Annotated in this window: 54 protein-coding genes and 1 riboswitch (1 of these 55 cut by a window edge); of the genes, 27 read left to right on the top strand and 27 right to left on the bottom strand. The window is 64.2% G+C overall.

The annotated features are described in order from the left end of the window. Window positions 1-123: the 5' portion of a hypothetical protein gene (locus tag IVB31_RS23565; protein WP_247328292.1), read on the bottom strand. The gene continues 75 nt to the left of window position 1, outside the view; 123 of the gene's 198 nt are visible here — the first part of the coding sequence; its start codon is at window positions 121-123; its stop codon lies off the left edge, out of view. A 701-nt stretch (window positions 124-824) separates the two neighbouring features. On the opposite strand from IVB31_RS23565, the gene recA reads away from it, so the two are divergent. Both recA and IVB31_RS23555 read left to right on the top strand, forming a co-directional pair. Further along, a complete protein-coding gene (gene recA, locus IVB31_RS23560; RefSeq protein WP_247328290.1) occupies window positions 825-1,913 on the top strand; it encodes a recombinase RecA in 1,089 nt (362 codons plus the stop codon). A 79-nt stretch (window positions 1,914-1,992) separates the two neighbouring features. Then, window positions 1,993-3,009 carry a hypothetical protein gene (locus tag IVB31_RS23555; protein WP_247328288.1) on the top strand — a complete coding sequence of 339 codons (1,017 nt, stop codon included), beginning with the start codon at window positions 1,993-1,995 and terminating at the stop codon, window positions 3,007-3,009. 49 nt (window positions 3,010-3,058) lie between these two features. On the opposite strand, the gene gcvP is transcribed toward IVB31_RS23555, so the two are convergent. The 3 genes from gcvP to gcvT all read right to left on the bottom strand — a co-directional run bounded on the left by gcvP (window position 3,059) and on the right by gcvT (window position 7,621). Further along, on the bottom strand, window positions 3,059-5,923 hold the full coding sequence (gene gcvP / locus IVB31_RS23550; RefSeq protein WP_247328455.1) for an aminomethyl-transferring glycine dehydrogenase: 2,865 nt from the start codon (window positions 5,921-5,923) through the stop codon (window positions 3,059-3,061). A gap of 171 nt (window positions 5,924-6,094) precedes the next feature. Further along, window positions 6,095-6,463, bottom strand: coding sequence for a glycine cleavage system protein GcvH (gene gcvH / locus IVB31_RS23545; RefSeq protein WP_247328286.1), 369 nt, complete (start codon window positions 6,461-6,463; stop codon window positions 6,095-6,097). A 9-nt stretch (window positions 6,464-6,472) separates the two neighbouring features. After that, window positions 6,473-7,621, bottom strand: coding sequence for a glycine cleavage system aminomethyltransferase GcvT (gcvT, locus tag IVB31_RS23540; protein WP_247328283.1), 1,149 nt, complete (start codon window positions 7,619-7,621; stop codon window positions 6,473-6,475). 163 nt (window positions 7,622-7,784) lie between these two features. Beyond that, window positions 7,785-7,874: riboswitch (glycine riboswitch) on the bottom strand. Between the two features lie 222 nt (window positions 7,875-8,096). On the opposite strand from gcvT, the gene alaS reads away from it, so the two are divergent. Further along, complete coding sequence (gene alaS, locus IVB31_RS23535) at window positions 8,097-10,775, top strand: alanine--tRNA ligase (RefSeq protein WP_247328281.1); 2,679 nt, start codon at window positions 8,097-8,099, stop codon at window positions 10,773-10,775. Between the two features lie 4 nt (window positions 10,776-10,779). After that, entirely contained in the window at window positions 10,780-12,006 is a 1,227-nt protein-coding gene (locus IVB31_RS23530) for a cyclic nucleotide-gated ion channel (RefSeq protein ID WP_247328278.1), read from the top strand. 4 nt (window positions 12,007-12,010) lie between these two features. Here IVB31_RS23530 and IVB31_RS23525 read toward each other — a convergent pair whose 3' ends face one another. Together IVB31_RS23525 and IVB31_RS23520 are read right to left on the bottom strand one after the other, a co-directional pair. Further along, window positions 12,011-12,514 carry a DUF3455 domain-containing protein gene (locus tag IVB31_RS23525; protein WP_247328275.1) on the bottom strand — a complete coding sequence of 168 codons (504 nt, stop codon included), beginning with the start codon at window positions 12,512-12,514 and terminating at the stop codon, window positions 12,011-12,013. A gap of 98 nt (window positions 12,515-12,612) precedes the next feature. Then, window positions 12,613-13,827: an NADP-dependent isocitrate dehydrogenase gene (locus tag IVB31_RS23520; RefSeq protein ID WP_247328271.1), complete on the bottom strand. Its 1,215-nt coding sequence runs from the start codon at window positions 13,825-13,827 to the stop codon at window positions 12,613-12,615. Between the two features lie 342 nt (window positions 13,828-14,169). On the opposite strand from IVB31_RS23520, the gene IVB31_RS23515 reads away from it, so the two are divergent. Continuing rightward, on the top strand, window positions 14,170-15,366 hold the full coding sequence (locus tag IVB31_RS23515; RefSeq protein ID WP_247328268.1) for a TrmJ/YjtD family RNA methyltransferase: 1,197 nt from the start codon (window positions 14,170-14,172) through the stop codon (window positions 15,364-15,366). A gap of 117 nt (window positions 15,367-15,483) precedes the next feature. On the opposite strand, the gene IVB31_RS23510 is transcribed toward IVB31_RS23515, so the two are convergent. The 4 genes from IVB31_RS23510 to mddA are packed head-to-tail and all read right to left on the bottom strand — an operon-like array spanning window position 15,484 to window position 18,669. Next, the gene (locus IVB31_RS23510; protein ID WP_247328264.1) at window positions 15,484-16,233 is read right to left on the bottom strand and encodes a hypothetical protein; all 750 of its coding nucleotides are present in this window, start codon (window positions 16,231-16,233) and stop codon (window positions 15,484-15,486) included. 26 nt (window positions 16,234-16,259) lie between these two features. Then, window positions 16,260-17,237: an NADPH:quinone oxidoreductase family protein gene (locus IVB31_RS23505; protein ID WP_247328262.1), complete on the bottom strand. Its 978-nt coding sequence runs from the start codon at window positions 17,235-17,237 to the stop codon at window positions 16,260-16,262. Beyond that, complete coding sequence (locus IVB31_RS23500) at window positions 17,234-17,890, bottom strand: LuxR family transcriptional regulator (protein ID WP_247328259.1); 657 nt, start codon at window positions 17,888-17,890, stop codon at window positions 17,234-17,236. Before IVB31_RS23500 ends, IVB31_RS23505 begins: the two co-directional genes overlap by 4 nt. Continuing rightward, on the bottom strand, window positions 17,887-18,669 hold the full coding sequence (gene mddA, locus IVB31_RS23495) for a methanethiol S-methyltransferase (RefSeq protein WP_247328257.1): 783 nt from the start codon (window positions 18,667-18,669) through the stop codon (window positions 17,887-17,889). Before mddA ends, IVB31_RS23500 begins: the two co-directional genes overlap by 4 nt. Window positions 18,670-18,817: 148 nt before the next feature. Here mddA and IVB31_RS23490 point away from each other — a divergent pair, with 148 nt between their 5' ends. Then, on the top strand, window positions 18,818-20,377 hold the full coding sequence (locus IVB31_RS23490) for an alpha/beta fold hydrolase (protein ID WP_247328254.1): 1,560 nt from the start codon (window positions 18,818-18,820) through the stop codon (window positions 20,375-20,377). Window positions 20,378-20,491: 114 nt separating this feature from the next. On the opposite strand, the gene IVB31_RS23485 is transcribed toward IVB31_RS23490, so the two are convergent. Beyond that, the gene (locus IVB31_RS23485; RefSeq protein ID WP_247328252.1) at window positions 20,492-21,142 is read right to left on the bottom strand and encodes a TetR/AcrR family transcriptional regulator; all 651 of its coding nucleotides are present in this window, start codon (window positions 21,140-21,142) and stop codon (window positions 20,492-20,494) included. A 246-nt stretch (window positions 21,143-21,388) separates the two neighbouring features. On the opposite strand from IVB31_RS23485, the gene IVB31_RS23480 reads away from it, so the two are divergent. Genes IVB31_RS23480 through IVB31_RS23470 form a run of 3 tightly spaced genes read left to right on the top strand, consistent with a single transcriptional unit; the run spans window position 21,389 to window position 24,012 of the window. Further along, window positions 21,389-21,931 carry an OsmC family protein gene (locus IVB31_RS23480; protein WP_247328250.1) on the top strand — a complete coding sequence of 181 codons (543 nt, stop codon included), beginning with the start codon at window positions 21,389-21,391 and terminating at the stop codon, window positions 21,929-21,931. 35 nt (window positions 21,932-21,966) lie between these two features. Then, on the top strand, window positions 21,967-23,079 hold the full coding sequence (locus IVB31_RS23475) for an acyl-CoA dehydrogenase family protein (protein ID WP_247328247.1): 1,113 nt from the start codon (window positions 21,967-21,969) through the stop codon (window positions 23,077-23,079). A gap of 54 nt (window positions 23,080-23,133) precedes the next feature. Continuing rightward, on the top strand, window positions 23,134-24,012 hold the full coding sequence (locus IVB31_RS23470) for a sulfurtransferase (protein WP_247328245.1): 879 nt from the start codon (window positions 23,134-23,136) through the stop codon (window positions 24,010-24,012). Window positions 24,013-24,018: 6 nt separating this feature from the next. Here IVB31_RS23470 and IVB31_RS23465 read toward each other — a convergent pair whose 3' ends face one another. Continuing rightward, window positions 24,019-25,947 carry a sigma 54-interacting transcriptional regulator gene (locus tag IVB31_RS23465; protein WP_247328243.1) on the bottom strand — a complete coding sequence of 643 codons (1,929 nt, stop codon included), beginning with the start codon at window positions 25,945-25,947 and terminating at the stop codon, window positions 24,019-24,021. Window positions 25,948-26,105: 158 nt separating this feature from the next. Between IVB31_RS23465 and IVB31_RS23460 the strand changes: the two genes are divergently transcribed. The 4 genes from IVB31_RS23460 (at window position 26,106) to cynS (ending at window position 29,921) form a co-directional block, all read left to right on the top strand. Then, window positions 26,106-27,485 (top strand): CmpA/NrtA family ABC transporter substrate-binding protein, encoded by a 1,380-nt coding sequence (locus IVB31_RS23460; RefSeq protein ID WP_247328241.1) that lies wholly within the window; start codon window positions 26,106-26,108, stop codon window positions 27,483-27,485. Window positions 27,486-27,654: 169 nt separating this feature from the next. Continuing rightward, the gene (ntrB, locus tag IVB31_RS23455) at window positions 27,655-28,494 is read left to right on the top strand and encodes a nitrate ABC transporter permease (protein WP_247328239.1); all 840 of its coding nucleotides are present in this window, start codon (window positions 27,655-27,657) and stop codon (window positions 28,492-28,494) included. A 5-nt stretch (window positions 28,495-28,499) separates the two neighbouring features. Continuing rightward, complete coding sequence (locus tag IVB31_RS23450; RefSeq protein WP_247328236.1) at window positions 28,500-29,423, top strand: ABC transporter ATP-binding protein; 924 nt, start codon at window positions 28,500-28,502, stop codon at window positions 29,421-29,423. Window positions 29,424-29,438: 15 nt separating this feature from the next. Continuing rightward, on the top strand, window positions 29,439-29,921 hold the full coding sequence (gene cynS / locus IVB31_RS23445; protein WP_247328234.1) for a cyanase: 483 nt from the start codon (window positions 29,439-29,441) through the stop codon (window positions 29,919-29,921). Between the two features lie 74 nt (window positions 29,922-29,995). Here cynS and purB read toward each other — a convergent pair whose 3' ends face one another. Next, window positions 29,996-31,438 (bottom strand): adenylosuccinate lyase, encoded by a 1,443-nt coding sequence (purB, locus tag IVB31_RS23440; RefSeq protein ID WP_346730893.1) that lies wholly within the window; start codon window positions 31,436-31,438, stop codon window positions 29,996-29,998. Between the two features lie 94 nt (window positions 31,439-31,532). After that, window positions 31,533-31,856, bottom strand: a complete 324-nt coding sequence (locus IVB31_RS23435; protein ID WP_247328230.1) for a DUF1476 domain-containing protein — start codon at window positions 31,854-31,856, stop codon at window positions 31,533-31,535. 309 nt (window positions 31,857-32,165) lie between these two features. On the opposite strand from IVB31_RS23435, the gene purC reads away from it, so the two are divergent. Genes purC through IVB31_RS23420 form a run of 3 tightly spaced genes read left to right on the top strand, consistent with a single transcriptional unit; the run spans window position 32,166 to window position 33,429 of the window. Continuing rightward, window positions 32,166-32,933, top strand: coding sequence for a phosphoribosylaminoimidazolesuccinocarboxamide synthase (purC, locus tag IVB31_RS23430; protein ID WP_247328228.1), 768 nt, complete (start codon window positions 32,166-32,168; stop codon window positions 32,931-32,933). 10 nt (window positions 32,934-32,943) lie between these two features. After that, entirely contained in the window at window positions 32,944-33,186 is a 243-nt protein-coding gene (gene purS, locus IVB31_RS23425) for a phosphoribosylformylglycinamidine synthase subunit PurS (protein ID WP_211378127.1), read from the top strand. A gap of 9 nt (window positions 33,187-33,195) precedes the next feature. Beyond that, the gene (locus IVB31_RS23420) at window positions 33,196-33,429 is read left to right on the top strand and encodes a hypothetical protein (protein ID WP_247328224.1); all 234 of its coding nucleotides are present in this window, start codon (window positions 33,196-33,198) and stop codon (window positions 33,427-33,429) included. 9 nt (window positions 33,430-33,438) lie between these two features. Here IVB31_RS23420 and IVB31_RS23415 read toward each other — a convergent pair whose 3' ends face one another. Further along, on the bottom strand, window positions 33,439-34,455 hold the full coding sequence (locus IVB31_RS23415; RefSeq protein WP_247328221.1) for a magnesium and cobalt transport protein CorA: 1,017 nt from the start codon (window positions 34,453-34,455) through the stop codon (window positions 33,439-33,441). Window positions 34,456-34,620: 165 nt separating this feature from the next. Here IVB31_RS23415 and purQ point away from each other — a divergent pair, with 165 nt between their 5' ends. Together purQ and IVB31_RS23405 are read left to right on the top strand one after the other, a co-directional pair. Further along, window positions 34,621-35,322, top strand: coding sequence for a phosphoribosylformylglycinamidine synthase subunit PurQ (gene purQ, locus IVB31_RS23410; RefSeq protein ID WP_247328219.1), 702 nt, complete (start codon window positions 34,621-34,623; stop codon window positions 35,320-35,322). Then, the gene (locus IVB31_RS23405) at window positions 35,319-36,290 is read left to right on the top strand and encodes a tripartite tricarboxylate transporter substrate binding protein BugD (RefSeq protein ID WP_247328216.1); all 972 of its coding nucleotides are present in this window, start codon (window positions 35,319-35,321) and stop codon (window positions 36,288-36,290) included. The genes purQ and IVB31_RS23405 overlap by 4 nt, the downstream gene beginning before the upstream one ends. A 12-nt stretch (window positions 36,291-36,302) precedes the next feature. Here IVB31_RS23405 and IVB31_RS23400 read toward each other — a convergent pair whose 3' ends face one another. Further along, window positions 36,303-37,259, bottom strand: a complete 957-nt coding sequence (locus IVB31_RS23400) for a DMT family transporter (protein ID WP_247328214.1) — start codon at window positions 37,257-37,259, stop codon at window positions 36,303-36,305. Window positions 37,260-37,333: 74 nt separating this feature from the next. Continuing rightward, the gene (locus tag IVB31_RS23395) at window positions 37,334-37,813 is read right to left on the bottom strand and encodes a PaaI family thioesterase (protein ID WP_247328210.1); all 480 of its coding nucleotides are present in this window, start codon (window positions 37,811-37,813) and stop codon (window positions 37,334-37,336) included. Between the two features lie 183 nt (window positions 37,814-37,996). On the opposite strand from IVB31_RS23395, the gene purL reads away from it, so the two are divergent. Continuing rightward, on the top strand, window positions 37,997-40,207 hold the full coding sequence (gene purL, locus IVB31_RS23390; protein ID WP_247328208.1) for a phosphoribosylformylglycinamidine synthase subunit PurL: 2,211 nt from the start codon (window positions 37,997-37,999) through the stop codon (window positions 40,205-40,207). An 18-nt stretch (window positions 40,208-40,225) separates the two neighbouring features. Here purL and IVB31_RS23385 read toward each other — a convergent pair whose 3' ends face one another. Then, complete coding sequence (locus IVB31_RS23385) at window positions 40,226-41,413, bottom strand: acyltransferase (RefSeq protein WP_247328205.1); 1,188 nt, start codon at window positions 41,411-41,413, stop codon at window positions 40,226-40,228. A 182-nt stretch (window positions 41,414-41,595) separates the two neighbouring features. On the opposite strand from IVB31_RS23385, the gene IVB31_RS23380 reads away from it, so the two are divergent. Next, window positions 41,596-41,769 carry a DUF1328 domain-containing protein gene (locus IVB31_RS23380; RefSeq protein ID WP_157333785.1) on the top strand — a complete coding sequence of 58 codons (174 nt, stop codon included), beginning with the start codon at window positions 41,596-41,598 and terminating at the stop codon, window positions 41,767-41,769. Window positions 41,770-41,833: 64 nt separating this feature from the next. On the opposite strand, the gene IVB31_RS23375 is transcribed toward IVB31_RS23380, so the two are convergent. Further along, entirely contained in the window at window positions 41,834-42,193 is a 360-nt protein-coding gene (locus IVB31_RS23375; RefSeq protein WP_247328202.1) for a DUF427 domain-containing protein, read from the bottom strand. A gap of 209 nt (window positions 42,194-42,402) precedes the next feature. On the opposite strand from IVB31_RS23375, the gene IVB31_RS23370 reads away from it, so the two are divergent. Both IVB31_RS23370 and IVB31_RS23365 read left to right on the top strand, forming a co-directional pair. Then, entirely contained in the window at window positions 42,403-42,648 is a 246-nt protein-coding gene (locus tag IVB31_RS23370) for a BolA family transcriptional regulator (protein ID WP_247328200.1), read from the top strand. A 42-nt stretch (window positions 42,649-42,690) separates the two neighbouring features. Further along, complete coding sequence (locus IVB31_RS23365; RefSeq protein WP_247328198.1) at window positions 42,691-43,893, top strand: low temperature requirement protein A; 1,203 nt, start codon at window positions 42,691-42,693, stop codon at window positions 43,891-43,893. Between the two features lie 184 nt (window positions 43,894-44,077). Here the strand turns inward: IVB31_RS23365 and egtD are convergent, their stop codons facing one another. Further along, on the bottom strand, window positions 44,078-45,049 hold the full coding sequence (gene egtD / locus IVB31_RS23360) for an L-histidine N(alpha)-methyltransferase (RefSeq protein ID WP_247328196.1): 972 nt from the start codon (window positions 45,047-45,049) through the stop codon (window positions 44,078-44,080). Window positions 45,050-45,099: 50 nt separating this feature from the next. Beyond that, entirely contained in the window at window positions 45,100-46,398 is a 1,299-nt protein-coding gene (gene egtB, locus IVB31_RS23355; protein WP_247328192.1) for an ergothioneine biosynthesis protein EgtB, read from the bottom strand. 239 nt (window positions 46,399-46,637) lie between these two features. Between egtB and grxD the strand changes: the two genes are divergently transcribed. Genes grxD through IVB31_RS23335 form a run of 4 tightly spaced genes read left to right on the top strand, consistent with a single transcriptional unit; the run spans window position 46,638 to window position 50,116 of the window. Beyond that, a complete protein-coding gene (gene grxD / locus IVB31_RS23350; protein ID WP_247328188.1) occupies window positions 46,638-46,964 on the top strand; it encodes a Grx4 family monothiol glutaredoxin in 327 nt (108 codons plus the stop codon). Window positions 46,965-46,967: 3 nt separating this feature from the next. Then, window positions 46,968-47,522: an O-acetyl-ADP-ribose deacetylase gene (locus IVB31_RS23345; RefSeq protein WP_247328186.1), complete on the top strand. Its 555-nt coding sequence runs from the start codon at window positions 46,968-46,970 to the stop codon at window positions 47,520-47,522. Between the two features lie 43 nt (window positions 47,523-47,565). Beyond that, window positions 47,566-48,852, top strand: coding sequence for a serine hydrolase domain-containing protein (locus IVB31_RS23340; RefSeq protein ID WP_247328184.1), 1,287 nt, complete (start codon window positions 47,566-47,568; stop codon window positions 48,850-48,852). A gap of 1 nt (window position 48,853) precedes the next feature. Continuing rightward, entirely contained in the window at window positions 48,854-50,116 is a 1,263-nt protein-coding gene (locus IVB31_RS23335) for a serine hydrolase domain-containing protein (protein WP_247328181.1), read from the top strand. Here IVB31_RS23335 and IVB31_RS23330 read toward each other — a convergent pair whose 3' ends face one another. From IVB31_RS23330 to murI, 6 genes are all read right to left on the bottom strand, one after another. Then, complete coding sequence (locus IVB31_RS23330; protein WP_247328179.1) at window positions 50,117-51,184, bottom strand: threonine aldolase family protein; 1,068 nt, start codon at window positions 51,182-51,184, stop codon at window positions 50,117-50,119. It lies immediately after the preceding gene. 89 nt (window positions 51,185-51,273) lie between these two features. Beyond that, complete coding sequence (rpsD, locus tag IVB31_RS23325; RefSeq protein WP_247328177.1) at window positions 51,274-51,891, bottom strand: 30S ribosomal protein S4; 618 nt, start codon at window positions 51,889-51,891, stop codon at window positions 51,274-51,276. Window positions 51,892-52,089: 198 nt separating this feature from the next. Then, entirely contained in the window at window positions 52,090-52,857 is a 768-nt protein-coding gene (locus IVB31_RS23320; protein ID WP_247328174.1) for an acyltransferase, read from the bottom strand. A 103-nt stretch (window positions 52,858-52,960) separates the two neighbouring features. Next, a complete protein-coding gene (locus IVB31_RS23315) occupies window positions 52,961-53,344 on the bottom strand; it encodes a cupin domain-containing protein (protein ID WP_247328171.1) in 384 nt (127 codons plus the stop codon). Window positions 53,345-53,410: 66 nt separating this feature from the next. Beyond that, window positions 53,411-54,184: an aldolase/citrate lyase family protein gene (locus tag IVB31_RS23310; protein WP_247328169.1), complete on the bottom strand. Its 774-nt coding sequence runs from the start codon at window positions 54,182-54,184 to the stop codon at window positions 53,411-53,413. 73 nt (window positions 54,185-54,257) lie between these two features. Further along, on the bottom strand, window positions 54,258-55,055 hold the full coding sequence (murI, locus tag IVB31_RS23305) for a glutamate racemase (RefSeq protein ID WP_247328166.1): 798 nt from the start codon (window positions 55,053-55,055) through the stop codon (window positions 54,258-54,260). 174 nt (window positions 55,056-55,229) lie between these two features. Between murI and IVB31_RS23300 the strand changes: the two genes are divergently transcribed. Continuing rightward, window positions 55,230-55,781: a cytochrome b gene (locus IVB31_RS23300; RefSeq protein WP_247328163.1), complete on the top strand. Its 552-nt coding sequence runs from the start codon at window positions 55,230-55,232 to the stop codon at window positions 55,779-55,781. Window positions 55,782-56,008: the final 227 nt, after the last annotated feature.

Raw genomic sequence — 56,008 nt, 5'->3', positions numbered from 1 at the left:
GCGCAACAGCTGCTCGCGCTCGATACCTGGGGGGACTTCTTTGGCTTGTTCTCGGAGGCGTTCGGCTTGTTGGGCTAGACGGTCTTCAAGCGATTGCGTTTGCCTCACTCGACGGCGTTCCATAGCTCTCTCTCCCGATCGTTGCGGAACGGGATTCAGAACGCCTTGCCTTGAGATCAGGTTCCCGGGGTCCACAAATCAGGCCTCTGCGAAATTCAACTAGTTTGAAAATGAGGGGCCTGTTTCGCACCGCGGAATTTTATATCTATTCTCGATGAACGAGCGCCTAGTAGTTCCATCACCGGCCCATCACGGCCTCTAACGGTGACTGAGAGCCCCGTGCTCCCGCCAAAATGCGGAGCCATCCTATGATCAAGCTCATCACCCTAACGGAACGCTTAACTCAATTGGCGAGCGCCGCTCGTAGCCAGGCAGAGTCAGCACCTCCGGGCCCTAAGCGGGTAGCTTTGTTAAAGGCAGCGCAACTGAGCGAGAACGCCTTACACATTCAGAAATGGCTGAGTTCATCAGGATTGCGTGCCCCTAGTTAAAACGGCTGCGGCAAAGCAACGAAATCCCGAATAAGGCCGCCTCAGTTGGCGGCCTCTTCATTCAAAGATGTCGTCCTTTGGCGCCTCGTCTTGTTCGGCAAGGCTTTCCTTGTCGATCTCCAGCTTTTTGACTAGCCGCTCGATTTCCTTGACGCCGCCGCAAAAGAACATATTGCGAACCTAGAACAAATAGGGTACGTTGCCTTTATCGACGGACCGCCTCGCCAATCGTTTGTCCCTCACGCGAATCCTCGTCATAAGGAGCACGACCCGATGTCCACCACTGCGCTGCGTATCGTCGAAGGATCCTCCATGGACAAGACTAAAGCCTTGGCCGCCGCGCTCTCCCAGATCGAGCGGCAGTTCGGCAAGGGCTCGGTGATGAAGCTCGGCAAGAACGACCGCTCGATGGATGTCGAAGCGATCTCCTCGGGCTCGCTGGGGCTTGATATCGCGCTCGGGATCGGCGGCCTGCCGAAGGGGCGCGTCGTGGAAATCTACGGGCCGGAATCCTCAGGGAAAACCACGCTGGCGCTGCATACGGTGGCGGAAGGGCAGAAGAAGGGCGGCATCTGCGCCTTCATCGACGCCGAACACGCGCTCGACCCGGTCTATGCGCGCAAGCTGGGCGTGAACATCGACGAGCTCCTGATCTCCCAGCCGGACACCGGCGAGCAGGCGCTTGAAATCTGCGACACGCTGGTGCGCTCCGGCGCTGTGGACGTGCTGGTGATCGATTCGGTTGCGGCGCTGGTGCCCAAGGCCGAACTCGAGGGCGAGATGGGCGATGCGCTGCCCGGCCTTCAGGCCCGCCTGATGAGCCAGGCGCTGCGCAAGCTGACCGCGTCCATCAACAAATCCAACACCATGGTCATCTTCATCAACCAGATCCGGATGAAGATCGGCGTAATGTACGGCTCGCCGGAAACCACCACCGGCGGCAATGCGCTGAAGTTCTATGCCTCCATCCGTCTCGACATTCGCCGCATCGGTGCGATCAAGGAGCGTGACGAGGTGGTCGGCAACACCACGCGCGTCAAGGTGGTGAAGAACAAGCTGGCGCCGCCCTTCAAGCAGGTCGAGTTCGACATCATGTACGGCGAGGGCGTCTCCAAGATGGGCGAGATCCTCGATCTCGGCGTCAAGGCCGGCATCGTCGAGAAGTCTGGCGCGTGGTTCTCCTATGACAGCCAGCGCCTCGGCCAGGGCCGCGAGAATTCGAAAGCGTTTTTGAAGGCCAACCCCGACATCACCGCCAAGATCGAGACCTCAATCCGCCAGAACTCCGGCCTGATCGCCGAGCAGATTCTCGCCGGCAGCCCCGAGCGTGACGCCGACGGCGAGGAGCCGGCGGACGAGTAAGCTTCGACAGAAGAGTTTTTTCGCGAGGAGCGGGCGCTGAGGATGTTGAGTTGCCGACGTCATCGGTGCCCGTTTCGTTTTGTGTGAGGGCACCTCGGACATGAGGCGTATGATTCTGACCAGTTCGTCCGGGATTGGTCTCATCCACGCCGACCGCGCGGAAATTGTCGTCCCGCTGATCTTTCGGTTCGTGTCGGGACCGCTGCCCACGTCATACCATCTTGATCAATATCTCAACGGTCGCATATTCCCACGCGATCCCGAGGTGCATTGGTCTGACCTCGTCAGGCGATCCTCCCAGACGGGTCTCGCGCATAAGGACACTTGGCTGGTCTGGTTCTGTGAGGTTTGCGGTGTCGATCGCATCGAGCTGTGGTTCGATCCTGAACCCAACAGCCAATTGCTATTGATCTGGATCCTCGACTATCTGCGGTCTCATCCATCCATGATCGAGCGTCTGCGCCTGCGGCTGGTCGATTTCGACTTGCTCGGAGCCGACGTCGCGGCGCTTCGCAATCGTCCCGTCAGGGAGTTCGACGTCGGCGACAGCGATCTCGAGGCTGCCCGGATGACCTGGGAGGCTTACCGGGGCCCAACGCCGGAGCTCTGTTTCGGACTGCTCGGTCGGGAGTTTCCGAGGCTCCCGTTCCTGAAGCCGGCGATGGAAGAATTGCTGGCAGAACTGCCGTCGCCGGTCACGGGACTTGGCGCTACGGAAACGCGGCTTCTCGAATTGATCGCGCAGGGACACAACCGTACCAAGGAGCTGTTTCAGCCGGGCGGGCTGCTTGAGATGCGCGTGTTCGACCAGTGGGAGCTCGGCCCGTTGCTCGAAGGGCTAGCGTCCGGCCCGATGCCGGCGATCGCGGGTCTCGATCCGAAACTCGCGATCTTGCCACAGCACGATGCGCGAGGTCGCAACGCCGCCTATCGCCGGAGTCGGCTGTCGCTGACCGAATTTGGCGAAGCACTCCTCGCGGGCCGGGAGGATTTCCGCCGCCACAATCCGATTCGGCGCTTTTGGGGCGGCACGCTTCTGACCAACCAACGGCTGTGGCGGTGGGATCGCGAAAGCCGATTGTTGGTCGCGCCTTAGGCTTTCAGAAGCGTCATTGCGAGGAACTCTTGCGACGAAGCGCAGCCTGTTACTCCGCGGCCTCCGCGTAATCGCTCACCGGCGGGCAGGAGCACACCAGATTGCGGTCGCCATAGACGTTGTCGACGCGGCCCACGGGGCACCAGTACTTGTCGGTGCGTGAGGTGCCCGCAGGGAAGCAGCCCTCGGCGCGGGTGTAGGCGCGATTCCACGCATCGTCCGCGATGTCGTGCACCGTGTGCGGAGCGTGGCGCAAGGGCGACGCCTCGATCTTGAAGCGGCCGGCTTCGACCTCGGCGATTTCTTTCCGGATCGCGATCATGGCGTCGCAGAAGCGATCCAGCTCCGCCTTCGATTCCGACTCGGTCGGCTCGATCATCAGCGTGCCCGGGACCGGGAAGCTCATGGTGGGCGCGTGGAAGCCGTAATCGATCAGGCGCTTTGCGATGTCGTCGACGGTGACGCCGCTGGTCGTCTTCAGCGCCCTGGGATCGACGATGCATTCATGCGCGACGCGGCCCTTCTCGTTCTTGTAGAGCACCGGGAAGTGCGCATCGAGGCGGGCTGCGACATAGTTAGCGTTGAGGATCGCGATCTCGGTGGCGCGCTTCAGGCCTTCGCCGCCCATCATCAGAATGTAAATATAGGAGATGGTCAGGATCGAGGCCGAGCCGAACGGCGCCGCCGAGACCGGGCCGACCGGCGCGTTCCCATCCGTCGTGGGATGGCCCGGCAGGAACGGCGCGAGATGCGCCTTGACACCGATCGGGCCCATGCCGGGGCCGCCGCCGCCATGCGGGATGCAGAAGGTCTTGTGCAGATTGAGATGGCTGACATCGGCGCCGTAATCGCCGGGCCGGGACAGACCGACCTGCGCGTTGAGGTTGGCGCCGTCCAGATAGACCTGGCCGCCATGGCCGTGGACGATGTCGCAGATCTCGCGAATGTGCTCCTCGAACACGCCATGCGTCGAAGGATAGGTGATCATGACCGCGGCGAGATCGTTCGCGTGCTTTTCGGCCTTGGCGCGGAGATCGTTGACGTCGACGTCGCCGTTCTTTTCGCAGGCGACCACCACCACGTCCATGCCGACCATCGCGGCGGAGGCCGGGTTGGTGCCGTGGGCGGAGGAGGGGATCAGGCAGACCTTGCGGTGGCTCTCTCCGCGCGCGGCATGATAGCCGCGAATGGCGAGCAGCCCGGCATATTCGCCCTGTGCGCCCGAATTCGGCTGCAGCGAGATCGCGTCATAGCCGGTGATGTCGCACAGCCACTTCTCCAGGCGCGCGAACAGCGCGTGATAGCCGCGTGCCTGCTCGCGCGGGGCGAACGGATGCAAGGAGCCGAACTCCGGCCAGGTCAGCGGCATCATCTCGGTGGTCGCGTTCAGCTTCATCGTGCACGATCCCAGCGGGATCATCGCGCGGTCGAGCGCGAGGTCGCGATCTGAGAGCTTGCGCATGTAGCGCAGCATCTCGGTCTCCGAGCGATGCGCATGGAAGACGGGATGGGTGAGGAAGGAGGTCCCGCGCTTGAGCGCCTCCGGCAGCGCCTCGCGCGTGGTAGCGTCGATCTCGGCATAGGCAAGCGTGCCGCCGAACGCGCGCCACACCGCTTCCACCGTCGCGGGCGTGGTGGTCTCGTCGAGCGCGATGCGCAAGCCGTTTTCGCCAACGCCGAGATTGATTTTTTCGGCAACCGCGCGCGCGACGATCTCGGCGCGCTTGCTGCCGGCGTCCACGCTGAGCGTGTCGAAGAAGTTTTCAGATTGTAACGCAAAGCCGAGCTTGCGCAGGCCGGTCGCCAGCACGGCCGCGCGACGATGCACATTGCGTGCGATCTGCGCCAGGCCCTCTGGGCCGTGATAGACCGCATACATCGAGGCGATCACGGCGAGCAGCACCTGCGCCGTGCAGATGTTGGAGGTCGCCTTCTCGCGGCGGATGTGCTGCTCGCGGGTCTGCAGCGCGAGACGGTAGGCCGGCATCCCGCGCGAATCCACGGAGAGGCCGACGATGCGGCCGGGCAGCGAGCGCTTCAGCGCATCGCGCACTGCCATGTAGGCGGCGTGCGGCCCGCCATAGCCCATCGGCACGCCAAAGCGCTGCGCAGAGCCGATGGCGATGTCGGCGCCGAGTTCGCCGGGCGAGGCGAGCAGTGTCAGCGCCAGCAGATCGGCGGCGATGATCGCGAGTGCGCCCTTAGCGCGCAGTGTCGCGATCGCGGGCCTGAGGTCACGCACGGCGCCCGACGTGCCCGGATATTGCAGCAGCGCGCCGAGCACGTCGGTCTTGTCGAGATCGGTGAGGGGATCGCCGACGATCAGGGTCCAGCCCAGCGGCTCGGCGCGGGTGCGCATCACAGCGAGCGTCTGCGGATGCACGTCCTTGTCGACGAAGAAGGCCTTTGCTTCGACCCGCGAGTGCCGCTCCGCGAGCGCCATCGCTTCGGCCGCCGCGGTGGCCTCGTCGAGCAGCGAGGCATTGGCGACGTCGAGCCCGGTCAGGTCGCAGATCATGGTCTGGAAGTTCAGCAGCGCCTCGAGCCGGCCCTGGCTGATCTCGGGCTGGTAGGGCGTGTAGGCCGTGTACCAGGCCGGGTTCTCCAGAATGTTGCGCTGGATCACCGCGGGCAGGATCGTGCCGGAATAGCCTTGGCCGATCAGCGAGGTGAAGACCTGGTTCTGGGCGGCGAGCTCGCCCATATGCGCGATCGCCTCGGTCTCGCTCAAGGGCTTGCCCAGATCGAGCGGGGTGGCCTGCCGGATCGAGGCGGGCAGCGTCTCCGCCATCAGCGCGTCGACGCTTCTGGCGCCGACGGCCTCCAGCATGGCGGTGACGTCGCGCGCCGAGGGGCCGATGTGGCGGCGAACGAAGGGGGCGGTGTCGCCGTTGGATTTGCGGTGCGCGGTCATCATGGGTCCTCGCTTTCAATCATCTCTCGTCGTCATCGTCCGCCTTGTGCGCAATTGCGCACTGGGCGGACGATCCAGTATGCCGCGGCCTCTCGGTTCAATCCGCGCCGCCGGTCGTTACTGGATGCCCCGCCTTCGCGGGGCATGACGATCGGTTGAGTCTGCTTCATCTCACGCCGTGTGGGCCTTGTAGGCGGCTTCGTCCATGAGGCCGCCGAGTTCGCTTTTGTCGGCCATCTTGATCTTGAAGAACCACGCCTTGCCCTGCGCGTCCGAGTTTACCAGCGCCGGCTCGCTTGCGAGCTCGGGGTTGGTCTCGAGCACCTCGCCGCTAACAGGCGCGTAGACGTCCGATGCGGCCTTCACCGATTCCACGACGGCGGCGGGTTCGGCCTTCTTCAGCGTGCGGCCGAGCTTGGGCAATTCGACGAACACGACGTCGCCGAGCTGCGACTGCGCGTAGTCGGTGATGCCGACGGTGGCGACGTCGCCGTCGATCGCGAGCCATTCGTGGTCGGAGGTGTACAGCGTCGTGGTCATTTCTTGTCCTCAGCGTTTGTAGGTATTTTTCACGAAGGGCATGGCGGCGATTGTGAGCGGCAGCCGCTGGCCACGCACCTCAGCGAAGAGCTTTGTATCGAGCGCGCTCTGGCTCGTGGGCACATAGCCCATCGCCACCGGCGCATTCAGGCTCGGGCCGAAGCCGCCCGAGGTGACCTTTCCGATCGGCTCGCCAGCGGTCGCATCCGCAAACAGCAGCGCGCCCTCGCGCACCGGCGCGCGGCCATCAGGGCGCAGGCCGACGCGGCGGCGGGATGCACCATTGTCGAAATGCGCGAGAATTTTTTCGGCGCCGGGAAAGCCGCCGGCACGCGCGCCGCCGCGGCGGCGGCTCTTCTGCACCGACCATTCCAGTGCGGCCTCGACCGGCGTGGTCGCGGTGTCGATGTCGTGGCCGTAGAGACAGAGCCCGGCTTCCAGGCGCAGGCTGTCGCGGGCGCCAAGGCCGATCGGCATCACCTCGGGATTGTCGAGCAACGTCTTGGCGAGACGTTCGGCGTCCGCGGCGGGAACGGAAATTTCAAAACCGTCCTCGCCGGTGTAGCCGGAGCGCGAGACGAAGCAGTCGATGCCGGCGACCTTATGCGGGCCGGCATCCATGAACTTCATGCCGGGCGCCTCTGCACATAATTTCGTCAGCACCGATTCCGCCTTCGGGCCCTGCAACGCGATCAGCGCGCGGTCTACAAGCGAATCGATGACGCAGTCGTCCGCGAGATTCGCACGCAGATGCGCCTCGTCCTCTGCCTTGCAGGCGGCGTTGACGACGAGGAACAGATGGTCGCCGAAATTGGCGACCATCAGATCGTCCAGAATGCCGCCGACCGAATTGGTAAACTGGGCGTAGCGCTGCCGTCCTCGCGCAACCGCGACGATATCCTGCGGCACCAGCCGCTCCAGCGCGCGGGCGGCGTCCTCGATCCTCCCGGATTTCGGCCGAAGCGCGAGCTGGCCCATGTGAGAGACGTCGAACAGGCCGGCCTGGCTGCGGGTATGAAGGTGCTCCTTCAGGACTCCGGCCGGATATTGCACGGGCATGTCATAGCCCGCGAACGGCACCATCTTGCCGCCGAGGGAGACATGAAGCCCGTGAAGGGGCGTATTTTTCAGGGACTCTTGGTCGTCGCGCGCAAGCATCACAGGGGCCCTCGGCGGTTCCCCGGAGACGATTCTCCGGTGGACACCAGTCGAAGCCCCATCTGTCGCTGTGCCTGAGAGTATTATCCCGTCGGCGGACGCTATCCGGGCCAACCCACGTTAAAGGGTTTTGGCCCGCCGGCGCCTCTTTCCAGATGCTGTCAAAGCCACGCGGTCCTTTTGCCTGAGAGTTTCCGGGGCGGTTGCTCCTTCGGCGCCGGCTACCAGTGCCGGTCTCTCCCGACGTGGCCGTACGATACAGATAGGTAAAGACCACAGCCCGGCCAAGCCTGTCAACGCGGCACTCGCGCCTTTCAACGGGATTGCGCACCTGCGGCAACGCTTTGATCTCTCTGCACAGTTTCTGGACAGCGAAGCTGGCCTTGTCTAAAAGCGCTTCTGTCCGCAGATATCAGCCCAAACTCGCGGTTTGGATGGCGTATGAGCGGGCCCAAGCACACCCGATTGGATGAACATGAGCGGCGTCAACGAGATCAGGTCGACCTTTCTGAACTTCTTTGCCGAGAACGGCCACGAGATCGTGTCGTCCTCGCCCTTGGTGCCGCGCAACGATCCCACGTTGATGTTCACCAATGCCGGCATGGTGCAGTTCAAGAACGTGTTCACCGGCGTCGAGAAGCGGCCCTATCAGCGCGCGACCACCTCGCAGAAATGCGTGCGCGCCGGCGGCAAGCACAACGACCTCGACAATGTCGGCTACACCGCGCGCCATCTCACCTTCTTCGAGATGCTCGGCAACTTCTCGTTCGGCGACTATTTCAAGGAGCGCGCCATCGAGCTGGCCTGGAAGCTGATCACCAAAGAGTATGGGCTGAAGAAGGACAAGCTGCTGGTCACGGTCTATCACACCGACGACGAGGCGGCCGACCTCTGGAAGAAGATCGCCGGCTTCTCCGACGACCGCATCATCCGCATCCCGACCTCGGACAATTTCTGGGCGATGGGCGACACCGGCCCGTGCGGCCCGTGCTCGGAGATCTTCATCGATCGCGGCGATCACATCTGGGGCGGACCTCCGGGGTCTCCGGAAGAGGACGGCGACCGCTTCCTCGAATTCTGGAATCTCGTCTTCATGCAGTACGAGCAGGTGACGAAGGAGGAGCGCGTGGCGCTGCCGCGTCCCTCGATCGACACCGGCATGGGCCTGGAGCGCATGGCCTCCGTCATGCAGGGCGTCGACAGTGTGTTCGAGACCGACCTGTTCCGTCATTTGATCGACGCGACCGCCTCCGCGCTCGGCAGCGGACCGAACGAGCAGACCGTCGCCTCGTTCCGCGTCATCGCCGACCATCTACGTTCGTCCGCCTTCCTCGTCTCCGACGGCGTGCTGCCCTCGAACGAGGGCCGCGGCTATGTGCTGCGCCGGATCATGCGCCGCGCCATGCGCCACGTGCAGCTGCTCGGCGCGAAGGATCCGCTGATGCATCGGCTGGTGCCGGTGCTGATGCGTGAGATGGGGCAGGCCTATCCTGATTTGATGCGCGCGGAAAAGCTGATCGAGGAAACGCTGCGGCTGGAAGAGACCCGCTTCCGCAAGACGCTGACGCGCGGCCTCGCCATCCTCGACGAGAAGAGCGCCTCGCTCAAGAAGGGCGACATGTTCGACGGCGACGTCGCCTTCACGCTCTACGACACCTATGGCTTCCCGCTGGACCTGACGCAGGACGCGTTGAAGTCGCGCGGCATCAGTGTCGACCAGGCCTCCTTCACCGACGCCATGGAGCGTCAGAAAGCCAAGGCGCGCGAATCCTGGAAGGGCTCGGGCGAGGCGGCCTCCGAAGCGATCTGGTTCCCGCTGCGCGAGAAGTTGGGCGCCACTGAATTCCTGGGCTACGAGACCGAGAGCGCCGAAGGCGTGGTTTCCGCGCTGGTGAAGGACGGCAAGGAGGTCGACAGCCTCAAGGCCGGCGACACCGGCGCGCTGCTGCTGAACCAGACGCCGTTCTACGCGGAGTCCGGCGGCCAGGTTGGCGACACCGGCGTGCTGGTCGGCGAGGGCGGGATCAGATTCCGCGTCACCGACATGCAGAAGAAGCTCGGCGATCTCTTCGTTCATGTCGGCACGGTCGAGAGCGGCGAGCTGAAGCTCGGCACCGCGCTCCAGCTCGAGGTCGATCATAACAGGCGCTCGTCGATCCGCGCGCATCATTCGGCGACGCACCTCATTCACGAGGCGCTGCGCCAGGTGCTCGGCGATCACATCGCCCAGCGCGGCTCGATGGTTGCGCCGGATCGTCTGCGTTTCGACTTCGTGCATCCGAAGCCGATCACGGCGGAGGAGATCGCCCGCGTCGAGGACATCGCCAACGACGTAGTGCTGGAGAATGACGAGGTCACGACCCGCATCATGGGCGTCGATGAGGCCCGCGAGGCCGGCGCGCGTGCGCTGTTCGGCGAAAAATATGGCGACGAGGTTCGCGTCGTCTCGATGGGCAAGACCGCGCGCGAGCACGGCGCCAATGCGATGGGCTGGTCGGTGGAGCTCTGCGGCGGCACGCATGTGAGGCGCACCGGCGATATCGGCCTGATCACGCTGACCGGCGAGAGCGCAGTCGCCTCCGGCGTGCGCCGCATCGAGGCGTTGACCGGCAGTTACGCGCGCAGGCACGCCAACGAGACCATGGCGCTGGCGAAGACCGCGGCCAACGAGCTGCGTACCTCGATCGACGAGGTTCCGGCGCGCATCAGTGCGCTGATGGAGGAGCGCAAGAAGCTCGAGCGCGAGCTCTCCGACGCCCGCAAGAAGCTGGCGATGGGCGGCGGCGCAGCGAGCAGCAATGGCGCAGCCTCCGGCGTGCGCGAGGTCGGCGACGTCAAGCTGATGGCGCGTGCGGTCGAGGGCATCGAGATGAAGGATCTCAAGAGCCTTGCGGATGACGGCAAGAAGCAGATCGGCTCCGGGGTCGTCGCCATCGTCGGCGTCACCGGGGACGGCAAGGCCGGGATCGTGGTCGGCGTCACCGCCGACCTGACCTCGCGCTTCAATGCGGTCAATCTGGTGAAGGTCGCTTCCGAAGCGCTTGGCGGCAAGGGCGGCGGCGGCCGGCCCGACATGGCGCAGGCCGGCGGTCCCGACGGCGCCAATGCGGCGGCGGCGCTCACGGCGATCGAAAAAGCGATGGCAGGCGCGTGAGGCCGTGCGCCCCGTTCCGCGAGGACGAGGCCCAGTCGATCCCGATTTGAGGGATCGCCTCTACGAATTGCTGGAGCACGATCCGCTGGCCTATTCGGCCGAATCGCGCTTCATCCAGCTGATCATCAGCGTCATCGTGCTCGACGTCGCCGCAATGATCCTCGCCTCGGTGCCGGAACTGGACGCGCAGTTCGGCGTCTTGTTTTCGGCGATCACCATCCTCTGCGTCATCGTGTTCGCGCTGGAATATGCCGCGCGGCTGTGGACCGTGGCGGGCCACACGCCGCGCAAGGGTTCGGCGTTCTCCGACCGGCTGGGTTATGCCTTCTCCGCGCTCGGGATCATCGATCTGCTGGCGTTCCTGCCCGCCACGATCGTGCTGGTTACCGGGCGGCATGCGACGCTCGCGGCGCTCGGCGTGCTGCCGTTCTTCAAGCTCGTTCGTTATTCGCCGGCGATGCGCTCGCTGCTCGCCGCCGTGCACGCCCAGCGTCGGGCGCTGATCGGCTGCATCGTCATCCTGATCGGCGCCGTTCTGACGTTTGCCTCGCTGCTCTACGCCATCGAGCGTGATGTGCAGCCCGACAAGCTCGGTACCATTCCGGACGCGATGTGGTGGGCGATCGTGACGCTCGGCACCGTCGGCTATGGCGACGTCGTGCCGGTGACGGCGCTCGGAAAATTCATCTCCGTGTTCGCCATCATCGCCGGTTTCGCCATGATCGCGCTGCCGGTCGCGATCATCTCCACCGCCTTTGCCGAAGAGTTGAAGCGGCGCGACTTCGTCGTCACCTGGGGCATGCTGGCGCGGGTGCCGCTGTTCTCGCATCTCACCGCATCGGAGATCGCCGATATCATGCGGCTGCTCCGCGCGCGCACCATCGAGCAGGGCGAAATATTGGTGCGGCGAGGCGATGCCGCCTCGTCGATGTACTTCATCACCGCCGGCGAGGTCGAGATCACGCTGCCGAGCCAGCAGGTGCGGCTCACGGACGGCACTTTCTTCGGCGAGATCGCGCTGCTGCACAAGACAAAACGCAGCGGCACGGTGACGGCCACGCGCAAGACGCGGCTGCTGGTGCTCGACGCCCAGGATTTTCACGCCCTGATCGCGCGCATGCCGACGCTTGCCGCACACGTCCATCAGACCGCCAAGGCGCGGCTGGAGGACACTGGCGATCTCGCGGCGGCAGAACTGGCGCAGGCGGAGCGCGAGGGCACTGACCGCTGAGCGGTCAGCCCTTCTTCAGGAAAACATACTCGGCCGAGTAGGGCGCGCTTTTGAACTCGCCGGCCTTGTCGCAAGCGCCGTCGAGCTTGCCGCCATGGGTGTTGATGCGCTGAACCGTGGTGACTGGTGTGAACACGCCGTTGCCGCGGCGGGAGGCGACCTCCAGCTTCAGCCAGGGAATATCAGCGGCCGTGGCGCCCGGCGCGTTGCCGATGGCCTTGCCCACCACCGCGCTGCCGTCGGCATGCTCCCAGTTCGGGCCGGCATAATGCCGGCCGACAGTCTTGCCCTCGGCGAGCAGCGTGGCGATCGGCTCGCGAAAAGCCCAGGCGAGCTTGCCGTCGGTGCCGGCCCTGCACTCATAGACCTGCGCGCCCTCGGCGTGGACGCTGAGGACTGTGGTCTCGCCGGGCGCGGCGATGGCGTCGGGGAGCGCGTCGGCGGCGAATGCGGGCCCAGCCATCGCGGCGAGCAGCATCAGGCAGGGGACGGCAAGCTTGATCGACATGGTCGCATCTCCGCGCGAGGGGTCTCAAAAAGAACGGGCCGCGCTTGCGGCGCGGCCCGTGATGATGCTCGCCCCAGTCGGGCGAAATTGCGGACGGCTTACGCCGCCAACGCTTTCGTGAGGTTCTCGGCGACCTTGTCGAGGAACCCGGTGGTCGAGAGCCAGCGCTGGTCGGCGCCGACCAGCAGCGCGAGGTCCTTGGTCATGTAGCCTTCCTCGACGGTGTCGACGCAGACCTTCTCCAGGGTGAGGGCGAACTTGGCGAGCTCGGCATTGTTGTCGAGCTTGGCGCGGTGCGACAGGCCACGGGTCCAGGCGAAGATCGAGGCGATCGAGTTGGTCGAGGTCTCCTTGCCTTTCTGGTGCTCGCGGTAGTGGCGGGTCACCGTGCCGTGGGCGGCTTCGGCTTCCACCGTCTTGCCGTCCGGGGTGAGCAGCACCGAGGTCATCAGGCCGAGCGAGCCGTAGCCCTGCGCGACCGTGTCGGACTGCACGTCGCCGTCGTAATTCTTGCAGGCCCAGACATAGCCGCCCGACCATTTCAGGGCCGACGCCACCATGTCGTCGATCAGGCGGTGCTCGTAGGTCAGGCCCTTGGCCTCGAATTCTGTCTTGAACTCGCGGTCGTAGACGTCCTGGAAGATGTCCTTGAAGCGGCCGTCATAGACCTTGAGGATCGTGTTCTTGGTCGAGAGGTAGACCGGATAGCCGCGCAGCAGGCCGTAGTTCAGCGAGGCGCGGGCGAAGTCGATGATGGAATCATCGAGGTTGTACATTCCCATCGCGACGCCGGCATCGGGAGCCTTGAACACTTCCTTTTCGATCACGGTGCCGTCGGCGCCGACGAACTTCATCGACAGGGTGCCTGCACCGGGGAACTTGAAGTCGGTGGCGCGGTACTGGTCGCCATAGGCGTGGCGGCCAATGATGATCGGCTTGGTCCAGCCGGGAACGAGGCGCGGCACGTTCTTGCAGATGATCGGCTCGCGGAAGATCACGCCGCCGAGGATGTTGCGGATGGTGCCGTTCGGCGACTTCCACATCTGCTTGAGGTTGAACTCCTTCACCCTGGCCTCGTCCGGGGTGATGGTGGCGCACTTGACGCCGACGCCGACCTTCTTGATGGCCTCGGCGGCGTCGATGGTCACCTGATCGTTGGTCTCGTCGCGGTATTCCATCCCCAGATCGAAATACAGCAGCTCGACATCGAGGTACGGGTTGATCAGCTTGTCCTTGATGTACTGCCAGATGATCCGGGTCATCTCGTCGCCATCGAGTTCGACGACGGGGTTGGACACCTTGATTTTTGCCATGATCGGAGAAGCCTCTTGAGAACGGCGCCCGGGGGGCGCGAACGGGAATATCGCGGCGTCATAGCACCTGATAGCAGCGGGCGAAAGCCAAGTGATTATGCACTTTTAGCTCATCCAGCCTCCACGGATGGGGGGCGGGCTGGCGCCAAACCGCGGGGGCCGGGGTGAAGTTTCAGGCGAGATTCAAAAGTCGAATCCAACCCGTTATTTCCCTTGAGAATTTCGTCAGGACAGGCAAACGACAGGCGAACGGGAAAGCCGGCCCCCCAAGGCCGGCTTTGAATCAATACCTGAAGAGCGACTTGCCAAGGCATTGGAGAGTCAGCGTGAAAGCGAGACGAGATGTCGGGGACTGACAAGAGCAAGGCGGGCCTTTCCCTCGACGGTCCCATCGTGATCCTGGTCGAGCCGCAGCTGGGTGAAAACATCGGCATGGCCGCGCGCGCCATGGGCAATTTTGCGCTGGGCGCCTTGCGCATCGTCAACCCCCGCGACGGCTGGCCGAACATCGCGGCCCAGCGGGCGGCGGCCGGTGCCGACCACATTCTGGAAAAGGTCGAATTGTTCGCCACGGTCGGTGAGGCCGTCGCCGATCTCGATTTGCTGTTCGCCACCACCGCCCGGCCGCATGACCAGGCCAAGCCGGTGGTCGGGCCGGAAGCTGCCGCAGCCGAGATCGCCGGTCACGTCGCGACCGGGGGCAAGGCCGGCATCCTGTTCGGCCGCGAGCGCTGGGGCCTGACCAACGAGGAGGTCGGACTCGCCAACCGCATCATCACCTTCCCGGTCAATCCGGGCTTTGCCTCGCTCAACCTTGCCCAGGCCGTGCTCCTGGTGGGCTATGAATGGTTCAAGCGCGCGACCTCCGGCGAGCTGCCGCACGCCATGCCCGAGCGTTCCGAGCGCGCCTCGCAGCACCAGATGGGGGCCTTCTTCGACAACCTCATCCGCGAGCTCGACCGGGTCGAATTTTTGCGACCCGCCGAAAAGCGCGACACCATGCTGGTGAACCTGCGCAACATTTTCAGCCGGATGGAGCCGACCAAGCAGGACATGCACACCTTGCACGGGGTCGTCATGGCGATCGCCGAAGGCCGCAAGGGTCCTGCGAAGGGCGGCGTGCTCGACGGCGAGCAGGCCACGCGCCTGCGCGCGCTGCTCGCCGAGCACGGGCAGGGCGGCGGTGTGCCCGACAGCGGCTCGACCGTGCGCGGCCTCGCCCGCCTGCTCCGCCGCAACCCCACCGACGCCGAGCGCCTGCTCTGGCAGGCCCTGACCCGCGACCGCCGCTTCGCAGGAGCGTTCAAGCGCCAGACCCCGGTCGGCCGGCACATCCCGGACTTCGTCTCGTTCCCGCACCGGATCGCGATCGAACTGGTGAACCCCGGCGAGGGCGAGACGATCGCTGCGGACCGCGCGTCGCGGCGGGCGTGGCTGGAGGCGCGGGACTATCGGGTGATCGAGATGCGGGCGGCGGATGTGGAGCGGGATATTGAGGCGGAGCTGGTGCGGCTGCAGGCGATGATCGAGAGCGCGTAGCAAGCTTCGTAGGGTGGGTTAGCCTTGCGGCTGCGCGAAGCGCAGTCCGCGAGGCGTAACCCACCATGCTTCAGCGATTGCGGAGGGAGGTGGTGGATTACGCTTCGCTAATCCACCCTACGAAGCGCGCCCGAGCTGCACCTCGCGCTCGACCGCGATCCATGTTGTCCTCGCCACGGCCAGCAACCGCCCGGCTTCATTGAGGATCGCGGCCTCCGCCGCGCGTTTGCGGCCGTCGCGACCTGTCGGCCACGCCGTGATGATGCAGCGCTCGCCGGGGCGCGGGCGCGTTTCGATGCGGGCGGACATCCGGCCCAGCAGCAGTGGCGTCTTGTCGAAACTGCCGCTCTGCTGATCGCAATTGCAGGCAAAGCCGGTGGGACAATCGAGCGCGGACCAGAGAAATTCGGGGGCGATCAGACCGTCCGCAGCGGCCAGACTCGGATCGGGTGTCCAGCTCGCCGCAAGAACGGCGGTATGACGTCCGAGCGGTCCGGCGAAAATGCGCAGGCCGTCTCCCTTCGCTCTTGCGGGACCGCAGACGAAGCAGGTCGGCAGCGGATGCTCGTGCGGCTTGACCGGGGTCAGCAATTCGGCGGCGCAGGCCTCTTCGAAGCTGGCTTTTTCCAGACGCGCAAGCTCGACGCTTGCCGGTCGCGCGGTCGCGACGATGTTGCCGCCGTCGCGAAGCTGCCATGTGCCCTCGTCCGTGGCGATGGCATCGAGCGGCTTGTCCAGGGGAGGCGGGGCGCGCAGCGTCACCTCCGCAGCCCCGGGAATGTGCCGGGCCAGTCGGCCGCAGACATAGCCGCCATTCCCGGAGTTCGGAGGACCGCAAAAGCGCTTGTCGATGATGATGGGTGTCATCGTTCTCTCTTCCTCGTCGGTGCACTCTACCTGATCTTGAGGACAATTCGTCCCTGAACCGTCCGGTCGGCCACGGCGCGCATGGCCTTCCCCGCCTCCTCCAAAGGGAGGACGCGATCGATATGCGGGCGGATTTTTCCCTCGGCCAGCAATTGCATCAGCCTGTCGTTCATCCGTGCGGCATCGGCGGAAAATTTCTCGGCCCAGGCGCCGACGAAGACACCGAGGATGGAATAGTTCTTCAGAAGCGGCAGGTTCATCGGGATCTGTGGAATCTCGCCGCTGGTGAAGCCGATCGGCATCAGCCGTCCGCCCCATTTCATCTGCCGGGCCATCTGCTCGAAGATCGCACCGCCGATATTGTCGAAGCCGATGTCGATGCCTTCTCCTGACGTGATCGCCTTGATCCGGTTGCGCAGATCTTCGCTGCGATAGTTGACGATTTCGCTGGCGCCGTAGCTTCGTACCAGGGCCGCCTTGTCGTCGGAGCCGACACCGGCGATGACGCGCAAGCCCAGATGGCTGCCGAGATCGACGGCGGCGAGTCCGACCCCGCCGGCCGCGCCCGTGACGAGGAGTGTTTCGCCACGCTGCGCCCGTGCGCGTTCGACCAGCGCGTAATAGGCCGTGCCGTAATTGTGCAGCACCGTCGCTGCAGTTTCGAAGGCGACGCCATCAGGCAGATGCACGCTCTTCGATTCCTTCGCGGTCATCCGTTCGGCGTAGCCGCCGGTCCAGCTGCTGCACGCCACGCGATCGCCGGGAGCAAATGCCGTGACCCTGTCGCCGGCCGCGACGACGACACCGGACGCCTCCGTGCCGGGCACGAAGGGCGTCGGCGGCCGCATCTGGTAGAGGCCGGAGACCATCAATTGGTCCATGAAACTGACCGAGGCCGCGTGGACGTCGATGAGAATCTCGTCGAGGGCAGGCTTCGGCTCATCGAACTCACTGAGGCGCAAATCGCCTGGTCCGCTGAACGACGTGCATAGCACCGCTCTCATCGTGACTCTCCGGCTTCTCTCAATGGCGTTGCATATCCCGCGACGAGCTTGACGAAATCGGCCTGTCGCGCGGTACCGGTCTTTTCGAAGAGATGACGGACATGCGTCCTGATCGTCGTCGCGGCAACGCCGAGAGCTGCGGCCACTTGGGGAATGCCGCCGAGTTCGACGATCGCGAGCAGGACCCGCAACTCCATCGGCGTCAGCTTGAACGCGTGACGGAGCGCTTCCGAACGAGGTGGCATGGCAAGTGCCGCCTTGCGAACGAACAACGCGGCCGCGGCGCTGTAGGCGGCGCCCGCATGCAGGCGCGCGCCTGACGTCAGCGGCAGCACATGGGCGACGTAGCGATCCCCGTCCAGCCCGATCATCGGCATTGCGATTCCGCTGGTAGCGGGGACCGAATCGCCATGTCCGCTGGCCGCGAAGACCCGCCGCAATGTCTGGCTGACCGCGGGATCGCAGGCCACCAGGTGCCCGCGGATCTCAAGCAGGACGTTGCATGCGTCGAGAATGGCTTGCCCGGCCGTATTGGCGTGAACGAGACGCGCGGTCGCGTCGACGAGATACAGACCGACGTCGAGTCCATCGAGCGTATCGGCAAATGTGGCGGCATCCACAGACGTTCTGGGAAGAGGGAACAGCGCGTTCATCGCGGTGCTCCCACGGGCCGGCGATCTTCCGGCTTGCGGCGACCGAAGAGACGCGGCACCAGCATGGGAACGCGCCGGCGATACTCTTGATAGGTGATGCCGAACTCGGCGATCAGATCCCGTTCCTCGAATTGCAGCCCGACCAGGATGTAGGCCGTGTTTGCGATCGCGAACAGCAAATGGCCGGCGGTCATCTCGGGCGTGGCCCAGAACGCGATCAAAAAACCCAGCATGAGCGGATGCCGCACGATCTTGTAGAGCAGCGGCGTCCTGAACGATTGACCTGATATCTCGGCCCCGCGCAGCGCGACGAAGGCCTGGCGCAGACCAAACAGATCGAAATGATCGATCATGTAGGTCGAGGCGAACACGATCACCCAGCCGAGCCAATGCACGCCGGTCAGCAACCAGGCGGCAATTCCGTCGATCTGCCAGACGGGGGTCGGGATCGGACGCCATTGCCAGAACAGCAGCAACAGGATCAGGCTGGAGAGCAGCACGTAGGTGCTGCGCTGGCAGGCCGCTGGAAGGAGTTTTGTCATCCTTCGTTTGAAGGATGGGCGCGCCATGACGCTGTGCTGGATGGCAAACAGGCCCAGCAGCAGCAGGTCGACGACGATGGCCTCGCCCAAATTCGTCCGGCGGCCGACGTCAATCGAGTTGTCGATTGATTTGGGCACGACATAATTGCCGACGAAACCGAGCGCGTAGAGAAATGAAACCGTGAATACGGCATAGCTGACGATGGCGTAGAGCAGGATTGCGAGGCGCGAGAGCATGTTTTTTCCTATTGTGCCTGATGCAGCGGTGCCGCATGCAGGAGGCTGAACCGCTCGCGGGCGGTCAGGCTCTATCTGGCCCGACTCGTATCGGTGGACCGTCCCCTGCGCGTCCCCCGGGGACGCCGACGGGGGAGAGAGGACTTCCATGACGGCCTTCACGCTCGGGACGTTCGGGTTCCCGGAGGTCCACGCCGACGACCGCCCGATCAAGCTGAACCTGCGCAAGGGTCTTGCGCTGCTGATCTATCTCGCGGAGGCCAAGGGCGCCGTCGCGCGCGACGTGATTGCCGCCCTGCTGTGGCCTGAAACTGCCCGCGAGACGGGCCTCGCGCGATTGCGGCGCCTGCTTCACCGCATTGAGCTCACGCTCGGCCAGCCGGTTTTCGAGACTGACCGCACCAGCGTGAGATGCTCCCCAGCCGCCGAGTTGAAGATCGACTCGCATCTGTTCGAGAGCGCCTGCGATCGTGGGGACTTTGAGGAGGCCTGCCTGATCTATCGGGGTGACTTCCTCGCGGGCTTCGCTCTGGACGACTGTCCCGAATTCGACGATTGGACGTTCTTTCGGCGGGAGGCGCTGAGGGGACGGCTCGTGCACGCGCTCGAACGTCTGGTGCAGGAAAAGAATGCCGCCGGCGACCATTTTGCCGCGACAGTGCATGCGGGACGCCTGGTCGAACTCGATCCGCTCAGCGAGGTCTATGGCCGGCATCTGGTGCGCAGCCTTTTGCTGGCCGGCGACCGAAGCGCGGCTGAACGGCACCATGCGGCATTGATACAGCGGCTGCGCGACGAGCTTGGCGTCGCGCCGGAAGCCGAGACCGAGACGCTCTTGGACCCCGGCGCGGCTTCGTCGCTCGCCGCCGTTCCGACGACGCGCTACGTCAAGGGCGCCGGTGTGCATCTGGCGTATCAAACCTATGGAAGCGGTCCACTCGACATTTTGGTGATGCCCGGCTTCGTCTCGCATGTGGAACGCGCCTGGGAGCATCCCGCGAGCCGGACGTTTCTGGCCTCACTGATGAAGCTGGGGCGGCTGATCGTTTTCGATCGTCGTGGCATCGGGCTGTCCGACCGGGTCGGATCGGCGCCTGACATGGACGTCACCGCGGAGGACATCGGCACCGTGCTGCGGGCGGCTGATGCACGCCGCGTCGTGCTGTTTGGCGCGTCCGAATGCGGGCCGGCCTGCATCAAATTCGCAGTCGATGAACCGCGTCTCGTGGCCGGGCTCATCCTGTTCGGCGCATTGGCCAAGGGTTGCTGGTCACAGGACTATCCGCACGCGTTGCGCGCCAGCCAATACGACGCCTGGAGCAAACATCTCATCGCGCAATGGGGAGGTCCGGTGGGAATTGAAACCTTCGCGCCGAGCCTTGCCGGCGATCCCCAGGCGCGCGCCTGGTGGGCTGGGCTGCTGCGCGCGGCGTCCAGTCCCGGCGGCATCTCGGCGGTGTTGGAGGCCTTTCGCGACGCCGACGTGCGGCATCTTCTGGCGCAGATTGCGGTGCCGACGCTGGTGCTGCATCGTCGGGACGACAAGGCTGTGCGGATCGCGGCCGGCCGTGATGTGGCGAGCCGGATCCGTGGTGCGGAATTCGTCGAACTCGACGGCCACGATCATTGGTTCTTTGCGGGCGATCAACAGCCGGTGCTCGATGCGATCAAGCGGTTTACGGGGACTTTGCCGAGGCGCATTTCGTAGGGTGGGTTAGCCCCGGGCTGCGCGAAGCGCAGTCCCTTGGCGTAACCCACCACTTCTTGCTCCGCGTTGAGAGCGAAGAGGTGGATTACGCCTTCGGCTAATCCACCCTACGGCCTACACCGCTTCTAACTGATCCGCCGCGCGCTTCTTCTTCGCCTTCGACTGGCTGAGCAGGGGGCCGGCAGTGAGCGCTGCCGTATCCGCCACGCCCGGGTCGCGCGAGATCATCGCGGCGACGATCGCGCCGTCGATCAAAAGCCCGAGCTGATGCGCCAGCACGACCGGCTCGCTCGAGCCGAGCTCGCCGGCGAGCTTCTCGATGTGGCCGAGCACGATCTTCTTGTGCTTCAGCGCGATGTTGCGGAACAGCTTCTGGTCCTTGTCGTGCTCGCCGACCGCGTTGATGAAGGGGCAGCCGTAGAAGCGCTCTTCGGCGAACCAGGTCTTCAGCGCCGGGAAGATGCGCGAGAGCTTCGCCTGCGCGTCGCCGCCGCCGTCTTCCATGGCGCCGATGAACCATTCGCGCCACTGCTTGCCTTCGCTTTCCAGCACCGCGTTGACGAGATTGGTCTTGGAGCCGAACAGCTTGTAGAGTGTCGTCTTCGCGGTGCCGGCTTCCGCGATGATCGCGTCGATGCCGGTGGCGTTGATTCCGTTCTTGCAGAACAGATGCGTCGCGGCGCTGAGCAGGCGCCCGCGCGCGGATTCGTCTTCGCCAGCACCGGCGTGGGGCGAATTGGATTTTTTCTTTGACGTCTTTGTCATGAGTCCAAACTTACTCGCAGCCGCGGCGCATCAGCAAGCCGCTTCTGTTCTGCGCTGAAAAGATTCGCACGGCAAAGCGCATCTGCATCGCCTTTGAGCAAGCGGCGGCTGATCAATCCGCAGGCAGGGCTCGCTAAGCGGCTCCAATGCCTCGCCTTTTGTTTTTGGACTTCTCTGGCACGCTCCATGCAAGGAAACAGACCGTTCGGTATCCTGCCGGATTCCACGGCTGCCAGGGAGAAAATGATGACTGCCGTCGTTCAAAAGACAGTGCTGACGGGTTGCCTCGCGCCCATCGACAAGAATGGGCTCGAGCAACTGATCGCCAACGGCAAGGCCAATCCGAAGGTCATCAAGACCTTGAAATGCAAGACGGTCGCGGAAGGAAAATTCCGCCACGCCAACTACATCCGCAATCTGCAGCCCTATATCGTCGACGAGCCGCCGGGGTTACTCGGTGATGACACCGCGCCAAACCCGTCGGAAGCCTCGCTCGCCGCGCTCGGCTCCTGCCTCGCGGTCGGCCTGCACGCCAACGCCGTGCACCGCGGCTGGATCGTCAACAAGCTCGAGCTCGAGCTCGAAGGCGACCTCAACATCACCGCGGTCTGGGGCACCGGCGACGTCTCCGACAAGCCCGTCGGCTTCACCGACGTGCGCGTCAAGGTCGACATGGAGTGCGACGGCATCTCGCAGGACGAGATCAATGCGCTGGTCGCCCATGTGAAGCAATGGTCGCCGGTCGCCAACACCTTCACCCGCCCGGTCAATCTCGAGGTCGGCGTCTGAGCTGATCACAACAGGACAAGGTGCGGGAGACGATCATGGGTTCACTGGCTTTATCACGGGCCGAAGTTTTGGATCAGCCCGCACCGTCCATTGCCGGCGAGGTGGCGCGCATCGCGAAGGAGCAGCTCGCGCCACTCGCCGCCGGGATCGATGAGGGATCGGTCTATCCGGCCGAGGTGCTGCGCAAGTTCGGCGCCGTCGGCGCTTGGGGCAGTCACGTGCCCCACGAAGGCCCCGCGGATTTGCGTTGCGCCATCCAGGCGATGGCCGCGATCGGCGAGGTCTGCGGCGCGACGGCGTTCATGGCCTGGTGCCAGAACACGCTGGTCTGGTACGCCGCCAATTCGACCAACATGAAGCTCGCAAGACGTTTCGGCGACGGCTTCTCGACCGGTCGGGTGCTCGGCGGCACCGGGCTCTCCAATCCGATGAAGAGCTTCTTCGGCATCGAGAAACTGAAATTGAAGGGACGCAAGGTCGATGGCGGCTACGTCGTGCGCGGTGCGCTGCCATGGGTCTCCAATCTCGGGCCCGATCATTATTTCGGCACCATCTTCGAGCGCGAGGACGAGCCGGGCGCTGTGATGTTTCTTGCCGATTGCGCCGATCCCGCGATCACGCTGGCGCCGTGCAAGCCGTTTCTCGCGATGGACGGCACCGGCACCTATGGCGTGCAGTTCCGCGATGTCTTCGTGCCGGATGAGCTGATCCTCGCCGATCCCGCCGGGCCCTTTGTCAAGAAGATCCGCGCCGGCTTCATTTTGCTCCAGGCCGGCATGGCGCTCGGCCTCATCAGGGATTGCATCAACATCATGGACGAGGTGGACAATCCGCTCGGCCACATCAACCGCTATCTGCCGCAGCAACCGGTGCACTTCCGCGATCTCGCCGCCGAGCTGGAAGCGGAGACGATGGCGCTGGCGCGCGATCCCTACAACGAGGAGGAAACCTATTGGCGCAAGGTGATCGCGCTCAGGCTTCGTGCCGGCGAAGCCAGTGTCGCGGCGGCGCATGCGGCGATGCTGCATTGTGGCGCGCGCGGCTATCTCAAAAGCCACCGTGCGCAGCGGCGCCTGCGCGAGGCCTATTTCGTCGCGATCGTCACGCCGGCCACCAAGCAGCTGCGCAAGATGCTCGCCGATTCCTGAGCTTCACGAGTCCACCCGGAAGACCACCACTTAACCTCAATGGAGAGGCTGCCAATGACGGACGTTCTGATCTCTGCCAGCGAACTTGCCGATCTCTTGAAGACCGAGCCCTGTGTCGTCATCGACACCCGCAACCCCGACGCCTACGGCGCCGGGCACCTCCCCAACGCCGTGAACGTGCATGAGATTTTCACGTTCCTTGCGACCTCGACGCCGGAAGGCATGAGCGAGCTGAAGACCAAGTTCGCCGACGCCTTTGGCGCTGCCGGCCTCTCGGGCAAGGAAACGGCCGTCATCTACGAGCAGTCGATGGCTTCCGGCTTCGGCCAGTCCTGCCGCGGCTATTATCTGCTCACCATGCTCGGCTATCCCAAGATCAAGGTGCTGCATGGCGGCTTCGATGCCTGGGCGGGAGCGGGCCTCCCGGTGACGAAGGATGTTCCGGCACCGGCGAAGGCCTCGTTCTCGATCGTGCCTGAAGCGGGCGATATCCTGATCGACGCGAAGACCATGTTAGGAGCGGTCGGCAAACCCGGCATCGCCATTCTCGACGTGCGCGACGTCGACGAATGGATCGGTGACAGCTCGTCGCCCTACGGCAAGGATTTCTGCCCGCGCAAGGGTCGCATCCCCGGCGCGGTCTGGCTGGAATGGTATCGCATGATGAAGCCGACCGGCGAGGGCCCGCGCTTCAAGTCCAAGGACGAGATTCTGGCGGAATGCGCCACCGTCGGCATCTCGACGACGACACCGGTCTATCTCTACTGCTTCAAGGGCGCGCGGGCCTCGAACACGTTCCTGGCGCTCAAGAATGCCGGCGTGAAGGACGTGCGGATGTATTTCGGCTCCTGGAACGAGTGGTCGCGCGATCCGTCGCTGCCGATCGAGCAGGGGCTGCCGATCGCATCGGAGGTCACGACCAAGGCGGCGTGATCGCCGCTAGCCGAGGGCCCGCGGACGAGGCGCAATCCCCAGCGCCTTGATCCGCGAGGCCAGCGTGGTCGGCTTGATGTCCAGCATGTCCGCCGCCCCGCCGGGTCCGAACACTTTCCCCGCGCAGGCATCGAGCGCGGCCAGGATGTTGGCGCGCTCGTGGTCGCGCATCTCCGACGATGTCATCACGACCGGGCGCGCATCGGCCTTCTGGCGCGCGGCTCCCGGCGTGGGCTGAACGCCAGACCCCTCCGGCAGATCGATACGCAGCCGGCCGTTCTGCGACAGGATCGCCGCCCGCTCGATCACGTTCTGCAATTCTCGCACGTTGCCCGGCCAGTCGTAGCGGGTCAGTCGCCGCGCATCACCCTCCGACAGGCGCAAATTGGACTTCAGCGCCTTGCTCTCGCGCGTCAGGAAATGCTGCGCCAGCGGGGGAATGTCCTCGCGTCGTTCGCGCAACGGCACGGTCTCGATCGGGAACACGTTGAGGCGGAAATAGAGGTCCTCGCGAAAACGGCCGCGCTGGACCTCCTGCTTGAGATCGCGGTTGGTCGCGGCGATGACGCGGACATCGACCGCGCGCGTGCGTTCCTCGCCGACGCGCTCGAAATTGCCTTCCTGCAACACCCGCAGCAGCTTGCCCTGCAGTTCCAGCGGAATCTCACCGACCTCGTCGAGAAACAGCGTGCCGCCATCAGCCAGTTCGAAGCGGCCGATGCGGTCGCGCGTCGCGCCGGTGAAGGCGCCGCGGACATGGCCGAAGAACTCGCTCTCGAACAATTCGCGCGGGATCGCCGCGCAATTGACGCGGATCAGCGGGCGGTCGCTGCGAGTGGAGTCCTCGTGGATGGCGCGCGCGATCAACTCCTTGCCGGTGCCGGATTCGCCGGTGACCATCACCGCCGCGGCGGTCGGGGCCACCAGCTTTACCTGGCGCAGCGTCTTCTGGATCGCCTCGCTCCGGCCGATGATGCCGCGCGGATTGGTCTCGATGCGGATTTCCTCCTGGAGATAGGCGTTTTCCAGTTCAAGGCGTTCGCGCAGGCGGTCGACTTCAGTGAGTGCGGCGTGCAGCTTCTCGTCCGCCTCGCGCCGCTGGCTAACGTCGCGAAACACGACGACGGCGCCGACCACAACGCCGCGGTCGCGAATGGGCGTGGAAGTGTATTCGACCCAGGCCGGCGAGCCGTCCTTGCGCCAGAACACCTCGCCATCGACCTGATGCACCGCGCCGTCGCGGAACGCCGCGTAGATCGGGCAATCGTGGTTGTGATAGTGCCGGCCATCATGATGGGTGTGATGCATGATGGGGTGGATTTCCTTGCCAACCAGCTCCTCGGCGGTCCAGCCCAGCATGCGCTCGGCCGCAGGATTGACGAAGGTGGTCTTGCCCTCGGAATTGACGCCATAGATGCCTTCGCCGGCGGCCCGCAGGATCAACTGGTTCTCGCGCTCGATGTCCTGGAACACGCGTTCGACCCGCTGCCAGGTCGCAATCCCGCTGCGCATGTGATCTTCGGCGGCGGCGTCGACATTGCGGCGGCGGCGGGCTTCGAGATCGGTGAGGGTGAGCTGCACCAGCGTGCGCCCGTCATGGGGCAGGACGCAGCCCGCATATTCCAGCCGGAGCTTCTGTCCGGTGGCGTGGCGGGGATTCAGCGCGGTGCTCCAGTAGGCGCCCTTGTGCAGCACGGCCTGGGTGAAGACGGTCAGCGCCGGAAGCTCGCCGGCATGCAGCGTGCTCGCTCTGGTCTGCCGTAGCAAGGCACGGTCGTAGCCGAGCAGGGTGCAGGCGGCCGGATTGGCCTCAATGATCTCATCCCCATAGGGATCGATCAGCAGCGTGGCCTCGACCGAGGCTTCGAACGCCGCGACGCGAGGGTCGAGCGTCTCGGGGAGGTCGTCATGCACAAGCATCGGCGTTGTTGTCATTACGAAATCTCGTGATCAAGCTACGATATTTCGTTTATCACGAGTTTTCGTAGCAGCCAAAAGAATGCAAAAGTGCTGCGTCATCAAGGCACTGGCCAGCGGGGAAGCGGTGGCATGCTCTTTGCGTAATTCCTTCCGGCAACGACGCAGGAGGTCCGATGTCCATATTCGACAATCCGTTCGATCCCGATCGCAACCTTCGAGCCGGCTGTCCCTGTGGCCAGCACCAGTCCGCAGCGGAGCACGACCAGGCCACAGCGATGCGCTGCGAGCCGGTCGAGAGCGAGGAGAAGCGCTACGAGGGCGTCGTCGCCTCGGCGGTGATGCGCGCGATGTTTCCGCAGGATGTGGCGCGGCGCGCTTTCCTGAAATCGATCGGCGCGTCCACAGCGCTGGCGGCGCTGTCGCAGTTCTTCCCGATCAAGACCGCGACCGAGGTCTTTGCGCAAACGGGAGCGCCCGAGAAGAAGGACCTCAAGGTCGGCTTCATCCCGATCACCTGCGCCACGCCGATCATCATGGCGGCGCCGCTGGGCTTCTATGCCAAGCACGGCCTCAACGTCGACGTGGTCAAGACCGCGGGCTGGGCCGTCATCCGCGACAAGACCATCAACAAGGAATACGACGCCGCGCACATGCTGGCGCCAATGCCGATCGCGATCTCGCTGGGCCTTGGCGCCAACGCCATTCCGTTTGCCGTGCCGGCGATCGAGAACATCAACGGACAGGGCATCGTGCTCGCGACCAAGCACAAGGACAAGCGCGACCCGAAAGACTGGAAGGGGATGAAGTTCGCCATTCCCTTCGACTATTCCATGCACAATTATTTGCTGCGCTATTATCTCGCCGAGCACGGCATCGACCCCGATACCGACGTGCAGCTGCGCTCGGTGCCACCGCCGGAGATGGTCGCGAATTTGCGCGCCGACAACATCGACGGCTTCCTCGCGCCCGACAACATCTGCCAGCGCGCGATCTATGACGGCGTCGGCTTCATGCATCTGCTGTCGAAGGAGATCTGGGACGGCCATCCGTGCTGCAGCTTTGCCGCCAGCCGCGAGTTCATCACCACGGCGCCAAACAGCTTTGCGGCGCTGACGCGCGCGATCGTCGATGCCACCGCCTATGCGTCGAAAGCGGAGAACCGCAAGCAGATCGCGGAGGCGATCGCGCCGGCCAATTACATCAATGCGCCGGTCACCGTGCTGGAGCAGGTCTTGACCGGCACCTATGCCGACGGCCTCGGCGGCGTGAAGACCGACGCAAAGCGTGTCGATTTCGATCCGTTCCCCTGGCAGTCGTTTGCGGTGTGGATGCTGACGCAGATGAAGCGCTGGGGCCAGATCAAAGGCGACGTCGACTACAAGGCGGTGGCGGAGCAGGTATATCTGGCGACGGATACCAAGAAGCTAATGATCGAGATGGGCCTGTCGCCGCCGGCGAGTGCGTACAAATCGTTCGCGGTGATGGGCAAGACGTTCGATCCGGAGAAGCCCGAGGATTATGTGGCGAGCTTCAAGATCAGGAAGGCGTCGTGAGGCCGTCTGTTCCCTCCCCATCGTCGTCCCGGCGAAGGCCGGGACCTATACCGCGGAATCTATCGATTGCGATCGGTAGCAGTACCGAACAACGTGTCTTCGCCAAACTCCTCGTTGGGGTTATGGGTCCCGGCCTTCGCCGGGACGACGTGTGGAGAAGGCTTGCGAAATGAACGCTTCCCTCCGTCTCCGCGCCGGCCTCGTCTCGATCGTGCTGCTGGCCGCGTTTCTCGGCATCTGGCACCTCGCCACGCGCTCGACCGGCACCGTTGCCACGATGAGCCCGGAGTATGCCAAGCTGATGGGCCTGACCGCAACGCAGGATAAATCCGCGATGCCGGGGCCGCTCGACGTCGGCGCAAAGCTCTGGGAGCATTTGAGGCGGCCGTTCTACGACAACGGGCCGAACGACAAGGGGCTCGGCATCCAGCTCGGCTATTCGATCGCGCGCGTCGGCACCGGCTATTTCCTGGCCGTGCTCGTCGCTATTCCGCTCGGCTTCCTGATCGGCATGTCGCCGCTGCTCAGCAAGGCGCTGGATCCCTTCATCCAGGTACTCAAGCCGATCTCGCCGCTGGCCTGGATGCCGCTCGCGCTCTACACCATCAAGGATTCCTCGATCTCGGCGATCTTCGTGATCTTCATCTGCTCGATTTGGCCGATGCTGCTCAACACCGTCTTTGGCGTGGCCAGCGTGCGCAAGGAATGGATCAACGTCGCGCGCACGCTGGAGGTCGGCACGTTCAGGCGCGCCTTCACCGTGATCCTGCCGGCGGCGGCACCGACGATCCTGACCGGCATGCGCATCTCGATCGGCATCGCCTGGCTCGTGATCGTGGCCGCCGAAATGCTCGTGGGCGGCACCGGCATCGGCTATTTCGTCTGGAACGAGTGGAACAACCTCTCGATCACCAATGTCATCATTGCGATCCTGCTGATCGGGGTCGTCGGCATGCTGCTCGACCAGATCCTTGCGCGCTTCACGCGCATGGTCACGTTTCCGGAGTAGCTGATGTGACCGGCAAATTCATCTCCATCGAAGGCATCGCAAAACGCTATCCGGGCGCAGGCGGTTCTACGACCGCCGTGTTCGAGAATTTGTGGCTGTCCATGGCGCGCGGCGAGTTCTGCTGCGTGATCGGCCATTCCGGCTGCGGCAAGACCACCGTGCTGAATATCCTTGCCGGCCTCGATGCGCCGAGCGAGGGCGCCGTCATCGTCGACGGGCAGGCGATCTCGGGCACCAGCCTCGACCGCGCCGTGATCTTCCAGAGCCATGCGCTGCTGCCCTGGCGCACCGTGCTCGGCAACGTCGGCTACGCTGTGAGCTCGAAATGGCGAAGCTGGGATCGCGCCAAGGTCAGGGCGCATGCGCAGACCTTCATCGATCTGGTCGGCCTCACCGGCTCCGAGCACAAGCGCCCCTCGGAATTGTCGGGTGGCATGAAGCAGCGCGTCGGCATCGCGCGAGCACTGTCGATCACGCCGAAGATGATGCTGATGGACGAGCCGTTCTCAGCGCTCGACGCGTTGACGCGCGGCACGCTCCAGGACGAGGTGCGCCGGATTTGTCTGGAGACCGGGCAGACCGCGTTCATGATCACCCATGACGTCGACGAGGCGATTTATCTGGCCGACAAGATATTTCTGATGACCAACGGGCCCGGCGCGGTGCTCGCGGAAGTCGTCGAGAATCCGCTGCCCAGGGACCGGGGCCGCACCGATCTGCACCGCCATCCGCTGTACTATGCGCTGCGCAACCACATCATCGATTTCCTGGTGACGCGCAGCAAGAGTTTCACCGCCGAGAAACCCGATCACGATCCGCGCAATGTGCCCGTGGTGCACATCGGCAAGCCCGGACTGACGATTGCGTCCGGTAGTGACGAGCAACGACAGACCTGGATACCCGGGACCAGTCCCGGACTGACTGCCTGAAACGGAGACCCTGACATGAAACGCGAAGACCTCACCGAAAAACTGCTCGACATCAAGCGCGAGAAGGGCTGGAGCTGGAAACATATCTGCGAGAAGATCGGCGGCTATTCCGAAGTGCTGATCGTCGGCGCGATCCTGGGGCAGATGAAGCTGACAAAGCCGCAGGCCGCGAACGCCGCTGAATTGTTCGGCTTGTCCAAGTCCGAGACCACCATGCTCAACGAGACGCCGATGCGCGGCATGCCGATGCCGCCGACCGATCCCTTGATCTATCGCTTCTACGAGCTGGTGATGGTCAACGGCCCGGCATGGAAAGCGCTGATCGAGGAAGAGTACGGCGACGGCATCATGTCGGCGATCGACTTCGACATGGTGATGGAGCGACTGCCCAACCCGAAGGGCGACCGCGTCAAGATCACCATGAGCGGCAAATTTTTGCCGTACAAATATTACGGCGCCAGCGGCAACGTGCCGGAGTACGGGTTCAAGGAGGAGTAAGAGGGCGAATAGGGAATTGCGAGTAGCGATTGTTTTTTTCCCATTCGCTATTCGCCATTCACTATTCGCAGTTCTCAGAGGATCGCGCCAGGCGTGTAGCTGGCCGCTTCAGGTTTGGCCCGCGCGAGAGCATCGACCTGCTCGGCGAAGTGATCGACCTGAGCGCCGGCGTCGCCGGAATTGGCGCGACCGTGATCGAGCACGCTCTGCAATTCGACCGCGCTGAGGCCGAGACGCTGATCGGCGGCGAGACGCTGGAGCAGGTCGTTCTGCACGATCTTGCCGGTGCGCAGGTCGCGAATGGCCGCGACCGCGTGTTCCTTGATCGCCTCGTGCGCGCCTTCACGGCCGGCACCCTTCTTCACCGCTTCCATCATGACCGTGGTGGTCAGCAGGAAGGGCAGGTAACGGTTGAGCTCGGTCGCGACGACGGCGTCGAACACCTCCATCTGGTCGAGCACGGAGAGCAGGGTCTCGATCAGGCCGTCCATGGCGAGGAAGGCATCAGGCAGCATCACGCGGCGGACGACGGAGCAGGAAACGTCGCCTTCGTTCCACTGGTCGCCGGCGAGGCCTGCGGCCATGGCGAGATAGCCCTTCAACACCACATGCAGGCCGTTGATGCGCTCGCAGGAGCGGCTGTTCATCTTGTGAGGCATCGCGGAAGAGCCGACCTGGCCCTTGGCAAAGCCTTCGCTGGCGAGTTCATAGCCGGCCATCAGGCGCAACGTCTTGGCGAAGCTGCCCGGTCCGCTGGCGAGATCGACCAGCACGCTGACCGCACGGAAGTCGAGGCTGCGCGGATAGACCTGGCCGACGGCATCAAAACTCTTGGGCAGACCGAGGTGGACGAGGATGCGCTGTTCCAGCGCGCGGGCCTTGCCGGCATCGCCATTGAACAGGGTGATCTGGTCGAGCCGCGTGCCCACCGCGCCCTTCAGGCCGCGCGCGGGATAGGTGTCGAGCACATTGACCACGCTCTGATGCGCCAGCAGCATCTCTTCACCGAACATGGCGATGCGCTTGCCGAGCGTCGTGACCTGCGCGGCCACGTTATGCGTGCGCGCCGTGAACGGCATGTCGCGCAATTGCCTTGCATGCTTCGCAAAACGGATCAGCGCAGCGATGCTCTTGGTCTCGATGAGCTGGAGTCCGCGGTAGACCTGCAACTGCTCCACGTTCTCGGTAAGGTCGCGGCTGGTCATGCCCTTGTGGAGGTGCTCATGACCGGCGAGTTCGCAGAACTCCTCGATGCGCGCCTTGACGTCGTGCCGGGTGACCCGCTCGCGGCGCATGATGGATTCGAGGTTGATCTGGTCCTTCACGCGCTCGTAGCTTTCGATCACGCCGTCTGGCACCGGAATGCCGAGATCGCGCTGACCCTTCAGCACCGCAATCCAGTAGTCGCGTTCGAGGCGAACCTTGCCTTCGCCACTCCAGATGGCGCGCATGGCGGGAGACGCATAGCGTTCGGCGAGGACGTTGGAGATGTGATCTTTGGTGTGATCCTGGGGCATGCTGCCCATTTGGCATTGCCCGGGGCCGGCTGCAAGGCTGTTATGGAGGGAGCGGCGGGCGGGCTTCCGTTGCCATTCGTCGCTCCCTTTTGGTTTATTTCCCGGCCTTTACCTCGGCAGCCGCCACGGCGATCAATTCGCTCATCCTGGCGCGAATCGCCTGTTCGGTGATCGCCACGTTCTTGGCGGCGAAATCGCCCATGACCTTGCGCAGGACGTCGGCATCGCCGGCTTCCTCGAAGTCGGCCGCGACCACTTCCTTTGCGTACGCCGTGGCGGCCTCACCGCTGATTCCGAGCTTTTCGGCCGCCCACAGCCCGAGCAGCCGGTTGCGGCGGGCTTCCGCCCTGAACTTCTGCTCCTCGTCGAGCGCAAACTTCTTCTCGAAGCCTTCCTCGCGCTTGTCCAACGTGCTCATGCCTGTTCCAATTCCCTGCTGACCGGACCCCGCGGCCCTCGTTGCGAGAGCCCCGGTGCGTGCCTAGATAGGGGGCACGAATCGGCAAAACAACGAGCCGTTAAGCCGCAGGCAAGATGGTATAAGTTTGATGCCGGACGGCTGGATCGATTGTGCTGCGACTGCCAATCGGATAGGTTGCCTAAGGCTTGGTTCCCGTTCTGTTTCTATGGGTTCCGGGCCGTTCACGGCAGCTCCGCTGTGGGTCGCAGGTCTCGTCAACCGGAGCACACCAGATACATGGATTTCAACAAAACACGGTACATCCCCATGAGCCGTCGGCGTCGCATTTATGAAGGCAAGGCAAAGGTTCTTTACGAAGGCCCGGAGCCCGGTACCCTGATCCAGCACTTCAAGGATGACGCCACCGCGTTCAATGCCAAAAAGCATCAGGTGATCGAGGGCAAGGGTGTCCTCAACAACCGGATCTCGGAGTACCTGTTTCAGCACCTCAACGACATCGGGGTGCCGACCCATTTCATCCGCCGCCTCAACATGCGCGAGCAGCTGATTCGCGAAGTCGAGATCGTGCCGCTGGAAGTGGTGGTGCGGAACGTCGCCGCTGGCTCGCTGTCGCAGCGCCTCGGCATCGAGGAGGGCACGCAGCTGCCCCGTTCGATCATCGAATTCTACTACAAGAACGACCAGCTCAACGACCCCATGGTGTCGGAAGAGCACATCACCGCGTTCGGTTGGGCGACGCCGCAGGAGATCGACGACATCATGGCGCTCGCCATCCGTGTCAACGACTTCCTCACGGGCCTCTTCCTCGGCATCGGCATCCGCCTCGTCGACTTCAAGATGGAGTGCGGCCGGCTGTTCGAGAACGAGATGATGCGGATCATCGTCGCCGACGAGATCTCGCCGGATAGCTGCCGTCTGTGGGACATCAAGTCGAACGAGAAGCTCGACAAGGATCGTTTCCGCAGGGATCTCGGCGGCCTCCTGGAGGCCTATACCGAAGTTGCAAGACGCCTCGGCATCCTCATGGAGAACGAGCGTCCGGCGGGCTCCGGTCCGGTGCTGGTGAAGAGCTAAGAGGTTTGACGTGAAGGCACGTGTTACCGTGACGTTGAAAACGGGCATCCTCGATCCGCAGGGCAAGGCGATCGAGGGTGCGTTGAAGTCGCTCGGCGTCGACGGCGTCGCCAGCGTCCGCCAGGGCAAGGTGTTCGATATCGAGCTCGCCGGCGCAGATAAGGCCAAGGCCGAAGCTGCGCTGAAGGACGCCGCCGACAAGCTGTTGGCGAATACCGTGATCGAGAACTATGCGATCGAGATGAAAGGCTGAGAGATCGCGATGGCCGAGGTCAGCAACGAGTTGATCTTTGAAGTTTTGAAGCAAGTGCAACAGAGGCTCGATCGCGTCGATCAGAAGATCGACGAGGTCAAGTCGGGGGTGAACGCCCTTCGAGGCCATCAGATTTCGATGCAGCAGGACCTTCAGAACGTGTGCGGAATACTCGGACGTTCTGACGTGCGGCTCGATCACATCGAGCGCAGACTTGAGCTGAGCGAAGTTCCTGCGTCATAACTCTGCGCTTCACAGCCATCCGACGCGACGGAAGCGCCAGTACAAGCCGGCGCAGGTGAGCGCCATCATTCCCATCACGACGAAGTAGCTGTATTCCCATTGCAGCTCCGGGATGTATTTGAAATTCATCCCGTAGATGCCGGCGACTGCGGTCGGGACGGCGAGGATCGCAAGCCACGAGGCGAGCTTCTTCGACACCGCGGTTTCCTGCGCCTGTCCGACCAGCAGGCTTGCCTCGAAGGCGAAGGCCAGCACCTCGCGCATGGAATCGATGCGCTCCTGGATGTTGCGGACGTGGTCGGTGACGTCGCGGAACAGTGGCCGCATGGTCGGCCGCACCATCGACAGCTCGTCATGCTCCAGCCGGCGGCAGACCTCCACCAGCGGCCCGATCGCGTTGCGCAGCCGCAAGAGGTCACGGCGCAGCATGTAGAGCCGCTCGATCTGCGCCTTGGTAATCGCGGTTGCGAGCACGTAGTCCTCGATCTCCTCGACCTCTTCGTGAATGCTCTCGAGCACCGGCGAGTAATTGTCGACGATGAAATCGAGGATCGCATAGAGGATGTAATCCTCGCCGCGGGCCAGCGCCCGCGGGCAGCTCTCGCAGCGCTCGCGCACCGCCGTGTAGGACGTCGAGGCGCCGTGGCGCACCGAAACCAGATAGCCGTCACCGATGAAAATGTGAGTTTCGCCGAAAACGATCCGGCCTTCGATCAGTTGCGCGGTGCGCGCCACGATGAACAGGGCCTCGCCATATTGCTCGATCTTCGGCCGTTGATGGGCGTTGTTGGCGTCCTCGATGGCGAGCTCGTGCAGGTCGAATTGCTTCTGCACCGCGCCGAGCAGCGCCATGTCCGGCTCGTGCAGGCCGATCCAGACCACGTGGCCGGGTTTTGCCCGCCAGCTCGAGGCTTCGCTGATGGCGATATTGGCGACGCGACGGCCGTCGACATAGGCACCGGCGGCGACGACGCCCTCGGCGGACACCGGCTCGGAGAGGGATGCGGGCAGCGACGGGACATTCATGGCTTCAATCCCGGGCAAGTCGGTCGGCCGAATGGCGGGCTATGGCCTGTGCACAACGCTCACTGGCAAGGCTAGCACTGGTAAAATCCCCGTCAAATGGTTATGTCTGCTGGCGATTTGGCAGCCGTGCCAGCCCCATTTCAATCCTCGTTCGGAACCTCTGCCATGAAAGCCGCCATCCTCGTCTTTCCGGGAATCAACCGTGAGCGCGACATGGCGCGCGCGCTGAAGCTGATCTCGGGTCATGAACCGGCGATGGTCTGGCATGCCGAGACTTCGCTACCTGCAGGCACCGATCTCGTGGTCGTTCCCGGCGGCTTCTCCTATGGCGACTATTTACGCTGTGGCGCAATCGCCGCGCGTGCGCCGGTAATGGATGCGGTGCGCGACTACGCGGCCAAGGGCGGCCTCGTGCTCGGCGTCTGCAACGGCTTTCAGATTCTCTGCGAATCCGGCCTGCTGCCGGGCGTCCTGATGCGCAATGCGCGGCTGAAATTCATCTGCCACGACGTGCATCTGCGCGTCGAGCGCTCCGACACGCCGTTCACCCGCGGCTACAACGCCGGCCAGGTGATCCGCGTGCCGGTCGCTCATGGCGAGGGCAATTACGAGGCGGACGACGAGACCATCAAGCGGCTCGAAGGCGACGGGCGGGTGCTCTATCGCTACTGCTCCGCCGACGGCGTCGTGGACGAGAGCCACAACATCAACGGCGCGGCGCATTCCATCGCCGGCCTCGTCAACGACAAGGGCAACGTGCTCGGCATGATGCCGCATCCGGAAAACCACGTCGAAGACATCATGGGTTGCACCGATGGCCGCGGCCTGTTCGCCGGCCTCGTCCAGCATCTGGAAAAGGCCGCGTGATTTCACTCATGCTGAAGCGATCTGTCGCCGCGCTGGCGGCCGTCTTGTTCGCGAGCGCCGCGTTTGCGCAGGATTTTCCCAAGCGTCCGATCACGATGATCGTGCCGTTCGCGGCCGGCGGCACCTCGGACGTGATCGCGCGCACCGTCGCCGAGCAGATGGGCATCGCGCTCGGCCAGACCATCGTGATCGAGAATGTCGCGGGCGCCGGCGGCTCGACCGCGCTGGCGCGCGCCTCCCGCGCCGAGCCTGACGGCTACACCATCGCGATCGGCAATGCCGGCACCAACGCCGCGACCTACACGATCTATCCAAAACTGCCGTTCACGCCGGAGTCCTTCGTGCCGATCGCCATGGTCGCCAAGACCTTCGGCATCATCGCGCTGCGCAAGGACTTTCCGGCAAAGGACCTCAAGGAGTTCATCGCCTACGCCAAGGCCAACCCTGGCAAGATCAATCTCGGCCATGCCGGCGTTGGCTCGTCGAACTATTTGATCTGCAAGAGCTTCGTCACAGCCACCGGGATCGACGCGACGCTGGTCGGCTATCGCGGCGCCGCGCCCGCGCTCACCGATGCGATCGGCGGCCAGATCGACGGCGTCTGCGATGCGGCGGCCTCCGTCTCGCAGTCGATCGACGAGAAGCTGGTGCGGGGGCTCGTGGTCGGCTCGACCGTGCGGCTGGTCACATTGCCGGATTTGCCAACGTCTGCTGAAGCGGGCCTGCCCGAATTCGAGGCGCAGGGCTGGAACGGCCTGTTCGCCCCCAAGGGCACGCCGGCGGCCGTCATCGCCCGGCTGAACGCTGCCGCGCGCACGGCGGTGGAGAGCGAGGCGGTGAAGAAACGTTTCGCCGGCCTGTCGACCGTTGCGCCCGACGACAACGAGCATGCGCCAGAGCTGCTTCAGCAACTCGTGACCCGCGACGTCGAGAAGTACCGGAAGATGCTGGCTGACGACGCCAAGTAACAGTATTTCACGCTACCGCAGCTTCAGCCGTTCCGTCGGCACTGTCATCGCGGCAACCCCCGCCATCACCAGCACCAATCCCAGCGCCAGATTCGACGGCACGCTCTCGCCGAGCAGCAGCACGGACAGGCCGACACCGATCGGGATGCGCAGATAGCCTTGCGCGTTCGTCGTCAGCGTGCCGAGCCGGCCGAGGCACATGTAGAACAGCATCAGCCCGATCGCACTGGAGACGATGCCCATGACGATGGTGGCAATGATCGCCGTCGGCGTCGGGTGCAGCGTCCAGGGCTGGTCGATGAGGAGCGAAGGCGGCAGCAGCACCAGGCCGCCGAACAGCAGCGAGCCGGCCGCCACCACCATCGGGTCGTATTCGGATAGCCTGAGGCCGAAGATCGTCGCGCAGGCAAAGGAGATGGTGGCAAGCAGGATCGCGATCTCGGCCACGATCTCGCTTCCGAAGCCGCGCAGCGCGTCGAGCCCGACGACGACGATTGTGCCGGCAAGGCCGAGGATCGCGCCTGCGAGCTTCAACAACGTTGCCGGCTCGTGCCGCGTGATCAGCGAGGTGATCAGGAAGGCGAAGATCGGCGTCGTCGAGGCCAGCACCACCGTGTTGGAGGCCGGCACATATTGCTGCGACCAGGTGATGATCAGGAACGGAAAGGTCGAGTTGATCAATTGCTGGGTCGCGAACAGCTTCCAGGCCTTGGCGTCGGTCGGGATCCTGACGCCGCGCATCCACAGGATGGCGAACAGGAAGGCCGCCGCGATCAGCGAGCGCGCCGAGATGAAGGTAACCGGCGGGATCGTGGGAAGCGCCAGCTTGGCCAGCGGGTAGGTCGAGCTCCAGCAGCAGGCGAGCGCGACCAGCAGCGCATAGTCGCGCCAGTTGCGTGCGCCGGTGGCGGCCGTGGACGGCCATGGCGAGGCCGTGGCGCGACCTGCCCTTGATGTGCTCTGCGGCACCTTGGTCTTGCTCCCCGGCGCGACAGCGCTCGGCTAAGTCTGGGCGAGGGAGCTGGAAAAGGGAAGGCGGCGAGCTATGCGTTTGGCTGAGGTTGCGGCTTCCGCTTCACCCGCTTGATCGTGCCGGAAAACGTGAACAGCTGCCTTTCGCCGGACGTCATCTTGCCGCGCAGGAAAATCAGCGAACCGCCGGCCCGGCTCACGTCTCCGGTACATTCGATCAGCTCGCCCTCCCGCGCTGCATCGAGGAATTCGCAGGCAAAATTGGTCGTCACGGCCCGGCTGTCCAGAACTTGGGACGCGAGCGCAAACAGGGAGTAGTCGGCAAAGGCCATGTAGCAGCCGCCATGGACGTTCCCCGAGCCGTTGAGGTGCTTTTTCTCCACCCGGAAGGCGCTGCGCACGCTCCCGTCCGCCTCGATCCGGTGCCAGAAGGGGCCGACATGGGACTCAAAACTGTCGCGAATCCAGGTCCGCCAGCCCTGGAATTCCCCCTCGGTGGCGACGTGGAGGTTGGGGCGGCGCGGCGGGGGCGCTTTGCTCAATTCATGCAAGGAAATGGGCCTTCAATAACGGGTCTTTTGCCCTTAAATCCGATCCGTGTGCGCGGTGCAATTCCTGTTCCTGCAGCCCCTGGCCGCAAAACGTGGGACAGTGGGAAAATGCGCCACAAAGGGCTTTTCCAAGCCGTCCGATGTTCCTAAGAACGGCCAACCGCCGTCGAAAGCCTCGAATCCATGAAGAACGAACCCAAGATCACCCCCGAACTGGTTGCCGCCCACGGGCTCAAGCCCGACGAGTACGAGCGCATCCTGAAGCTGATCGGGCGGGAACCGACCTTCACCGAGCTCGGCATCTTCTCGGCGATGTGGAACGAGCACTGCTCGTACAAATCCTCGCGCCTCCATCTGAAGGGGCTGCCGACGAAAGCGCCCTGGGTGATCCAGGGGCCCGGCGAGAACGCCGGCGTGATCGACATCGGCGATGGTCAGGCCGTGGTGTTCAAGATGGAGAGCCACAACCACCCGAGCTACATCGAGCCCTATCAGGGCGCGACCACCGGCGTCGGCGGCATTTTGCGCGACGTCTTTACGATGGGCGCGCGACCGATCGCCTGCCTCAACGCGTTGAGCTTCGGTGCACCGGAGCATGCCAGGACGCGGCATCTCGTCTCCGGTGTCGTCGCCGGCGTTGGCGGCTACGGCAATTCCTTCGGCGTGCCGACGGTCGGCGGCCAGGTGCGCTTCCACACCCGCTATGACGGCAACATCCTCGTCAACGCGATGGCGGTCGGCCTCGCCGATACCGACAAGATCTTCTATGCGGCCGCCTCGGGCGTGAACATGCCGATCGTCTATCTCGGCTCCAAGACCGGGCGTGACGGCATCCACGGCGCCTCGATGGCCTCGGCCGAGTTCGACGACAAGTCCGAGGAGAAGCGCCCGACCGTGCAGGTCGGCGATCCCTTCGCCGAGAAGCTGCTGCTCGAGGCCTGCCTCGAGATCATGGAGAAGGGCTGCGTCATCGCGATCCAGGACATGGGTGCGGCCGGCCTGACCTGCTCGGCAGTCGAGATGGGCGCCAAGGGCGACCTCGGCGTCGACCTCGATCTCGACGCGGTGCCGACGCGCGAGACCGGCATGAGCGCCTACGAGATGATGCTCTCGGAAAGCCAGGAGCGCATGCTCATGGTGCTCAAGCCCGAGAAGGAGAAAGAGGCCGAGGCGATCTTCAGGAAGTGGGGCCTCGATTTCGCCGTGGTCGGCTACACCACGCCGAGCAAGCGCTTCGTGGTCAAGCATGGCGGCGACGTCATGGCCGATCTGCCGATCAAGGAGCTCGGCGACGAGGCGCCGCTCTATGACCGGCCGCATGTCCCGTCCGCCGCGCTGCCGGTCGTGCACGCCCGCGAGGTGCCCGTGCCAATGGGTCTCGACGCGGCGCTGGAGAAGCTGATCGGCACGCCCGACATGTGCAGCAAGCGCTGGGTCTGGGAGCAGTACGACCACGTCATCCTCGGCAACACCTTGCAGCGTCCGGGTGGCGACGCCGCCGTCGTGCGCGTGCAGGACGGGCCGAAGGGCCTGGCGCTGACCGTCGACGTCACGCCGCGCTATTGCGAGGCCGATCCGTATCAAGGCGGCATGCAGGCGGTGGCGGAAGCCTGGCGCAACATCACCGCAGTTGGTGGCAAGCCGCTCGCCATCACCGACAATCTCAATTTCGGCAACCCTGAAAGGCCCGAGATCATGGGCCAGTTCGTCGGCTGTCTGCAGGGCATCTCGGAAGCCTGCCGCACGCTGGATTTCCCGGTCGTGTCCGGCAACGTCTCGCTCTACAACGAGACCAACGGCCGCGCGATCCTGCCGACGCCCTCGATCGGCGGCGTCGGCCTGCTCGACGACTTCACCAAGTCGGCCTCGCTCGCCTTCAAGGCCGAGGGCGAGGCGATCCTCTTGATCGGCGAAACCCATGGCTGGCTCGGCCAGTCCGTTTACCTGCGCGACATCTGCGGCCGCGAGGAGGGCGCCCCGCCACCGGTCGATCTCGCCGCCGAGAAGCGCAATGGCGACTGTGTGCGCGGCATGATCCATGCGGGCACCGCGACCGCGGTGCATGACCTTTCCGACGGCGGCCTGCTGATCGCATTGGCCGAGATGGCGATGGCGAGCGGCATCGGCGCAAAACTGCTGGCGGCGCCGACCGCGCTGGTGCCGCAGGCCTATTGGTTCGGCGAGGACCAGGCGCGCTATCTCGTCACCGTGCCGGAGGCGGAGGCCGGCCTCGTGCTCGCCAAGATGCGTGGCTGCGAGGTGCCCTGTGTGCGGATCGGCACCACCGGCGGCGACGCCATCGCGATCGCGGGCGAAGCGCCTGTAACGATCGACACGCTGCGGACGTCGTTCGAGCGCTGGCTGCCGGAGTATATGGGCGGCAAGGCGGCGTAAGCTGCTTGAGGCCGGGCCTCACAACACGTGCGACGCTCCCGGAATCTTTCGTAACGCTGCCGTCAGGCCCCAGCTCAGGATCACCGTGAGCACGAAGCCGATCGCCGCCTTCGCGATCGCAGGCCACGTGTAGTCGTACAGCGCGTACTGGATCCACAGCGCGATCGGGTAGTGCACCAGGAACATACCGTAAGCATCAGCCTGCATGCGGTCGAGCAGGTTCGGCCCCGGCGACTTCTGATGCAGGAAGAAGGCGAGGATCGCGAGCAGGATCGTGCCTGAGAACAGCACGAAGAACGTACCGTAGATCGCCTGATACCAGTGCGGTTGCGGGTCGGGATTCCCGAGCACTTCGCGCTTGATGTAGATCATCGCCCACATCAGGCAGTAGGGGATCAGCGTCGCGATCACCCACAACCAGCGCTGTTTCGGCAATCGGCCGTCGGCGCTGAGGATGCCGCGATCGAAGTTCGCGGCACCGACGCTGACGCCGATGAAGAAATAGGCGAAGTAGAGCAGGATGCGGCTCGCCTGCACCGAGAACGGTCCGAACTCGAACCATTTGCTGCCGCCGAAATAGAGCAGCGCCGGCACGTAGACGATTGTCGTGACGGCGACGAGCATCAGCCAGAATGCGGCCGGCTGCTCAAATCCGCGTAGCGAGATGCGGTTGCCCGGATCGACCAGATGCGCCGAGACCCGGTAGAGCAGGCTCGCGGTCAGGTCGAACGCCAGCAGCACCCACACGAACCAGATCGGACCGCTCGGCCACGGTCCAATCGTCACCGTCTTCCACCAGAACGCCGTGAAGCTCAGTCCGGGATCGTGCCGCAGCGCGATTGCGTAATAGGCGAGCGGGATGACGGTGAACGCCGCGATCGCGAACGGCAGCCCGAGCCGCAGGAGGCGATCGCGCAGGAAAACCTGTGGCGCCTTGCGCGCGATGCCCGGCCACGTAAACAGTCCCGACAGGAAGAAGAACATCGCCATGAAGAAGCTGTCGGTGGCCAGCACGACGATGTCGAAACCGATCCAGGAGGCCGGATCGGTGTGACCGAAATAGGTGTAGGGAATAACGGCGTGATGCAGCAGCACCACCAGCGTCAGGAAGGTGCGGGCGCGATCCAGCGACAAATTGCGCGCCTTGCTCTTCGGCGCCGCATGCGCCTCCGCGCCGATCGCCGCTGAATGTGACATCGTGATCATGGCCGCCCCGATTGCGCTCCTGCCCGGGTCGGACTGTGCCGCCGGGAACCCGATTCAGCAAGGGTCGTTTGAGGCGTCTGCAGGGCCCCACACTGCTAGGAACCAGTTCCGCGCGGCGAAGTTAGCGTTCGCCAAAAGGGGCTTGAGAGCCGCGAAAAGCGGTACCAATTTCGGAGCTGGCGATGACGATCCTGAAATGGGCGCTGATCTTCTTACTTGTCTCGATCGTGGCCGGCGTGCTCGGCTTCACCGGCATTTCGGCGGCCTCCGCCGATATTGCCCGCTTCCTGTTCTACGTATTCGTCGTGATCTTCCTGGTGCTGCTGATACTCGGGCTCACCATCTTCAAGGCGTAGCCCCGCTATTCCTGCGCGCTCGGCCGTCATGCCCAGGCTTGACGGCCGTGCAGCGGTGCAGCGTCTAGCCCACTTCCTCGATCTTCACCTTGTCCGGGTAGAAGGCGAGATGGCCGGAAATCTCCGTCATCGCGGGGAAGGGCGCTTCATAGGTCCAGATCGCATTGTCCAGCGTCTTGCCGTCGGCCTTGACGCTGTAATAGCTCGCGTCCCCCTTGTAGGGGCAATGGGTGACGCGGTCGGTGCGCTCCAGCAGCGCCATGTTGGCGTCCTGTCGCGGCACATATTGCACCGCCGGATATTTGGCCTCCTTCAAGATCAGCGCCTTGGTGGTCTCGGCGATCACGACGTCACCGGCCGTGACGCGGACGCGCCGGGGGTTTTGGGTGATGGTGATGGGGTGGTCGGGCCCTGGGAGCTTCATGAGTTCACGCCTTTTCGATCAATCTGCCGCGCGTGGCACTTTGTCGTGCCTTTATCCGGATGGGATCAGGGATATAGTGCCTGAAGGCGTGACGTAGAAGGCCGTTCACGCTAAGTTTGGCCCGGCCGGCAAGTTTGGCTCTGCAGATCCGGACCCCGGCGGATTCGACGACAAGGCTGATTGCAGCCGAGACAAGGAGCACGACCCGAATGCCTATGGACGCCCACGATATCGAGGCGATGATCAAGGCGGCGATCCCCGATGCCGAGGTGACCATCCGTGACCTCGCCGGCGATGGCGATCACTATGCCGCGACCGTGATCTCGGAATCATTCCGCGGCAAGTCCCGCGTCCAGCAGCACCAGATCGTCTATCAGTCCCTGCAAGGCCAGATGGGCGGCGTGCTGCATGCGCTGGCGCTGCAGACGGGGGTTCCTGGGGCGCCGGGCACCTGATCTGACGGGTAGCTGATCTGATCGCGTGACGGGGGGATGACGATGGCTGCGGACAATCCTCGCGGCGCGATGTTTCGCGTCCTCCTGCCGAACCAGCACAGCCGCGTCACCAATGCCGAGCTGTTCTTCGACCTCGTCTTCGTCTTCGCGATCACGCAGGTCTCGCACACCCTGCTGCACCATTTCACGCCGCTCGGCGCGGTGCACGTCACGGTGCTGTTTCTCGCGGTGTGGTGGGTCTGGGTCTACACCGCCTGGGTCACCAACTGGCTCAATCCCGAGTTGACGCCGGTCCGGATCCTGATCTTCCTGATGATGCTGGGCGGCCTCGTGCTGTCCACGACGATCCCGACCGCTTTCGAGGGACGCGGCCTGTGGTTCGCGATCGCCTATGCGACCATGCAGGTCGGACGCACCGCGTTCTGGCTGTTTGCGACGCCGCCCCATCGAACCGCCGTCCGGCACAATGCGATCCGCATCCTGGTCTGGCTCTGCGGCTCCGCGATCTTCTGGATACTCGGTGGTCTCGCCCATGACGAGGCGCGGCTGTGGCTCTGGATCGCGGCACTCGCGATCGAATACGTCTCGCCGGCTGTCCGCTTCTGGGTCCCGAAGCTGGGTTTCTCGTCGGTCGAGGCCTGGGCCGTCGAGGGCGGCCACATGGCCGAGCGCTGCTCCCTCTTCGTCATCATCGCGCTCGGTGAAGCCGTCGTCGTCAACGGCGCGACCTTTGCCGAACTGGACTGGACCGCGGACAATATTCTGGCCTTCGTCTCCGCGCTGGTCGGCAGCATTGCGATGTGGTGGGTCTATTTCCACAAGGGCGCTGAGGCCGGCTCCGAACTGCTCTCAAAGTCTGCCGAGTCCGGCCGGCTGGCGCGGATCGCCTACACCTATCTGCACATGCCGATCGTCGCCGGCATCATCCTGACTGCGGTCGCGGACGAACTGGTGCTGAAACATCCCACCGGCCATTCCGACATCCGGACCATCGTCAGCACGATCGGCGGGCCGCTGGTGTTTCTGGTCGGCACCATCCTGTTCAAGCACACGATCCGCGGCTTCCTTCAGCTCTCGCACGGAATCGGCATCATCCTGCTTCTGGTGCTGTGGTGGTTCGGCGCCGAACTGTCCCCGCTCTGGTTGTCGGTCGCGACGACCGGGATCATGATCGTCGTCGCGGTATGGGAGTCGGTGTCGCTGGGGTCAGAGCCGGAAGAGGCCGAGGACTCTGGCGCGGCCTGAATGCGCGCCTCGTCCTTCGAGACGACCGCTGCGCGGTCTCCTCAGGATGAGCCTCCTCAGCGTCGGTGTCCGTTGCAGCTGTTGCTGCACGCTCCGTCCTCATCCTGAGGAGCCCGCCTAAAGCGGGCGTCTCGAAGGATGTGCCGCAGCGATACCGCTCTATCCCGCGTGGAGCGCCGGAGCGCTACTCCGCCGCCTCCAGCGCGTGCACCGAGAACATCTTGGCCGCATCCGTCCAGCTCTCGCGCACCCGCCAGCCCGCGCCCTGCGCCAGCGCGGCAAAACGCTCGATACTGTATTTGTAGCTGTTCTCGGTATGAATGCTCTCGCCGCCGCGGAACGAGAAGCTGGTGCCGAGCAGGCGCACCGTCTGGCTCTTCTTGCTGATCAGATGCATTTCGATTCGATGCCGCTCGCGATTGTAGATTGCGCGATGGGTGAAGGCGGACAGATCGAAATTGCCGCCGAGCTCGCGGTTGATCCGCACCAGCACATTGAGGTTGAACCGTGCGGTGACGCCGGCCGCGTCGTTATAGGCGTCGTGGAGCAGGCGCTCCTCTTTCTCCAGGTCGGCGCCAATGATCATCTGCGCGCCCTGACCGAGGATCTTGCGTGCGCTCTTCAGGAAGGCCTGCGCTTCGTGCGGTTCGAAATTGCCGATGGTCGAGCCGGGGAAGAAGCCGACCTTGGGCATCGACGCAACCGCCTTGGGCAGCTCGAACGGTGTGGTGAAGTCGGCTGCCACCGGATAGATGCCGAGTGACGGAAAATCTCGCTTCAGGCCGTTCGCCTGCGCCTTCAGGAAGTCGCCGGAGATGTCGACGGGGACATAGGCCGCGAACTTGCACTGGTTGAGCAGCAGGCGGACTTTTGTGGTCGCGCCTGCGCCGAACTCGACCAGCGCCGCGTGCTCCGGAATGATTTTTGCGATCTCGCCACCACGCTCCTTCAGGATCGCAAGCTCGGTGCGCGTCGGATAATATTCCGGCAGGCGCGTGATCGCCTCGAACAGCTCCGACCCTGTCGCGTCGTAGAAATATTTGGGCGACAGCTTTTTCGGCTGCTGCGAGAGGTCCTCGATGGCCTCGCGGGCGAAGGCGGTGGTCTGTTCGTCGGGGAGATGGGCTTCGGCCAAAGCGCTGGCGTGCACATTCATGATACTCTCCTGAACGCGCTGTCCGGCGCGCGGTTGACGTCGGATAAGTCTTATTCGTAGTCGGCAAGCCGCAGTCCGGTAAACTGCCAGCGATGGTGCGGATAGAAGAAGTTGCGATAGGTGATACGGCTGTGCCCCTCCGGGGTTGCAAGCGAGGAGCCGCGCAGCACCAGCTGGTTGACCATGAACTTGCCGTTGTACTCACCGAGCGCGCCTTCGACGGCGCGATAGCCGGGGTAGGGCGAGTAGGACGATCGCGTCCACTGCCAGACGATGCCGAAGGTGTCGTTGAGCTGTCCGGCGCGCGCGGCGACCTCCCATTCCGTCTCGGTCGGCAGATGCTTTCCGGCCCAGCGCGCGAAGGCGTCGGCCTCGTAATAGCTGACGTGGCAGACGGGCGCGTCCAGCTCGACCGGCTTGAGGCCGGCCAGCGTCATCACATGCCATTGGCCGTCGATCTCGCGCCAATGGCCTGGAGCGTCCCAGCCCTCGTTGTTGACGGCGGCAAAGCCGTCCATCAGCCATAGCGTCGCGGTCCGGTAACCGCCGTCGCGCATGAAGGCGAGCCATTCGCCATTGGTGACGAGATTGCGGGCGACCTTGACCGGGCCGACCAGGGCGCGATGTGCCGGCTTCTCGTTGTCGAAATGAAAGCTGTCGTCGACATGGCCGACGGTGTGGATGCCTTCGTTCAGCGTCAGCCAATCCTCGCCCGCGCGCGTCGAGGCCGGAAAGCGCCAGTCCGGATCGTAGGCGGGCGGGATCGGGTTCTGCGCGAAAGCATGCAGGATGTCGGTGACCATCAATTCCTGATGCTGCTGCTCGTGATTGAGCCCGACCTCGATCAGCGGCGCGATCTCGCGAAGCTTGTCCTCGCCGGCCTCGTGGAAGAATTTTACGACGGCCGCGTCGACATGGCTGCGGTAGGCGCCGACCTGATCGGCGCTCGGGCGGGTGATGTCGCCACGGTGATTGCGGGAATGGCGGGGGCCGGCGCTGACGTAATAGGAATTGAACAGGAATGCGAAATCCGGGTGGAAGGGCTGGTAGCCCGGACGGTGTTCGCCCAACAAAAACTGCTCCCAGAACCAGGTGGTATGGGCCCGGTGCCATTTCGTCGGGCTCGCATCCGGCATGGACTGAATCTGCTGGTCTTCCGGCGAGAGCGGCGCCGCCCGGCGCTCGGTCTCGTTGCGGACGGCGACAAAGGCGTCCTCAAGCCGCCGGGCGAGGCTGCCCGGGTCAAAAGACGGTGACGAAAGCGGCGGACTGGCCGTTGCGGAAGCTTGTTTCGTCACGTTTTTCTCCAGACAGGACAAGAGAACGTTGTTGGCGTTACCCGGTTCCAAAACCGGGGTTCGTCCTAGATAGGGGCTCCGTTACGGTATGAAAGTCCTCCCCGGCGATGATATTCCTGGCATCATGCAATGAGCCGGCACCCTCAGGGCCCCCCGCCCTCGGGCTGTTCGCCGCCATTTTACTTTGGATGCACAACGGTTTGGGCTACATATATAGCCAGGTATCGGGTTAGATCGGCTGAGCCGGCCCGAGGGAATCGTTGAGGGCTCCGCCCCAGAAGGACACGGATATGAGCATCGAGGAATTCATCGCCAACGAAGTGAAGTCGAACGACGTGGTTCTATTCATGAAGGGTACGCCGCAATTTCCGCAGTGCGGTTTCTCCGGCCAGGTCGTCCAGATCCTCGACCACATCGGCGTCGGCTATAAAGGCCTCAACGTTCTCGAATCCGCCGAGCTGCGCAACGGCATCAAGGACTACTCGAACTGGCCGACCATTCCGCAGCTCTACGTGAAGGGCGAGTTCGTCGGCGGCTGCGACATCATCCGCGAGATGTTCCAGGCCGGCGAATTGCAGCAGCTCCTCTCCGAGAAGGGCGTCGCGGTCGCGGCCTGACGCATGACCACGCTGGCGCGCCGGATCGGCGGCGCCCAGCTCGAGGTCATTGTCGCTGACATCACCACACTCGGCGTTGACGCCATCGTCAACGCCGCCAACACGTCGCTCCTTGGCGGGGGCGGCGTGGATGGTGCGATCCATCGGGCCGCCGGGCCCGACCTCGTCGCCGAATGCCGCATGCTCCACGGCTGCAAGACCGGCGATGCCAAGATCACCAAGGGCTACCTTCTGCCCGCGCGCCATGTGATCCACGCGGTCGGGCCTGTCTGGCACGGCGGTACACGCGGTGAGGCCGAGGCGCTCAGCTCCTGTTATCGCCGCGCGCTTGAGCTCTCCCAAGCCAATGGGCTGAATTCGCTGGCGTTCCCCGCGATCTCCACCGGAGTGTATCGTTTCCCGGCCGACCAGGCGGCGAAGATTGCGGTGCGTGCGACCATTGAAGCCCTGCCGGCTGCGCCGCTTGTCGCGCGCGTTATATTCTGTTGTTTCTCGGAGGCAAGCGCGGCCCTCCACACGGATGTTCTGGCGCGCTACGGCAGCCCTTGTGCCGATTGAGCTGGTCAGTACACTCCGCCGGACCATGTTCCGGGGAGGGGATATGATTTCACAATCTGCACTGCGTGCGTTCGCCTGCGGCGTGCTTGTATCGCTGGGCGCGATGTCATTCGCTCGCGCCGAGGGCACCTACGAAATTCCGGCCGGCGCGCATTTCAATCCGGAGAAGCTCGCGAGGATCAGCGAGTTCTTCAATAACGAGGTCGCAACCGGCAAGATCGCCGGCGCAACCGTGCTGATCAAGCAGCATGGCAAGCCGGTCTTCCGCGAGGCCTTCGGCGTGCAGGACGTGGCGACCAAGGCGCCAATCACGGACAAGACGATCTTCCGCCTGTTCTCGATGACCAAGGCGATCACCTCTGTGGTCGCGATGAAGATGGTCGAGGACGGCACGATCAAGCTCGACGATCCGGTCTCGAAATACATCCCGTCCTTCGCCAATCTGAAGGTCGGTGTCGAGAAGAAGGCCGACGACGGCACCAAGTCGCTGGAACTGGTGCCGCTGAGCCGGCCGATGACGGTGCACGATCTGATGACGCACACCTCGGGCGTCACCTATGGCTTCTATGGCGACAGCCTGGTCCGCAAGGCCTATCGTGACGCCAAGATCTATGACGGCGATTTCGATCTCGCCGAGTTCGCCGAGCGCATCGCAAAACTGCCGCTGCACAATCAGCCCGGCGCGCTCTGGCAATACGGCCATTCCACCGACATTCTGGCGCGCGTCATGGAAATTGCGGCCGGCAAGCCGCTGCTCGATATCGAGCGGGAGAAGCTGCTCGGTCCGCTCGGCATGGTCGACACCGGCTTCCTCGTCACGGATCCCGAGAAGCAGAAGCTGCTGGCGCAGCCGGTGCCGAACGACAGCGATTTCCGCGTTGGCCGGATCAACGATCCGACCGTCCTCAAGAAATGGCAGTCGGCCAGCGGCGGCATGGTCTCGACCATGGCGGACTATGAGCGCTTCGCGCAGATGCTGCTCAATGGCGGCAGCCTCGACGGCAAGACCATTCTCAGCCCCGAGACGTTCAAGCTGATGGTGACCGATCAGATCGGCCCGAAATCGGGCGTCGATCGCGACTACTTCTACTTCCCCGGCGACGGCTTTGGTTTCGGTCTCGGCCTTGCCGTCCGCACCGATCCCGGCAACGCAAAACCGCCGCCGCCCGGCGATCTCGGGGAATTGAAGTGGGACGGCGCCTCCGGCTGCTATTTCGTGATCGACCCCAAGCAGGACATGTTCTTCGTGCTGCTGGAACAGACGCCGACCGAGCGCCAGCGCGTGCAACGAACATTGAAGCAGTTGGTTTATGAAGCCATGGAGAAGTGAGATGTTCGGGCGCCGCGCGCTGATCGCGGCGCTCGTCCTTCTGTTCAGTGCATCTCGTGCGAGCGCGGACTCCGAGCGCGCCGCGCACAAGCTCTCGTCCGAAGGTCTGGCAAAGGTTTCCGACTACATCCGGAACGAGATCGCAGCCGGTACGTTTCCGGGCGCGATCCTGCTGCTGCAGCAGCACGGCAAGCCGGTCTATTACGAGAATTTCGGCGTCCGCGACGTCGCGACCGAAATTTCGATGAGCGCAGACACGATCTTCCGCCTCTACTCGATGTCGAAGCCGGTCACGTCAGTGATGGCGATGATGCTGGTCGAGGAGGGCAAGCTCAAGCTCGACGATCCCGTCTCAAAATATATTCCGGCCTTTGCTGGCATGACGGTCGGCGTCGAGGTGAGGAGCGATGACGGCAAGGTCGCGCTGATGCTTCAGAAACTCGATCGCCCGGTCACGATCGAGGATCTGATGCGCCATACCGCCGGAATTCCCTACGGCTATTACGGCGGCGGCGCAGTGAACGCGCTCTATGCCGACGCCGGTCTGTTCGACAACAAGGCTTTGACCAACGCCGAGATCGTCGCCAAGATCACCGCGCTGCCGCTCGCCGAGCAGCCCGGCACGAACTGGGATTACGGCCATTCCACCGACGTGCTCGGTCGCATCATCGAGGTGATCTCGGGGAAGACGCTGCTCCAGTTCGCGAAGGAGCGGTTGCTCGATCCGCTCGGCATGACGGACACTGCATACTACGTTGCCGATCCCGCCAAATGGCCGCGCATCGCCGAACCGATGCCGACGGATCGTGCGATCAGTCCGATGACGCAGGTCCGCGATCCCCGGAAACCACTGAAATGGGAGTCTGGCGGCGGTGGCCTCGTCGGTACGATCGGCGACTATGCCCGCTTCTCACAGATGCTGCTTGACGGGGGCACGTATGACGGCCGGCGCTATCTCAACCCCGAGACCATCGCGCTGATGGCGTCGGATCATATCGGACCCGAGACGAAAATCGCGCGCGACCAGAATTATTATCCGGGTGGCACTTCCGGCTTCGGGCTCGGCTTCGCCGTCCGCACCTCGGTGCCATCAGGCACTTCGTGGCCGCTGGGCGAATATCGCTGGGACGGCGTCGGCGGCACGTTCTTCTTCATCGATCCCGAAGACGATCTGTTCGGGATTTTCATGGTGCAGACCCCGTCGCAGCGCGGCCGGATTCAACTGGCGCTGAAGACGCTGATTTATCAGGCGATGGGGCGCTAGCTACGTCCCGCGCACGATCTCGCGCACGTAGCCGATCGTCTCCTCGATCTGGCTCGCATTGACGTCGAGATGGGTGCAGGCGCGGATGCGGCCGTCCATCATCGCAAGCGTCACCCCGCGCTGACGGAGCGCGGCGACCATCTTGTCGCCGGGAATGCCCGCGCCATCGGGCTTGAAGAACACGAGGTTGGTCTCGGGCTCCTGCACCTCGACGCCCGCAATCTGCGACAGCCCGCGGGCGAGCGCGCGCGCATTGGCGTGGTCGTCGGCAAGGCGGTCGACGTGATGGTCGAGCGCGTAGATGCAGGCGGCCGCACAGATGCCGGCCTGCCGCATCGAGCCGCCGAGGCGCTGCTTCCACTGCCAGACCGCGTCGATGAAGGCGCGCGTGCCTGCGAGCACACCACCGATCGGGGCGCCGAGGCCCTTGGAGAAATCGATCCAGGCCGAATCCCACCCCGCCGTCATGTCGCGCGGGGAGATGCCGCTCGCCACGGTGGCGTTGAGCAGCCGAGCGCCATCCATGTGGGTGACGAGGCCGTGCTGTTTGGCTATCGCGACGATCTCGTCGAGCGCCGCCTTCTTCCAGATCGTGCCGCCGCCGATATTGGCGGTCTGCTCGACGCTGACGACGGTCTGCGGCGGCTGGTAGCGCGTGCGCGGATGCAGTGCGTTGCGGAAGGTCTCCGGCGTGAACTGGCCGTCGGCGCCCTTGAGTTGCGTGACCTGAAAGCCACCGATCGCGGCATGGGCGCCGCCTTCGCGGGCGATGATGTGCGCGCTCTCGTGCGCGAGAATCTCGTCGCCGGGACGGCAATGCACCAGCGTGGCGGTGACGTTGCACATCGTGCCCGAGGGCATATACACCGCGGCTTCCTTGCCGAGCAGATCCGCAACGCGTTCGCACAGCGCATTCACGGTCGGATCGTCGCCGACCTGCTCGTCGCCGACCTCAGCGCGGGCCATCGCCTCGCGCATCGCAGCCGTCGGCTTGGTCTGCGTGTCCGAGAGCAGATTGATGCGCACCGGCGGTGCCTTGGAATCGATCGGGGGAGGGGTGTAGAGCATGCGACGCCTCCTGAAGGCATGACGGCCACTGAAGTGTGGCTCTTAAGCAAAAAGGCCCCGGCGAACCGGGGCCTTTCGATAATCAGATCTTAGCGCGAATAGAATTCGACGACCAGATGGGGCTCCATCTGCACCGGGAACGGCACGTCGGAGAGGTGGGGGATGCGCACATATTTCGCGATCATCTTGCCGTGGTCGACTTCGAGATAGTCGGGGGTGTCACGCTCGGAGAGCTGGCTGGCTTCGAGGACGTGGGCGAGCTGCTTGGAAGCTTCCTTGACCTCGATCACGTCGCCGATCTTGACCTGATAGCTCGAGATGTTGACCTTGCGGCCGTTCACCTTGACGTGGCCGTGGTTGATGAACTGGCGCGCGGCGAAGATCGTCGAGACGAACTTGGCACGGTACACGACCGCATCGAGACGGCGCTCGAGCAGGCCGATCAGGTTCTCGCCGGTGTCACCCTTGAGGCGGCTGGCCTCGACATAGATGCTGTGGAACTGGCGCTCGGAGATGTTGGCGTAATAGCCCTTCAGCTTCTGCTTGGCGCGCAGCTGCACGCCGAAGTCGGAGAGCTTGCCCTTGCGGCGCTGACCGTGCTGGCCGGGGCCGTATTCGCGGCGGTTGACGGGGCTCTTCGGGCGGCCCCAGATGTTCTGGCCCATACGGCGATCGAGTTTGTACTTCGCCTCACTGCGCTTAGTCATCGCGTCCTCTTAGGTTCATGGTTTTGAGGAAACGCGCCCTCCTGTGTGACGGGCTAGCCCGGCACTGACAGGTCCGATCCCCAAAGCATAGGGGGCAGGACCACGGGTCGCGAAACGCTTCGCGGGCCGAAATCGGCCCGCGAGCAGGCGGCTTTTAGGTGAATATGGGCCGTTCTGTCAATGCGAATAGCCGCGAAATCAGGTCCCCACGGCCCGGATGGGCTTCGACCCGGCCGGGCGCAATTCGGCAGCGACTTCAGTGTTCAGGACTTGTTCCAGGCGGGTCAGGACCCGGGCGATCGGGGCGGCGTCGGTGACCCGGTGATCCCAGCGGATCACGACATGGATGGTCTGGTCGGGCTCCACCACCCCGTAACTGACGATGAAGGGCCCAGGCGTGATGGGATGAAGCTCGCCGCCGCCATAGGCGGCCACCGAGCTCACCGCAAAACTGCCGAACCAGTTGCCGCGCTGCCGGCCGAAATTCAGCCCGATCGCCCAGGACAGCCGCCGCAGCGGCAGCGGCAGCCGGGTCGCCCGCATGATCTTGCGGAACATCGGGACATCGTCGATCGGGGCGGTTTTGGCGCGCCGGATCTCGGCGTCGACCGCGGCCAGTGCCATGGCCTCGGGAGCCGCGATTCGCTGCGGCATCACGCAATCCTCGCCGTCCTCGACCCGGGCAATGGCCACCAGCGCCACGCTCTTCGGCAGCTCGTAGAGCGAGGGCCAGGGCCATTTGGCGTAAACGGTGCGCAGGACCGGCTCGTCCCTGGCGACGAGGGCAAAGGCCTTGACGAACATGGCCGCCCATCCGGCGGGCGCCATCGCGCCCGCGCGCGCCTCCAATAGGGGGCGAATATTGAGGGACCGGGACAGCGAGACGAACGGCACGTCCATCGAGGCGTGCATCATGTCGCAAATCAGGCGGCGCGGCAGAGAAATGGTCCTGGATTTCCCGCGCATGCGCTCCGGTTCCCGCAGATCAGAATTTGTGCAGCGAGCGGGTTCCCGCTCGCCGCCTGCTCTAGCACGAACCAACCCGCTTGGGGCCGGTCGGTTCGCCGCCTCAGGGCGCCGGCGAGGCCAACGGCTTGGTCTTATCGACGACGTAAATACCAAGGACTTTGAATGACTTGTCGCCGTGAGCCTTGGCATCATGCACGACGCCTGCCGGGATCTGATAGGACTCACCGGCTTTCAGGGTCTTGTCCGGCTGCCCGTCGACCAGAAGATTGAGCTCGCCTTCCAGGACATAGCCCGTTTCAATTCCGGGATGGGTATGGCGTCCGGCCGCGCCGCCCGCCGGGACTTCCGCGATGGCGGTGACGGTGTTGTAGCCGTCTGGAAATTCGACCTTCTGGAGCGGCGTGCGCTTGATGCCGGGCTGCTGGGCGAAGGCCGCGACGGCAAGACCGGTGAACGCGAGAACGAGCAGACTCTTTTTGAGCATTGTTTCCTCCCTGGAACGGCGACCCTAGCAGCGCCGCAGTTCGCGGCAAGGTGGCAATCGGTCTGTTCAGCGCCTGATGCCCTCGAACGCCGCCATGATGCCGCGCTGGAAAAGCGACCAGTCGAAGCCGAGCGCGATCGCGCGGTAGCCGCGATCGACCAACTGGTTGGCCTGGTCTGCGGTGCGCGCCACGCCGCCGATCGGCACGCCGCTTCTGAGGATCCCGGCCTCGGCCCGCGCCACCAGCTCCAGCAATTCCGGATCGTCCATCTGTCCGCGCTTGTTGATGGACGTCGCAAGATCGCCGGGGCCGATCACCGCAACGTCGATGCCCGGCGTCGCCATGATCTCGTCAATGCGGTTGACGGCGTCGACATGCTCGATGGTGATCATGCAAATCATCTCGTCATCGGCTGACGCCATGTAGTCCGGCATCGACTGGCCCCAGCGGAACGGCGCGTGGAACGGACCCCAGAGACGATCGCCGCGCGGCGGATAGCGCACGCTGCGCACCGCCTTCTCGGCCTCGGCGCGATTGGTGATCATCGGGAAGTTGATGCCGAAGGCGCCGATGTCCATCGGTGCTTTCGCAAGCCACGGCTCGTTCGCCGCGATCCGCACCAGGGGCGTGCACGGCGTGCCGGTGGTGGCAGCGATCATCGCATGCGCTTCGGTCAGTCCAATCGGGCCGTGCTCGAGATCGACGATGATCCAGTCGAGCGAGCGGGCCATGATCTGCACGGTCTGCACGCTCGGGATGGTCGCGATCGCGCCGAAAGCGGGACGGCCCTCGCGCCAGAGCTGGCGGAGGCGGTTGAGCGGCGTTGCGGGGATCGACACGGGAAGCACCGACATATGAAGCCTTGGCGAATGACGACGGCGGAGCCTAGCAGCGCGCCGTCGACGCGCAAGGTCAGGCGGGAATGCGGCCGCCGAAGAACGGCGTCAGCGTGGCCGAAAGGCCATGCACGCGGTTCGAGGTGAAGATCATCTCGGCGCCGGGCTGCGCGACGCCGCCGGTGTGCGGGCCGAGCAGATCCGAGACGCGGCGGGCAATCGCGGGCGCCGGATCGATCCAGTCGACCGGCCAGGGCGCGAGCTTTTTCAGCCGGTCGAGCAGCAGCGGATAATGCGTGCAGGCCAGCACCACCGTGTCGGTGCGTGCGCCAGCGTCCCCGGCGTCGCCGACGAAGCAGGGGGCGAGCTCGGCGAGGATGGCGTCGTCGCTGACGGACGAGCCGCTGAGCTCGGCTTCAGCCAGCGCGGCCAGCTCGGGCGAGCCGATCAGTGTCACCTCGCAGCCCAGCGCGAAATCGCGGATCAGGGCCTTGGTGTATTCGCGCTTCACCGTGCCCTTGGTGCCGAGCACCGAGACGCGCCGGCTCCTCGACTGCGCACAGGCCGGCTTGATCGCCGGCACCGTGCCGACGAAGGGCAGGGAATAAGCGGCCCGCAGATGCGATAGGACGAGGGTGGACGCCGTGTTGCAGGCGATGACGACGAGGTCAGGATCGTGCGCGCCGATCAATTTCCCCATCAGCGGCACCACGCGGGCGATGATCTCGTCCTCGCTGTGGTGGCCGTAGGGGAAGAAGGCGTCGTCGGCGACGTAGACGTAATGCGCATCGGAGCGCGCGGCCACGACCTCACGCAGCACCGTGAGCCCGCCAAGGCCGGAATCGAACACCAGGATCGTCGGGGAATTGGTCACGTCGTTACCTTAAGGGCGTCATGGTTACCATTCGGTTTTTGGGGCGCTTTTACGGCGCGGTCGTCCGGCGCCAATTTGGAACGATTCAATTTCGTGAATGGCCTATGTTCCCGGTATCAGCTGCCGTACTGCGGTGCGAATAGGGACGGGCCCGCAAAACTCCGGAGAGCCGACATGATCGGAAATACCAGTCACGGCTGGGGCAGCGTTTCCCGGTGGCTGCACTGGATTTTGGCGCTGGCGATCATCGGCATGATCGGCTTTGGCTGGTGGATGAACCACATCCCGGCGCGGCCCGACCGCTTCTTCTACCGGTCGATCCACGCCGATATCGGCTATGTGATCCTGCTGCTCACCGTTCTGCGCCTGGTCTGGCGTCTCATCAACCCGACGCCGGCGCTGCCGACCGACAGCCTGCCCTGGCAGAAGCTCGCCGCCCGCATCAGCCATGGTGCGCTCTATCTCGCCGTCATCGTCGTCATCATGCTCGGTTGGGCGCATTCCGGCGCGCACACGCCCGACTATTCGAGTTTCTTCGGCCTGTTTCACGTGCCGCAGCTCACCTCGCCGGACAAAGCGGCGGCGGATGCCTATGAGGACCGCCACATCCTGTTTGCCTATGTGCTGCTCGCCCTGATCGCGGTTCATTTCGTCGCCGCCCTCTGGCACCACTTCATCCGCCGCGACCGCGTCGTGGCGCGGATGGTGACGGACGAGGCAGGGTAGGGACGCGAGCGCGAAGTGTGGCGCTCGCTCTCCACATCGTCTTTGCGAGCGCAGCGCACTCGTAGGATGGGTAGAGCGAAAGCGAAACCCATCGCGATGTCTCCGCGCCGAAGCATGATGGGTTTCGCAAGGGCTCTACCCATCCTACGGCCTCGCAGACACGCCTTCGCAGCCTCGCGGCGCGTTTCGCCCGAGGTTTGCCTGGTCCCTATTCTTCTTGCCACCCT

This window comes from Bradyrhizobium sp. 21, assembly GCF_023073335.1.
Taxonomy (GTDB): Bacteria; Pseudomonadota; Alphaproteobacteria; order Rhizobiales; family Xanthobacteraceae; genus Bradyrhizobium.
Note: the sequence above shows the minus strand (reverse complement) of the source record. Positions and strands in the feature narration are given on the sequence as shown.

Bases quoted from the DNA above. Each gene is read 5' to 3' on its own strand.
- IVB31_RS23460 (WP_247328241.1), top strand. From the start codon at position 26,106: ATGTCCATATTCGACAATCCGTTCGATCCCGATCGCAACCTTCGAGCC.
- gcvP (WP_247328455.1), bottom strand. From the start codon at position 5,923: ATGACCGCGCACCGCAAATCCAACGGCGACACCGCCCCCTTCGTTCGC.
- IVB31_RS23520 (WP_247328271.1), bottom strand. From the start codon at position 13,827: ATGGCAAAAATCAAGGTGTCCAACCCCGTCGTCGAACTCGATGGCGAC.
- purL (WP_247328208.1), top strand. From the start codon at position 37,997: ATGAAGAACGAACCCAAGATCACCCCCGAACTGGTTGCCGCCCACGGG.
- IVB31_RS23525 (WP_247328275.1), bottom strand. From the start codon at position 12,514: ATGTCGATCAAGCTTGCCGTCCCCTGCCTGATGCTGCTCGCCGCGATG.
- grxD (WP_247328188.1), top strand. From the start codon at position 46,638: ATGAGCATCGAGGAATTCATCGCCAACGAAGTGAAGTCGAACGACGTG.
- IVB31_RS23315 (WP_247328171.1), bottom strand. From the start codon at position 53,344: ATGCTCAAAAAGAGTCTGCTCGTTCTCGCGTTCACCGGTCTTGCCGTC.
- purC (WP_247328228.1), top strand. From the start codon at position 32,166: ATGAGCCGTCGGCGTCGCATTTATGAAGGCAAGGCAAAGGTTCTTTAC.
- rpsD (WP_247328177.1), bottom strand. From the start codon at position 51,891: ATGACTAAGCGCAGTGAGGCGAAGTACAAACTCGATCGCCGTATGGGC.
- cynS (WP_247328234.1), top strand. From the start codon at position 29,439: ATGAAACGCGAAGACCTCACCGAAAAACTGCTCGACATCAAGCGCGAG.
- IVB31_RS23345 (WP_247328186.1), top strand. From the start codon at position 46,968: ATGACCACGCTGGCGCGCCGGATCGGCGGCGCCCAGCTCGAGGTCATT.
- purB (WP_346730893.1), bottom strand. From the start codon at position 31,438: ATGCCCCAGGATCACACCAAAGATCACATCTCCAACGTCCTCGCCGAA.
- IVB31_RS23340 (WP_247328184.1), top strand. From the start codon at position 47,566: ATGATTTCACAATCTGCACTGCGTGCGTTCGCCTGCGGCGTGCTTGTA.
- IVB31_RS23435 (WP_247328230.1), bottom strand. From the start codon at position 31,856: ATGAGCACGTTGGACAAGCGCGAGGAAGGCTTCGAGAAGAAGTTTGCG.
- IVB31_RS23370 (WP_247328200.1), top strand. From the start codon at position 42,403: ATGCCTATGGACGCCCACGATATCGAGGCGATGATCAAGGCGGCGATC.
- recA (WP_247328290.1), top strand. From the start codon at position 825: ATGTCCACCACTGCGCTGCGTATCGTCGAAGGATCCTCCATGGACAAG.
- IVB31_RS23365 (WP_247328198.1), top strand. From the start codon at position 42,691: ATGGCTGCGGACAATCCTCGCGGCGCGATGTTTCGCGTCCTCCTGCCG.
- IVB31_RS23480 (WP_247328250.1), top strand. From the start codon at position 21,389: ATGACTGCCGTCGTTCAAAAGACAGTGCTGACGGGTTGCCTCGCGCCC.
- IVB31_RS23485 (WP_247328252.1), bottom strand. From the start codon at position 21,142: ATGACAAAGACGTCAAAGAAAAAATCCAATTCGCCCCACGCCGGTGCT.
- IVB31_RS23500 (WP_247328259.1), bottom strand. From the start codon at position 17,890: ATGAACGCGCTGTTCCCTCTTCCCAGAACGTCTGTGGATGCCGCCACA.
- IVB31_RS23335 (WP_247328181.1), top strand. From the start codon at position 48,854: ATGTTCGGGCGCCGCGCGCTGATCGCGGCGCTCGTCCTTCTGTTCAGT.
- IVB31_RS23380 (WP_157333785.1), top strand. From the start codon at position 41,596: ATGACGATCCTGAAATGGGCGCTGATCTTCTTACTTGTCTCGATCGTG.
- IVB31_RS23300 (WP_247328163.1), top strand. From the start codon at position 55,230: ATGATCGGAAATACCAGTCACGGCTGGGGCAGCGTTTCCCGGTGGCTG.
- IVB31_RS23490 (WP_247328254.1), top strand. From the start codon at position 18,818: ATGACGGCCTTCACGCTCGGGACGTTCGGGTTCCCGGAGGTCCACGCC.
- IVB31_RS23505 (WP_247328262.1), bottom strand. From the start codon at position 17,237: ATGAGAGCGGTGCTATGCACGTCGTTCAGCGGACCAGGCGATTTGCGC.
- IVB31_RS23470 (WP_247328245.1), top strand. From the start codon at position 23,134: ATGACGGACGTTCTGATCTCTGCCAGCGAACTTGCCGATCTCTTGAAG.
- IVB31_RS23465 (WP_247328243.1), bottom strand. From the start codon at position 25,947: ATGACAACAACGCCGATGCTTGTGCATGACGACCTCCCCGAGACGCTC.
- IVB31_RS23420 (WP_247328224.1), top strand. From the start codon at position 33,196: ATGGCCGAGGTCAGCAACGAGTTGATCTTTGAAGTTTTGAAGCAAGTG.
- mddA (WP_247328257.1), bottom strand. From the start codon at position 18,669: ATGCTCTCGCGCCTCGCAATCCTGCTCTACGCCATCGTCAGCTATGCC.
- IVB31_RS23475 (WP_247328247.1), top strand. From the start codon at position 21,967: ATGGGTTCACTGGCTTTATCACGGGCCGAAGTTTTGGATCAGCCCGCA.
- egtD (WP_247328196.1), bottom strand. From the start codon at position 45,049: ATGAATGTGCACGCCAGCGCTTTGGCCGAAGCCCATCTCCCCGACGAA.
- purQ (WP_247328219.1), top strand. From the start codon at position 34,621: ATGAAAGCCGCCATCCTCGTCTTTCCGGGAATCAACCGTGAGCGCGAC.
- IVB31_RS23415 (WP_247328221.1), bottom strand. From the start codon at position 34,455: ATGAATGTCCCGTCGCTGCCCGCATCCCTCTCCGAGCCGGTGTCCGCC.
- IVB31_RS23385 (WP_247328205.1), bottom strand. From the start codon at position 41,413: ATGATCACGATGTCACATTCAGCGGCGATCGGCGCGGAGGCGCATGCG.
- IVB31_RS23375 (WP_247328202.1), bottom strand. From the start codon at position 42,193: ATGAAGCTCCCAGGGCCCGACCACCCCATCACCATCACCCAAAACCCC.
- IVB31_RS23320 (WP_247328174.1), bottom strand. From the start codon at position 52,857: ATGCGCGGGAAATCCAGGACCATTTCTCTGCCGCGCCGCCTGATTTGC.
- alaS (WP_247328281.1), top strand. From the start codon at position 8,097: ATGAGCGGCGTCAACGAGATCAGGTCGACCTTTCTGAACTTCTTTGCC.
- gcvT (WP_247328283.1), bottom strand. From the start codon at position 7,621: ATGCTTGCGCGCGACGACCAAGAGTCCCTGAAAAATACGCCCCTTCAC.
- IVB31_RS23510 (WP_247328264.1), bottom strand. From the start codon at position 16,233: ATGACACCCATCATCATCGACAAGCGCTTTTGCGGTCCTCCGAACTCC.
- ntrB (WP_247328239.1), top strand. From the start codon at position 27,655: ATGAACGCTTCCCTCCGTCTCCGCGCCGGCCTCGTCTCGATCGTGCTG.
- IVB31_RS23330 (WP_247328179.1), bottom strand. From the start codon at position 51,184: ATGCTCTACACCCCTCCCCCGATCGATTCCAAGGCACCGCCGGTGCGC.
- IVB31_RS23515 (WP_247328268.1), top strand. From the start codon at position 14,170: ATGTCGGGGACTGACAAGAGCAAGGCGGGCCTTTCCCTCGACGGTCCC.
- gcvH (WP_247328286.1), bottom strand. From the start codon at position 6,463: ATGACCACGACGCTGTACACCTCCGACCACGAATGGCTCGCGATCGAC.